Below are 56,334 nucleotides of genomic sequence, written 5' to 3' on the forward strand. Positions count from 1 at the left end.
ACAGCGGGCTTTGCCGCCAGTCAGCCACCGCCAGCAGTTTGTCAGTGCTGCCGGTACGCTCCGCGACTTTCATACTGGTGATATCTACGCAAAATTCACACAGACACATTTGTGCAATGCGTGCGCTGACAAGCGATCGCACCACCGGATCGAGCGGTGAGCGTTTGCGCTCCAGCCAGCCGACAAACATCGACACCAGATAAAAGATAAACGGAATTCGCCCCCACCAGCGAATAGGACTTAGCACCTCGCCATAATGGCGACGATGCAGCCACGCCTGCGGACGTAAAATCAAAGGAATTTTGCTAAGCGGCGGTAAACCCATCATGCATTCCTCTTCTGGCGTTCAAGCCATATTTTTTTCGCCATAAATATCACCACGGTCAGGGCAAACAGAATAAACAGCCCGGTGACAAACCAGAATGAGCCTCCCGTTAACATGCTGCCCGCCCAGGAATAGACGATGGTTGCGGGTAGCTGACCAAGCCCGGTGGCGATAAAAAACGAGCGAAAACGTATTGAAGTCAATCCGGCAGCATAGCTGATAGGATCGAAAGGGACAAAAGGCAATAACCGACATACCAGGATGGTGTGTTTGCCGTAGCGAGTAAAAAAGCCGTCCATGCTGTTAAGCACGGTTTTGCCGGTTAACTTTTCCACCACTTCGCGGCCCATCACTCTGGCGATAAAAAAGCACAGCGCCGCGCCCGCCATCGAACTGGTCCAAGACAGCAAGCCGCCCCAGAATGCGCCAAACAGCGACGCATTGGCAAAGGTTATCAAAAACGCAGGCAGCGGCGCGGCAATGGCCTGTAAGATCATCAAGAAGAACGAGACCACAGCCGCTTGTGTGCCGTAAGACTGAATAAAGCGTTCTATACCCTGTTGATCGACGGCGGCAAACGCCGCAACGCTGCGATTGATAAACTCATGGACGCCAGGAAGCAGCGCCCATGCCAGCAGCGAAGCGATCAACAGGATGATGATGGTGGCACGGTAGTACCAGATTTTACGCGATTGCATTTTCATCATCCTTTATCCTTGTTTTATTCGGCGATTTTAAAGGTAACCGTTGCCAGCGTGTTATCTGCCGGGAGAACCGACGCATTACCTTTGAATTGCACTTCACTGCGTTTTTCCACTGCCCCATAAGTGTATGTCGCATTGCTGACGATACCGACCGGACAGCTATCGAGGCACACAAGGCAGCCAGTTTTCTTCTCTTCTGCCGCTGCTAAATTACCGCCAAAGCGCATGTCCAGTTTCTTGCCATTGCTATCGACAATCACTTCATCAAAGGAATACGCTTTTGCCGCCCCTTGCCAGTTGACCGAAATATCCAGTTTGCTGCCCGCCACATGGGTCGTTTCTTTATTATCCATCGTCATGTTTTCGCCCGGCGTGCCACCGGCCTGTTTCAGGGCTTCATAAAATGCTTTCGGGGTCGCATAACCCATAAACAGCGATTTATGTCCGTTGGAGCCATCTTTAAACACAATGCCGTGGCGGGTATCGTCTGTCAGAAAACGGCCATTAATTTGCACTAACATGGTGACCGTATGGTTATTGGCATCGACACGCAGTGGCTGGCTGGCGGAAAGCCCGTCGTATTCCACTTTTGCTCCGGTGTTCTCTTTTTGATCGCAGCCACTAAGCCCTGCGGCTGCCAGTAAACACAGTGCAGCCAGTCCTTTTTTCCATGACGCTGAATAATGTTGCAACATCGTTCTATCCTTCATTTTTGGGGTGAGTTAGTGGGCTGCGGCGCGAAGCAGACAGATCCACGTGTTTGTGTCGGGCGTAGAGTCTGGCGAACTGGACGAGAATAAACAGCGCCAGTCCTGCCAGACAGAGTTTTAAAATAAAGCGCAGCGTAATGCCTTCACTGGCGAGATCGCTTGCCATTACGGTATAAATTACTATTCCGGGCAGAGTAGTTAATGCCGAAATAAGGGTATAAGGCCAGAAGGAGATGGCGGTTAATCCATAAGCATAATTTTGAATATTGTAAGGAAATAGCGGGATTAAGCGGGTCAAAATAAGAAAATCGATACCGTTACGCGTAATACCTTTTTCTATGGCCTGGAAAGTGTGGCTATGACCAACGTATTTCAGCAGTAAATCACGCCCCAGCCAGCGCGCCAACAGGAAGGAGCATGATGAGGCCAGCGTGGCGGCAATTAGTGAAAGAAACGTCCCTAAGAGCGGGCCAAAGACTATTCCACCGGCGATCACCAGTATGCTACCCGGCAACAGAAAGAGGGTGGCGATGATGAATAACAGAATATAGAGGCTATAACCGAAAAATCCGCTCTGGCGAATGAGTGTCTGCAAGTGGGGTAAATCGGTGAGCAGATCGAATAAACCGAAAGTGTGGATAGCGTAAATGACCAGCGCAAAAATAAGGCAGGCAAAAAGAAATTTACGCTCAGCGTTCATCGTGGAGTTTCCTATATCAAACTTGATAATAGAGAAGTGGTCAGACAACTAAAAACGCAGTGACGGTATAACAAAGGACGGCAGGCAACAAATCATTACTGACAGTTTGTTGATTTTTCTCAAGGTTAATTCTCCTGACCCAGAGCGAGTCAGGAGAACAGAGAAATTAGCGGCGGAAGGTCGCCCACACCGGGGCGTGATCTGACGGTTTTTCCATACTGCGGATTTCATAATCAATGCCGGTTTCTACGCAGCATTCCGCCAACGGCTGGCTGGCGAGCAGCAGGTCAATGCGCAGACCACGGTTATCATCAAAACCTTTTGAGCGGTAATCAAACCACGAGAAGCGATCTGCCGTTTCCGGGTTCGCATGGCGGAAAGTATCCACCAGACCCCAGTTAATCAGTCTCTCCATCCATTCGCGTTCTTCCGGCAGGAAAGAGCATTTACCGGTACGCAGCCAGCGTTTGCGGTTCTCTTCACCAATGCCGATATCGAGGTCGGTGGGGCTGATATTCATATCGCCCATAATCAGCACCGGATTGTCACGCTTGAGTTCGGTTTCCAGGTAGTTTTGCAGGTTCTGATAGAACTGCGCTTTCGCCGGGAATTTAATCGGATGGTCACGGCTTTCGCCCTGCGGGAAGTAACCGTTGATTACGGTGACATTACCCAGCGGCGAGGGAATTTCCGCCATAATAATTCGTCGTTGAGCCTCTTCGCCGTCGCCGGGGAAGCCGCGACGCACAGTAATCGGCGTCTCTTTGGTCAGCAGCGCCACGCCATAATGGCCTTTCTGCCCGTGGTAAAAGACGTTGTAGCCAAGCTTTGCCACTTGTTCGAGCGGAAACATATCATCATGAACTTTTGTCTCCTGCAGACCAATAACATCCGGTTGGTGCTTTTCGACGATGGCTTCAAGCTGGTGTGGTCTGGCGCGCAGACCGTTGATATTAAAAGAGACAAATTTCATAGTCGCTGCCATTTATTCAGATAAAGAGTGCGTGGATGTTAGCAGAAATTCGCCGTGCTTACTGCCTGTTGTTAAGTGATTTGATCGATGGTTGTTAATGATGCCAACGATGGCGCAAAAAATGCCCGTTTTTGGTGCGGTTGCGTCAGAATGGCGCAGTAATTTCCAGTAAATTTCGTCAACGATCACAATTCCAGAATTATATTTTACTTCTGCATAACATTTCGTTTTTTATTCTTTTTATTCATCAGTATCGCAAACGTATTCACTTTATATGCACTTCAGGTGCATATCGCTGGGTTGTAACGCCTTGATTTCCAGTTAACTGCCGCCGTTTATGCACTTTTACCACTGGCTGGCACGAACCCTGCAATCTACATTTACAGCGTAATCGTCACTTATTATTAACATATAAATAACTATTTATTTACTGTAGGGGTCGCTATGTCTCAGCCAATTACGCGTGAAAATTTTGATGAATGGATGATACCTGTTTACGCTCCGGCACCGTTTATTCCGGTACGTGGCGAAGGTTCGCGCTTGTGGGATCAGCAGGGGAAAGAGTATATCGACTTCGCGGGTGGCATTGCAGTGAACGCACTGGGTCATGCGCATCCGGAACTGCGGGAGACGCTGAACGAGCAGGCGAGTAAGTTCTGGCATACCGGTAATGGTTACACCAACGAGCCGGTATTACGGCTGGCGAAAAAGCTCATTGACGCGACGTTTGCCGATCGCGTGTTCTTTTGTAACTCCGGCGCGGAGGCTAACGAAGCGGCGCTGAAGCTGGCGCGCAAATACGCTCACGACCGCTACGGTAGCCATAAGAGCGGCATCGTGGCGTTTAAAAATGCTTTCCACGGGCGCACGCTGTTTACCGTTAGTGCGGGCGGGCAGCCAGCCTATTCACAGGATTTCGCGCCACTGCCGCCGGATATCCGCCACGCCGCGTATAACGATATTAATTCTGCCAGTGCGCTGATTGACGACTCCACCTGCGCGGTGATCGTCGAGCCAGTACAGGGCGAAGGCGGCGTGGTGCCAGCCAGCAAGGCATTTTTGCAGGGATTGCGTGAGCTATGCGATCGCCACAATGCATTGCTGATTTTCGATGAGGTACAAACCGGCGTCGGGCGCACCGGTGAACTGTATGCCTATATGCACTACGGGGTGACGCCCGATCTGCTGACCACCGCTAAAGCCCTGGGCGGCGGTTTCCCGATTGGTGCGCTGCTGGCAACCGAAGAGTGCGGCCGGGTGATGACCGTTGGCACTCACGGCACCACTTATGGTGGTAATCCGCTGGCCTCGGCGGTGGCGGGTAAAGTGCTTGATCTCATCAACACGCCAGAGATGCTTACTGGTGTCAAACAGCGTCACGACTGGTTTGTTGAGCGTCTTAATACCATTAATCATCGCTGCGGTTTGTTCAGTGAAATTCGTGGCTTAGGTCTGTTGATTGGCTGTGTGCTGAATGCGGATTACGCAGGACAAGCGAAACTGATCTCTCAGGAGGCGGCGAAAGCAGGCGTGATGGTGCTGATTGCGGGTGGCAACGTGGTGCGCTTTGCGCCGGCGCTCAACGTCAGCGAAGAAGAGGTGACGACCGGCCTGGATCGCTTTGCCGCTACTTGCGAACACTTTGTTAGCCGGGGTTCATCATGATGGTCATCCGTCCCGTTGAGCGCACCGATGTCGCGGCGTTAATGCCGCTTGCTGGTAAAACGGGCGGCGGCCTGACGTCGCTCCCTGCCAATGAAGCCACGCTTTCGGCGCGTATCGACAGATCCATTAAAACCTGGCAGGGCGAATTACCCGAAAGCGAGCAGGGTTATGTGTTCGTGCTGGAAGAGAGCGAGACAGGCACCGTGGCGGGTATTTGCGCTATTGAGGTGGCTGTCGGGCTAAACGATCCCTGGTACAACTATCGCGTCGGTACGCTGGTTCATGCTTCGAAAGAGTTGAATGTCTATAACGCGCTACCGACGCTGTTTCTCAGTAATGATCACACCGGAAGCAGTGAGTTATGCACGTTGTTCCTCGACCCGGAGTGGCGCAAAGAGGGCAATGGCTATTTGCTGTCGAAATCGCGCTTTATGTTTATGGCGGCTTTTCGTGACAAGTTTAACGACAAAGTGGTCGCCGAAATGCGCGGCGTGATTGACGAACACGGCTATTCGCCGTTCTGGCAAAGCCTCGGTAAACGCTTCTTTTCGATGGATTTTAGCCGCGCTGATTTTCTCTGCGGTACTGGTCAAAAGGCGTTTATCGCTGAACTGATGCCAAAACATCCGATCTATACGGACTTTTTATCCCAGGAAGCGCAGGACGTTATCGGCCAGGTGCATCCGCAAACAGCTCCCGCGCGTGCGGTGCTGGAAAAAGAGGGTTTTCGCTACCGTAACTATATCGACATCTTCGACGGTGGACCGACGCTGGAGTGTGACATCGACCGCGTTCGCGCCATCCGCAAAAGTCGGCTGGTGGAAGTAGCGGAAGGGCAGCCAGCGCAGGGGGATTTCCCGGCCTGTCTGGTCGCTAATGAAAATTATCACCATTTCCGCGTGGTACTGGTGCGTGCCGATCCGGCAACCCAGCGTTTGATTTTAACCGCCGCACAACTGGACGCTCTCAAGTGCCACGCCGGGGATCGCGTTCGTCTGGTGCGCCTGTGCGCAGAGGAGAAAACAACATGACTTTATGGATCAACGGCGACTGGGTGACGGGGCAGGGCGCACTTCGCGTGAAGCATAATCCGGTATCGGGCGACGTATTATGGCAAGGCAATGATGCCGATGCCGCTCAGGTGGAGCTGGCTTGTCGTGCTGCACGCGCCGCGTTTCCGCGTTGGGCGCGGCTCTCCTTTGGCGATCGTCAGGTAAGAGTTGAACGCTTTGCCGGACTGCTGGAAAGCAATAAAGCCGAATTAACGGCGATTATTGCCAGAGAAACGGGTAAGCCGCGCTGGGAAGCGGCAACCGAAGTGACGGCGATGATTAATAAAATCGCGATATCAATCAAGGCGTATCACGTGCGCACGGGCGAGCAGCGCAGCGAAATGCCAGACGGTGCGGCGAGTTTGCGCCATCGCCCGCACGGCGTACTGGCCGTGTTTGGACCGTACAATTTCCCAGGGCATTTGCCGAACGGGCATATCGTTCCGGCGCTGCTGGCAGGCAACACAATTATCTTTAAACCCAGCGAACTGACACCGTGGAGTGGCGAGGTGGTAATGCGCTTATGGCAGCAGGCAGGCTTGCCGTCGGGGGTGTTGAATCTGGTGCAGGGTGGGCGCGAAACGGGTCAGGCGCTGAGTGCGCTGGAAGACCTCGACGGTTTGCTGTTCACCGGCAGCGCCAACACGGGCTACCAGTTGCATCGCCAGCTTTCTGGTCAGCCGGAAAAAATCCTCGCCCTTGAAATGGGCGGCAATAACCCGCTGATTATTGATGACGTGGCGGATATCGACGCCGCAGTGCATCTGACTATTCAGTCAGCATTTGTCACTGCCGGGCAACGCTGCACTTGCGCCCGCCGTTTAATGCTTAAACGCGGGGCGCAGGGCGATGCGTTCCTTGCTCGCCTGGTTGCCGTCAGCCAGCGGTTAACGCCAGGTAACTGGGATGACGAACCACAGCCATTTATTGGCGGGCTGATATCAGAGCAGGCCGCGCAGCAGGTTGTTTCTGCCTGGCAGGAACTGGAAGCAATGGGGGGACGAACGCTGCTTGCACCACGCTTACTGCGCGCAGGAACATCGTTGCTGACGCCGGGGATCATCGAAATGACGGGCGTTGCTGGCGTGCCGGATGAAGAAGTGTTCGGGCCGCTATTGCGCGTCTGGCGTTATGACACCTTTGATGAGGCGATTAAGATGGCGAATAACACTCGCTTTGGCCTCTCTTGCGGGCTGGTGTCACCGGAGCGGGAAAAGTTCGATAGACTGTTACTGGAAGCGCGGGCGGGGATCGTCAACTGGAACAAACCGCTTACCGGTGCAGCCAGTACTGCACCATTTGGTGGCGTTGGCGCTTCCGGCAACCACCGACCAAGTGCCTGGTACGCCGCTGATTATTGTGCCTGGCCGATGGCAAGTCTTGAATCATCTTCATTAACGCTGCCCACTACGCTTAATCCCGGGCTTGATTTTTCCGATGAGGTGGTGCCATGAACGCCCGGGAAGTGAATTTCGACGGGCTGGTGGGGCTGACGCATCATTACGCGGGGCTGTCGTTTGGCAATGAAGCCTCTACCCGCCACCGTTTTCAGGTCTCTAATCCGCGACTGGCGGCAAAACAGGGCTTATTGAAAATGAAAGCCCTTGCTGATGCGGGATTCCCCCAGGCGGTGATCCCGCCGCACGAGCGACCGTTTATTCCTGTTTTGCGTCAACTGGGATTCAGCGGCAGCGATGAACAAGTGCTGGAAAAGGTTGCCCGTCAGGCTCCGCACTGGCTTTCCAGCGTCAGTTCCGCTTCGCCAATGTGGGTAGCGAATGCAGCCACGGTAGCGCCATCCGCTGATACGCTGGATGGCAAAGTGCATCTGACCGTCGCCAACCTGAACAATAAATTTCACCGTTCGCTGGAAGCGCCCGTCACCGAGTCGCTGTTAAAAGCGATTTTTAACGATGAAGAGAAGTTCACCGTTCATTCTGCTCTGCCGCAGGTGGCGATGCTGGGGGATGAGGGGGCGGCAAACCACAATCGGCTCGGTGGTAACTATGGTGATCCGGGTATACAGGTTTTCGTCTATGGCCGAGAAGAGGGCAATGGCACGCGACCTTCCCGTTATCCGGCGCGGCAAACCCGCGAAGCCAGTGAGGCGGTCGCCAGGTTGAATCAGGTGAATCCGCAGCAGGTGATTTTCGCCCAGCAAAATCCGGACGTCATCGACCAGGGGGTTTTTCATAATGATGTCATTGCGGTGAGCAACCGCCAGGTGCTGTTTTGCCATCAGCAGGCGTTCGCCCGCCAGGCGCAATTACTGGCAAACCTGCGCGCGCGGGTGAACGGTTTTATGGTGATAGAAGTTCCGGCGGCACAGGTTTCCGTAGCGGATGCTGTCTCGACTTATCTGTTTAACAGCCAGTTACTGAGCCGTGATGATGGTTCGATGGTGTTGGTGCTGCCACAGGAGTGTCGGGAACATGCTGGAGTATGGCGTTATCTCAATGAATTGCTTGCTGCCGATAACCCGATAAGCGAGCTGAAAGTTTTTGATTTACGCGAAAGTATGGCAAACGGCGGAGGCCCGGCGTGCCTGCGGTTACGTGTGGTGCTGACGGCAGAAGAATATCAGACGGTAAACCCGGCTGTGATGATGAACGATACCTTGTTTAATACGCTCAATGACTGGGTGGATCGCTACTATCGCGATCGTCTTACTGCCGCCGATCTTTCCGACCCGCAATTGCTGCGTGAAGGAAGGGAAGCCCTGGATTCGCTGACCCGTTTACTGAATCTCGGTTCGGTTTATCCGTTTCAGCGTGAGGGAGGGAGCAATGGATAATTTTCTTGCCCTGACCTTAACGGGCAAAAAACCAGCCATGAGTGAGAGGGAAAGCAACGGTATTCGCTGGCGCTGGCTGGGTGATGGTGTGCTGGAACTGACGCCGTTAACGCCACCGCAAGGTGCGCTGGTGATTTCTGCGGGAATACACGGTAATGAAACCGCGCCGGTAGAAATGCTTGATGCTTTGCTTGGCGCGATTCTCCACGGCGAGATCCCTCTACGCTGGCGGTTACTGGCGATCCTTGGAAATCCCCCGGCGCTGAAGCAAGGGACACGTTATTGCCATAGTGATATGAATCGCATGTTTGGCGGACGCTGGCAGCGTTTTGCCGAAAGCGGCGAAACGTGCCGTGCGCGCGAGCTGGAACAGTGTCTGGAAGATTTTTATGAACAGGGTAAAGAGTCTGTCCGCTGGCATCTTGATCTGCATACCGCGATTCGTGGTTCGTATCACCCACGGTTTGGTGTTTTACCGCAACGTAATATTCCCTGGGACGAAAACTTTCTGACATGGCTGGGTGCGGCAGGGCTGGAGGCATTGGTGTTTCACCAGGCGCCGGGGGGCACGTTTACCCATTTTAGTGCCGAACATTTCGGTGCACTGGCGTGTACGCTGGAACTTGGTAAAGCATTGCCATTTGGCAAAAACGATCTTCGCCAGTTTTCACCCACCGCCAGCGCGATTGCTGCGCTGTTATCTGGCGTGAGTGTCGGTACTGAGAGAAAGTCGCCGCTACGCTATCGGGTCGTTTCGCAAATTACCCGCCACTCATCATCCTTCGAACTGCATATGGCAAGCGAGACGCTGAACTTCACGCCGTTTAAGAAAGGAACGTTGTTGGCGCAGGATGGTGAGGAACACTTTACTGTGACTCATGATGTTGAGTATGTGTTATTCCCTAATCCATTGGTGGCGACGGGATTACGTGCGGGATTAATGCTGGAAAAAATAACCTAATACTTGCCCGCAGAAATCATTCTGCGGGTATTTACTGGCTTTTTAATGAAATAATGCGGATTAATCCTGGTTATTTGCTTTATTTATCACCAGTCATCAGGTATAGTTCTTCATAATTTCTGCAAAATCAGTGTGTTGTAATATTTCATCATCACTCTCCATCAAATTTTCTTTTTTTCTCCATAATTGGCGCAAAAGTGTTTTTTACACTTTCATTGTTTTACCGTTGCTCTGATTAATTGACGCTAAAGTCAGTAAAGTTAATCTCGTCAACACGGCACGCTACTTAAGAAAGCCGTAATAAATAACTGAAAGGAAGGATATAGAATATGCGTAAATTAACTGCACTGTTTGTTGCCTCTACCCTGGCTTTTGGCGCGGCTAACCTGGCCCATGCCGCCGATACCACTACTGCAGCACCGGCTGACGCGAAGCCGATGATGCACCATAAAGGTAAATTCGGTCCGCATCACGACATGATGTTTAAAGATCTGAACCTGACCGACGCGCAGAAACAGCAGATTCGCGAAATCATGAAAGGTCAGCGTGACCAGATGAAACGCCCGCCGCTGGAAGAACGCCGCGCAATGCATGACATTATTGCCAGCGATACCTTCGACAAAGCGAAAGCTGAAGCGCAGATCGCAAAAATGGAAGAACAGCGCAAAGCTAACATGCTGGCGCACCTGGAAACCCAGAACAAGATTTACAACATCCTGACGCCGGAGCAGAAAAAGCAATTTAATGCTAATTTTGAGAAGCGTCTGACAGAACGCCCTGCGGCAAAAGGTAAAATGCCTGCAACTGCTGAATAATCTTTCAGCCTGACAACTTAAGACCGCCGGTCTTGTCCACTACCTTGCAGCAATGCGGTGGACAGGATCGGCGGTTTTCTTTTCTGTTCTTCAACTTTTGCAAAAAAAGTCTAATCACCACTAAGGTAAATCACCCGAGTTGCCGATAACAATCCACGGTTGCCTGAACGATAACAATGAAAAGAGCATGCCGGGAGCGAGTATGGAATACTTTGATATGCGTAAAATGTCGGTGAACCTGTGGCGAAACGCTGCCGGTGAAACTCGTGAAATCTGTAGCTTTCCTCCGGCAAAACGTGATTTTTACTGGCGTGCCAGCATTGCTTCCATTGCGGCAAATGGTGAGTTTTCTTTGTTTCCGGGAATGGAAAGGAGCGTGACGCTGCTGGAAGGCGGTGAGATGCTCCTTGAAAGTACTAACCGTTTTAGCCATACCTTAAAACCGCTACAGCCTTTTGCTTTCGCTGCGGATCAGGTGGTAAAAGCGAAACTGACTGAAGGTCAGATGTCGATGGATTTCAACATTATGACGCGCCTTGATGCCTGTAAGGCGAAAGTCAGAATTGCCGATCGCACGTTCACCACTTTTGGCTCACGCGGTGGGGTGGTGTTTGTAATTAGTGGCGCGTGGCAACTGGGCGACAAGCTGTTGACTACCGACCAGGGCGCGTGCTGGTACGACGGAAGGCACACCCTGCGGCTTTTGCAACCGCAAGGCAAACTGCTGTTCAGTGAAATTAACTGGCTGGCAGGCTATTCTCCGGATCAAGTTCAGTGATTTCATAGTTACCGGAAAGCAGAGGTTTACAGAGGATTTTATAACCGTCGTGATCAAACCCGGCGGGTGTGCGAATTAACGTTGCTGCCTCTTCCGGCGAATTAACGGCACCCAGCCACAGCCAGTTATGAATAATATGATATTGCGTCATTTCCGGATGCTGTTCTTTCAGCGCCACCGCACCTCGCCATGGCCAACAAACAACCCGCAAACGCTCCAGAGACTGACGCAAACGTAGCGCATGAGCGTCATGGCTCTCTTTACCGCAGCACGCCCCGGCGCAACGTTTTAGCGCCGAACGAAAACAAGCGCGCCCGCGACTTAACGGTTCCAGCCCGAGCAAGCCATAACAAAGTTTTTGTTCATCGGCGATGGTCTGTAATGCTTGTAAAGCCGCACGACGGTTGGCAAACAGGCCGAATAAGTTTGCTGCGGCAGAAAAATCCACGTCTTTGGCATACACCACATTGACACGCTTTTCATTCAGTTGCAGGGCACAGAGCTGGCGATTACGGCGCAAGCGTTTATTAAACAGTGGCTGTTGTTCTTTAATTAATCGCGCTTCAAGGAGTAGCGCACCGATTTCGCCTGCGGTGCAGATCCAGCTAATTCGCCGGGATTGCCGCAGCATGGCGGCTTCATCCGGAGTGCGTAAATGAGAAAGCACCCGGCTGCGGATATTAACGCTTTTGCCGATATAGAGCGGCATGGTGTCACTTTCGCCATGAAACAGATACACCCCTGGTCGGGTGGGTAAGTCATTAAGGAATGAACGTAAATGTTCGGGATATTCGTAGATTGCCGCCGCTTCAAATTCTGGCCGCAGGGAAGTTAAACGCCGTACCACTGTTGACTCCAGGTGCTGGTTATCTATCCAGTGTAACAGGCGGGAAACGATTAAAAAAGAGGCGGGTCGATGACAAAAGTAATACCGCCTGATGCGCTACGCTTATCAGGCCGACTCGCCCCCTGCAATGAATTGAATTTGCGAAGTTTTGTAGGCCGAATAAGGCGTTCACGCCGCATCCGGCATGAACAAAGTACGTTTTTGCGTACAAGCCATTATGTGCAAATTATTACTTTTTCCAGAAATCATCGAAAACGGTAATTGGCGGACGGCGTTTATGTTCGGTTTTCAGATACCAGTTTTCTATTGTTCTGGCGACCTGTTCGGGCACGGCTTTCCCTTCCAGATAGTCATCAATGTTGTCATAAGTGACGCCAAGCGCCACTTCATCCGGCAGAGAAGGGCGGTCATCTTCCAGATCGGCGGTGGGTGCTTTCTTATAGAGATGTTCCGGGCAACCTAATGCCGCCAGTAACTGTTTACCCTGACGCTTGTTCAGACGGTATAGCGGGTTAATGTCAGTACCACCGTCACCGTATTTAGTAAAGAATCCGGTAATGGCTTCTGCCGCATGATCGGTGCCAACCACGACACCGTTGGTCATGCCTGCAATGCTGTATTGCGCTTTCATCCGCTCACGCGCTTTTTCATTGCCGCGAACGAAATCGCTTAATTCAATACCTGCTTCGCGCAGCGCCTGTTCGCTGGCCAATACCGCGCCCTTGATATTCACGGTTAATACGCGATCCGGTTGAATAAAGGCAATGGCGTCCTGACAATCCTGTTCATCAGCCTGAACACCGTAGGGCAGGCGCACGGCAATGAATTGCAGTGCCTCGTTGCCCGTTTCCTGACGAAGCTCGTTAATTGCCATTTGACACAGTTTCCCGGCAAGAGTGGAGTCCTGACCACCACTAATACCAAGTACGAGTGATTTAATGAACGGATAGGTTTGCAGATAGCTTTTCAGAAAATCGATGCTGCGGCGAATTTCCTCTTCGGCATTAATCTGCGGTTTTGCGCCCAGCGCCTTTATTATTTGTTGTTGCAATGTCATTGAACCCCTCCAGACAGAAAAATAAAACTTCCTTAAAGCTAACCCGTTGCTACTGAAACGACAAGCGACAACAGGTTGAATGGCGGTTAAAACGTCATACAGGAATCCTCTGAAAGCGGAGCCGTTTCGTTCACAGGCTTGAAAAAGCCCCCGATGTGTTCCAGGCTTATCTAACACGCTGATAAACAAGAGGACGGAATATGAACAAGAATATGGCAGGAATTCTGGGTGCAGCGGCGGTATTAACCATGCTGGCAGGTTGTACGGCGTATGATCGTACCAAAGACCAGTTTGTACAGCCTGTGGTGAAAGACGTCAAAAAAGGCATGAGCCGGGCGCAGGTTGCACAAATTGCGGGTAAACCTTCGTCTGAAGTGAGCATGATCCATGCTCGTGGTACTTGCCAGACCTATATCCTGGGTCAACGTGATGGTAAAGCAGAAACCTATTTTGTTGCCTTAGATGATACCGGACATGTTATCAACTCTGGCTATCAGACCTGTGCCGAATACGACACCGATCCACAAGCAGCGAAGTAATTTCTTCGCCTGAAAGCTTGATTTACACCGGAAACCGGCCATTGCGCCGGTTTTTTTTGCCCCGTGTTCTTATTTATTGTCGCGAATTATTTAACCGAAATGTTAAGGAGGTCATAACAACAGGTCAAGGAGAGACAATTTGCATGGTCAAAGAAATACTATCGTTCAGGTCAATACCGTATACTCTTTTCAGCCACCAAAAAAAGTCATGTTGGTTTCGCAAGTTACCCAGAGCATGGAAGCAGGTGAAGGCTTGCGGAGTGTCTGGCTGACAGATAATCGTTGATGAGGGCAGTTTTATGGAAAAGAAACACATTTATCTGTTTTGTTCTGCGGGCATGTCTACCTCTTTACTGGTATCAAAAATGCGCGCACAGGCAGAAAAATATGAAGTTCCGGTCATTATTGAAGCATTTCCGGAAACACTGGCGGGTGAAAAAGGTCAGAATGCCGATGTCGTGTTATTAGGGCCGCAGATTGCTTATATGTTGCCCGAAATCCAGCGTTTGTTACCCAACAAACCCGTTGAAGTCATTGATTCACTGTTATATGGCAAAGTCGATGGTTTAGGCGTGCTTAAGGCTGCAGTTGCAGCAATTAAAAAAGCCGCAGCAAATTAATTTTTAAATTTTTCCGTCAAAGAGTTATTTCATAAATCTATACCGCAATACTTTAATTGCGGTTTTTAAGGGTATTTTTCTATGAGTAATGTTATTGCATCGCTTGAAAAGGTACTCCTCCCTTTTGCAGTCAAAATAGGAAAACAGCCACACGTTAATGCAATCAAAAACGGTTTTATTCGCTTAATGCCGTTAACCCTTGCGGGGGCCATGTTTGTATTAATCAATAACGTTTTTCTGAGCTTTGGGGAGGGGTCGTTTTTTTACTCCTTAGGTATTCGCCTCGACGCTTCAACCATTGAAACACTTAATGGCCTGAAAGGTATTGGCGGAAACGTATACAACGGAACATTAGGGATTATGTCTTTAATGGCGCCGTTTTTTATCGGTATGGCGCTGGCAGAAGAGCGTAAAGTCGATGCGCTCGCGGCAGGGTTGTTATCCGTTGCGGCATTTATGACCGTCACGCCTTATAGTGTCGGTGAAGCTTATGCGGTCGGCGCTAATTGGTTAGGTGGCGCGAATATCATCTCCGGGATTATTATCGGCCTGGTGGTGGCAGAAATGTTTACCTTTATTGTCCACCGCAACTGGGTGATTAAATTACCCGACAGTGTACCGACATCGGTCTCACGTTCTTTCTCAGCATTAATTCCCGGCTTTATTATTCTTTCTGTGATGGGGATTATTGCCTGGGCGTTGAATACCTGGGGCACTAACTTCCATCAGATTATTATGGATACCATCTCGACGCCGCTGGCATCGTTGGGTAGCGTGGTCGGCTGGGCGTATGTGATCTTTGTTCCGCTGCTGTGGTTCTTCGGTATTCACGGCGCACTGGCGCTGACCGCGCTGGACAACGGCATTATGACGCCGTGGGCGCTGGAAAACATCGCCACCTATCAACAATATGGCTCCGTCGAAGCGGCGCTGGCAGCCGGTAAGACCTTCCATATCTGGGCCAAGCCGATGCTGGATTCCTTTATTTTCCTTGGTGGCAGTGGTGCGACTTTAGGCCTGATCCTGGCTATCTTTATCGCTTCTCGCCGTGCTGATTATCATCAGGTGGCAAAACTGGCGCTGCCGTCGGGCATCTTCCAGATTAACGAACCGATTCTGTTTGGTCTGCCGATTATCATGAACCCGGTGATGTTTATCCCGTTTGTTCTGGTGCAACCGATTCTGGCGGCAATTACTCTGGCGGCGTACTACATGGGCATCATCCCACCGGTGACAAACATTGCACCGTGGACCATGCCAACCGGTCTGGGAGCCTTCTTTAATACTAACGGTAGCGTCGCCGCATTGCTGGTCGCACTCTTCAACCTTGGCATCGCAACGCTGATATATCTGCCATTTGTCGTGGTGGCAAACAAAGCGCAGAACGTGATTGATAAAGAAGAGAGCGAAGAAGATATTGCTAACGCCCTGAAATTTTAATCGATGCCGGTACGGGCAATCGTGCCGGTAAGAATAGAGAGGAACGATGTATGATGGATCTCGATAATATTCCTGATACGCAAACGGAAGCTGAGGAACTGGAAGAAGTGGTGATGGGGCTTATCATCAACTCCGGACAAGCGCGCAGCCTGGCGTATGCGGCGCTGAAGCAGGCGAAGCAGGGTGATTTTGCAGCGGCAAAAGCCATGATGGATCAGTCGCGGATGGCCTTGAATGAAGCGCATCTGGTACAGACGAAACTGATTGAAGGCGACGCGGGCGAAGGCAAGATGAAAGTGAGTCTGGTGCTGGTTCACGCCCAGGATCATTTAATGACTTCCATGCTTGCACGTGAACTGATTACCGAATTAATTGAGCTTCATGAAAAACTGAAGGCATAAGGAGTCGATGATGCAGCCAGTGATTAATGCGCCGGAAATTGCCACTGCCCGTGAACAGCAGTTGTTTAATGGCAAAAATTTCCATGTGTTTATCTACAATAAAACGGAAAGTATTACTGGATTGCATCAGCATGACTATTATGAATTTACCCTGGTTTTAACTGGTCGTTATTTCCAGGAGATTAACGGTAAGCGCGTGTTGCTGGAACGGGGCGATTTTGTTTTTATTCCGTTAGGATCACACCATCAAAGTTTTTATGAGTTTGGTGCCACGCGCATATTGAACGTTGGGATCAGTAAACGTTTTTTTGAACAGCATTATTTGCCGTTGTTGCCTTATTGCTTTGTTGCTTCACAGGTTTACCGAACTAATAATACTTTTCTTACCTATGTGGAAACGGTGATTTCTTCATTGAATTTCAGCGAAACCGGTCTGGAAGAATTTGTTGAGATAGTCACTTTTTATGTCATTAACCGTTTACGTCATTACCGCGAAGAACAGGTGATTGATGATGTGCCACAGTGGTTAAAAAGTACGGTTGAAAAGATGCATGATAAAGCGCAGTTCAGTGAAAATGCGCTGGAAAATATGGTGATGTTATCGGCTAAATCGCAGGAGTATTTGACGCGTGCGACTCAGCGATATTATGGCAAAACGCCGATGCAGATTATTAATGAAATCCGCATTAACTTTGCCAAAAAACAACTGGAAATGACCAACTATTCTGTGACTGATATTGCATTTGAAGCCGGTTATAGTAGCCCAAGCCTGTTTATTAAAACGTTTAAGAAACTAACATCTTTTACACCAAATAGTTATCGTAAGAAATTGACTGAATTTAATCAGTAGCTATTGTCACTGATCATTAAATTTACATGCGTGCCTTATTTATCCTGGGGAGACCGGGATATTCCTGACGTAGAGGCAGGTATGAAGAATATCAGTATTTCCTGATGAAGGGAGAAATTATGAGCCAGAAATTAAAAGTCGTCACTATTGGTGGCGGGAGTAGTTATACCCCGGAACTGCTGGAAGGGTTTATTAAGCGTTATCACGAATTGCCAGTGACTGAATTATGGCTGGTGGATGTCGAAGGTGGTAAGGCAAAACTGGATATTATCTTTGATCTCTGCCAGCGAATGATCGATAACGCTGGTGTACCGATTAAACTTTATAAAACGCTTGATCGTCGTGAGGCGCTGAAAGGGGCTGATTTTGTCACTACCCAACTGCGCGTAGGTCAATTACCAGCACGCGAACTGGATGAACGTATTCCGTTAAGTCATGGTTATCTTGGCCAGGAAACTAATGGTGCGGGTGGCCTGTTTAAAGGTCTGCGCACCATTCCTGTGATTTTTGACATCGTAAAAGATGTCGAAGAACTTTGTCCGAATGTGTGGGTGATCAACTTCACTAACCCGGCGGGAATGGTCACTGAAGCGGTTTATCGTCATAGCGGATTTAAACGCTTTATCGGCGTATGTAATATTCCGATTGGCATGAAAATGTTTATCGGCGATGTTTTAGCCTTGAATGAGAACGATGATTTATCTATCGATCTGTTCGGCCTGAACCACATGGTGTTTATTAAGGATGTGTTGGTAAATGGCAAATCACGTTTTGCCGAATTGCTCGACGGCGTGGCGTCAGGGCAGTTAAAAGCGTCTGGCGTAAAAAACATTTTCGATCTGCCGTTTAGCGAAGGCTTAATTCGGGCACTGAACCTGTTGCCGTGTTCCTATTTGCTTTATTACTTCAAGCAAAAAGAGATGCTGGCGATTGAAATGGGTGAGTATTACAAAGGCGGCGCGCGTGCGCAGGTGGTACAGAAAGTCGAGAAGCAACTCTTTGATCTGTATAAAAACCCGGATCTGAAAGTGAAACCGAAAGAGCTGGAGCAGCGCGGTGGAGCTTATTACTCTGATGCAGCGTGCGAAGTCATTAACGCTATCTACAACGACAAGCAAACGGAACATTACGTTAATATCCCGCATCATGGGCATATTGATAATATTCCGGCAGACTGGGCGGTAGAAATGACCTGCACGCTGGGGCGCGATGGCGCGACTCCACATCCGCGCATTACGCATTTCGATGACAAAGTGATGGGGCTGATTCACACCATCAAAGGCTTCGAGATTGCCGCCAGCAACGCAGCACTTAGCGGGGAATTTAACGATGTGTTACTGGCGCTAAACCTTAGCCCGTTGGTGCATTCCGATCGCGATGCTGAGTTGCTGGCGCGTGAGATGATTCTGGCGCATGAGAAATGGCTGCCAAATTTTGCCGACTGCATAGCAGAACTCAAAAAAGCACATTAACCGGGGCTGATTATGGAACGCTTACTGATTGTTAATGCCGATGATTTTGGCTTAAGCAAAGGTCAGAACTACGGCATTATCGAGGCCTGTCGAAACGGTATTGTCACGTCAACGACGGCGCTGGTGAATGGTGAAGCTATCGACCATGCGGTGCAGTTGAGTCGTGATGAACCGAGCCTGGCAGTTGGGATGCATTTTGTTCTCACCCTGGGCAAGCCGCTGACTGCAATGCCGGGTTTAACCCGCGAAGGCGTGCTGGGGAAGTGGATCTGGCAACTGGCGGAAGAAGATGCTTTACCGCTAAAGGAAATTGCTCAGGAACTTGCCTGTCAGTATCTGCGTTTCATTGAGCTATTTGGGCGCAAACCTACACATCTTGATAGCCATCATCATGTGCATATGTTCCCGCAGATTTTCCCGATTGTGGCAAAGTTTGCGGCTGAAGAGGGGATTGCGTTGCGCATCGACCGTCAGCCGTTATTTAGCGATGGTGATTTACCCGCTAAATTGCGCAGTTCGCAGGGCTTCAGTAGCGCGTTCTATGGTGAAGAGATTAGCGAGTCACTGTTTCTGCAAGTGCTGGATGATTCCAGCCATCGCGGTGAACGTTCGTTGGAAGTGATGTGCCATCCGGCGTTTGTCGATAATACAATTCGCCAGAGTCCTTATTGCTTTCCACGGTTAACGGAGCTGGAAGTGTTGACATCAGCATCGTTGAAGTATGCCATTGCCGAGCGAGGTTATCGGTTGGGTAGTTATCTTGATGTGTAAGGAAGTTTGTAAAGTCACTCCCCTGGGGGAGTGACTTTATTCATATTTACGCCGGAATTTTATCAATCTTAGGAATACGTGACCATACGCGGTGCGCTGCCATTAGCGTTAATAGTTCATCCATAAAACTACCGTCGGCGCTGTCGGCTTCCACGATCCCTTCTTCACCCTGGTCATCAACCTTGATTGTCGCCTTAAACTTGCGTGCGTCTCCTGCCAGCGCAATCGGTTTAAGGTGTTTGTAGGCTTCCATCAGGTAATAGTTTGCATCGCCGTTGTCGGCAATATCGGCGATATTGCCGCAAGGGACAATCACCGCATCGACCGTCAGCGATGGTGCCCCGGCAAAGGTAGCGGCTATTGGCAGCACCGTACCGTCATCGGCAGTCACTTCCCCCATCCGCGAATAAAGCAGTTTGGCATGAACGCCTTTAGCTTTCAGCGCCTTGAGGATTGACAGAAGGTCTGCCGATCTCACTTCATCATTAAGCAAAATCGCTACCACACGACCTTTCACATCACCATCAGGAATGGCATACAGACTCAACGCAGGATCTTTTATCAGCCCGTTTACGTCAGGTGGCGGCGTAATATTCAGCTGATCGTCAGTCAGTTCGATACCGAGATTTTTTGCTACCGCCTGCGCCAGAGTCAGATCAATATGCGCCAACTGGTCAACGACGCGTTCACGAATATAAGGTCGTACAACTTTGCTTAACTCAAAGCTGAAACCATCGACAATATGGCGTTGCTCGAACGGCGTCTGACTTAACCAGAACAGGCGCGGATGCGAATAGTATTCGCCAAATGATGGGCTGCGCTCCCGCACTTTATTGCCTTCCACGCGCTCCTGGTATGATTCAAATCCACCGCGTTTTGGCCCCGGCGGCGTTTCGCGCGGCCAGTTATCGTTGATCGAGTTCGGTTCGTAATTCGCCGGGTTAGTGTCGATTCCCATCCGATGCATACCGTCACGCTGGAAATTGTGGTACGGGCAGGTAGGGCGATTAATCGGAATTTCATGAAAATTCGGCCCGCCAAGACGGCTGATTTGTGTATCGGTATAGGAGAACAAACGCCCCTGCAACAGCGGATCGTTGGTGAAATCCAGACCGGGGACAATATGACCAGGATGGAAAGCTGCCTGTTCGTTTTCGGCAAAGAAGTTATCCGGGTTACGGTTAAGCACCATTTTGCCGACGCGCTGAACGGGGACTAACTCTTCCGGGATGAGTTTCGTTGGGTCAAGCAGGTCGAAGTCGAATTTGAATTCATCTTCTTCGGGGATCAACTGGAAGCCCAGTTCATACTCCGGGAAGTCGCCTGCTTCAATGGCTTCCCACAGTTCGCGGCGGTGGAAGTCTGGATCACGTCCGGTAAGTTTCTGCGCTTCATCCCAAACCAGCGAGGCTTTACCTGCCAGTGGTTTCCAGTGGAAACGCACAAAGGTTGCTTTACCTTCGGCGTTAATCAGGCGGAAGGTGTGAATGCCGAAGCCTTCCATGGTGCGGTAACTGCGTGGTATTCCGCGATCTGACATCGCCCACATCACGTTGTGGAGCGTTTCTGGTTGCAGGGAAACATAATCCCAGAAGGTGTCGTGGGCGCTTTGCCCTTGCGGAATTGCCCAGTGCGGTTCTGGTTTTACCGCATGAACAAAGTCCGGAAATTTGTGTGCATCCTGAATAAAGAAGACAGGCGTGTTGTTACCCACAAGATCAAAAATGCCTTCTTCGGTATAGAACTTGGTGGCGAAACCACGGATATCACGCACCGTATCTGCCGAACCTGCGCCACCCTGAACGGTAGAGAAACGCACGAACACCGGGGTAATTTTGTTCGGATCTGACAGGAAGTCGGCTTTGGTTATATCGCTTAAGTTTTTATATGGCTGGAAATAACCGTGAGCGGCTGACCCACGCGCGTGAACGATACGTTCCGGGATACGTTCATGGTCGAAGTGGGTGATTTTCTCGCGCAGAATAAAATCTTCCAGCAGCGTTGGACCACGGCTACCGGCTCGTAGGGAGTTTTGATCGTCGGCGATGCGCACGCCCTGATTAGTGGTCAGCGCATAATTTTCACTGCCTTTGCGTACGTCTTCCAGAGAGTTTAGTTTTTCGTTACGCGTATCAGGAGCTTTCAGACTCCCAGGGGCGGTAGGTTGTGCGCCTGGCGGGGTCGGTTCAGCCGCTGGACGATGAGATCCGTCTTCAGGTGCCAGTGAGTCCATTCCCGGTTTCGCTTCGCTGGAGTCGTGTAGTGGTGACTGGTGCTGATGTGGGTTCTTTTCGTTATGTTGCGACATTGAACTCGTCTCCTTAATTCATTACTGAAAGGGCCGCTGTTTTGGTCAAAAAACCCTCTAACTATAGACCATCAGGGTGATCTCGCTCTGGAAGCGGTGCCAGAGAAGGTATTCGGGAATATACGCAAAGCAGGACGGACGGGGGGTAAATCAGCTAAACTACAATTTTTCTGATTTTTAATATGCGTTTAGTGAAGCCAGTAATGAAGAAACCGCTACGTCAGCAAAACCGCCCGATTATTAGCTATGTTCCTCGCACGGAACCTGCGCCGCCAGAACATGCGATTAAGATGGATTCGTTTCGCGATGTCTGGATGCTGCGTGGCAAATATGTTGCGTTTGTGCTGGTTGGGGAATCATTCTTGCGCTCACCTGCGTTTAATGTGCCGGAGTCGGCTCAGCGTTGGGCTAATCAGGTGCGCCAGGAAAATGAGATCGAAGAATAAATAAACGCCTGTCGAAGGACAGGCGTTTTGCGTTATAAACCAGGATTAACGGTGTGCCAGTTCGGCGTCGTCTTCGCTGTCCAGAATGGACTTATCGGTTTGCTTAAGCCACTGGCTGGTCAGCGTACCTGCGGTCATTGAGCCGCTCACGTTCAATGCAGTTCGACCCATATCGATAAGCGGTTCAACGGAGATTAACAAAGCCACCAGCGTTACCGGCAAGCCCATCGCTGGCAGAACAATCAACGCGGCGAATGTCGCACCACCACCAACACCTGCAACACCGGCAGAACTGACGGTAACAATACCGACCAAAGTTGCAATCCACATCGGATCCAGCGGGTTAATACCCACCGTTGGCGCTACCATTACGGCCAGCATTGCCGGATACAACCCGGCACAGCCGTTTTGACCAATGGTCGCCCCGAAAGAGGCGGCAAAACTGGCGATAGATTCAGGAACACCCAGACGACGCGTTTGTGCTTCAACGTTCAGTGGAATAGACGCAGCACTGGAACGGCTGGTGAAAGCAAATGTCAGCACCGGCCACACTTTGCGGAAGTATTTCAGCGGGCTGACGCCATTAATACCCAGCAGAATGCCATGCACCGCAAACATAATGATAAGACCCAGGTAGGACGCGACAACGAAGCTACCCAGCTTAATGATGTCTTGCAGGTTGGAACCGGCAACCACTTTGGTCATCAGCGCAAGCACGCCGTAAGGGGTGAGTTGCATGACCAGGCGAACCAGTTTCATCACCCAGCTTTGCAGTGTGTCGATAGCTGTTAAGACGCGTTCACCTTTCGGCGCATCATCTTTCAGCAGTTTCAGCGCAGCTACACCCAGGAATGCCGCAAAAATTACCACGCTGATAATTGATGTCGGATTCGCACCGGTCAGATCGGCAAACGGATTTTTCGGGATAAAAGACAGAATGAGTTGCGGAACACTTAAATCTGCGACTTTACCGACATAGTTGCTTTCAATAGCGTTCAGGCGAGCAGTCTCAGCGCCACCCTGAACCAGACCTTCAGCAGTCAGACCAAACAGGTTAGTCACCAGCACACCGACCAGCGCCGCAATCAGCGTGGTAAACAGCAGCGTACCGATGGTCAGAAAACTGATTTTTCCTAACTGAGATGCGTTATGCAGGCGAGCAACCGCGCTCAGAATAGAGGCGAATACTAACGGCATAACGATCATTTGCAGTAGCTGAACATAGCCGTTACCGACAATGTTAAACCACTGTACAGAATCTTTAAGTACCTGGCTGTCAGAACCATAAATGGTATGCAGAGCAAGGCCAAAGACCACGCCCATCACCAGACCCACCAGCACTTTTTTTGCCAGACTCCACTGTTTGTGGCGGGCCTGAGCCAGCACAAACAGCAGAACAACGAACACTACGATGTTCGCAATTAATGGAAAGTTCATCCCCGTTCTCCTGATCTTATTATTTCTATCACTGTGTAACAGTCATAGTGTTGGCGCAAGATTAACAGAACTGTGAGCTGGCTCTTATATTCAAATGGAATTGCTTATTCCAGAAAGGTGATTTTTGCCTTTTTAGTATTCAACCTGGTGCTTAATAAGGCGATGAAACTGGATCTGCAAGGTATTGATCATTTGCGATGACCAACGAACCGCGCTGTTTTCAGGCAGAGAATGGGGCATCCACACCGACCAGACAAATAATGCCATGCAGAGAAAACGTTCCAGCTGATTGCCCTTTTGTGGCACCAGAATTGGCAGGCGAAAGCGCCAGCGACACGGCCAGAGCAGGGGAACACCAGCCGGTGTCAGCATATCGGCAAGAATATGACTCAAATAACCCAGCACCATACCTTGCAGTGCATCAGCCGGAATAAACCAGCTTTCCGGCACCTTGAGATAAAAGGTTGCCAGCAGGGCAAATACAGCCAGCAAACTGTGGGTAAATCCACGGTGTCCAAATGCGCGGGCAATGGGTTTTGATATCCACCTTAATCGCTGCCCAAGAAACGATTTTGGGTGGTCGATGTCCGGTAACAGACACGTTAAGATCGCGGAAGGGACAATATGCCACCAGTCACCCTGTGCCAGCACGGGCGTCAGCTCGGCATTTTTGGCAAATACCGCACAAGCAATAGAAAAGAGAAGGTGACCTTCCGCCGTCATGATAAAACTCACTAAACTGTCGATACGTACAGTATAGGATTTTTATACAGTGCGCGGAAGTGGTGACGGTGTAACTCTTTATCACAAAATGATGATAAATCCGCCAGTTGAATAAAAATTCAGATAAAAAGCCAGGGGCAGTTATGGCACTGCCCGATTTTATTAGCCGAGGAGGTCGGTCGCGGTCAATTCGGTGAGAGAGGAAAGTTTTACGTTCGCCAACACAAAACGGGGATCATTTTGCGCTTCGGGCGCGGGGACGACGATAGAACGCATACGTGCCGCTTTAGAGGCGATCATGCCGTTTACAGAGTCTTCCAGCGCCACGCAGGCGAGAGGATCAACGCCCAGTTTTGCTGCACAGTCGAGATACACTTGTGGATGCGGCTTGCTGTAAGGCAGCTTTTCGGCGGAGGCGAGGGCATCGAAACTGTCACGTAAGTCAAACATGGTCAGCACTTTTTCCAGCATATGCAAAGGTGACGCGGAGGCCAGACCTACCAATAATCCTTGTTCTTTGCATAGCGCAACGGCCTCACGCACACCAGGCAGTAATGGTCGCGTCTCTTCAACCAGTGAAATGGCACGGGCAATAACCCGTTCAACTACCTCCTGGCGACTCGGCCCATTCCACGGTTGCCGGGCATACCACAGATCAACCACCATATCGATGCGTAAACCTAAGGTGTCCGGTAGCTCGTTACGACGGGAGATATCTACCCCCAGGCTTGCCATCACATCCAGTTCGGCTCGATCCCATAAAGGTTCTGAGTCGATAAGTAATCCATCCATATCGAAAATTGCAGCAAGAATCTGACGCGGGGTTGACATTACAACCTCTCCTTTAGAGCATTATGTGTAAGGTATTAAGCAGTGCTTATGATTAAGCGCCTATCATATCGCCTTTAAAGAATGGGCGAAAACAGATATCTACAGGTAAACTAATTGAAACGACGCGTCTTAATCAAGGAGAACTCATGACGTATCAACAAGCTGGACGCATTGCTGTTTTGAAAAGGATTTTGGGTTGGGTGATTTTTATACCGACACTTGTTTCCACGTTAATTTCCTTGCTGAAGTTTATGAATGTCCGGCAAGAATCCCAGGAAGGTATCAATGCTGTAATGCTCGACTTTGCGCATGTCATGATCGATATGATGCAGGCGAATACGCCTTTTCTGAATCTGTTCTGGTACAACTCACCGACGCCCAATTTTAATGGTGGCGTGAACGTTATGTTTTGGGTGATTTTCATCCTGATATTTGTGGGGCTTGCACTGCAAGACTCTGGTGCCCGTATGAGCCGCCAGGCGCGCTTTTTGCGCGAAGGTGTTGAGGATCAACTCATTCTGGAGAAGGCTAAAGGGGAAGAGGGGTTAACGCGTGAGCAGATTGAGTCACGCATTGTGGTGCCACACCATACTATTTTCTTACAGATTTTCTCACTCTATATTCTGCCGGTAATTTGTATTGCTGTGGGGTATGTGTTCTTTTCTTTGCTTGGATTTATTTAAGTAAAAGGCCGCATGGAGCGGCCATTATCATCAATCCACATCACGCAGCTAACAATCTATCCAGAGACTGCTGGGCAATAACCAAATGCTGCCCGCCAAACAACCTTGCACGGTTAAGCAACGTGTAGAGTTGGTAAATTGGTTGACGTTCGAGGAAATCTGCCGGTAGCGGTGAAACGGACTGATAGCCGTCATAGATTTGTGGCGGCTGTTCGGTATGCAGTGGCAACATCGCCAGATCGCACTCTCTGTCGCCCCAGTAACAAGCAGGGTCGAATATATACGGCCCCTCCGGGCCCAGAGCGCAGTTTCCAGACCATAAATCGCCGTGTAACAGTGATGGCTGTGGCTGATGAGAGCTCAGGCGTTGCTTAATATGCTCGACGATGGAGTCGATATTGCCGAAGGCGATCCCTTTTTCTGCTGCCAGTTCCAGTTGCCAGCCAATACGTTGTTCAGCAAAGAACGTTGACCAGCGACGTTGCCAGGTATTGGGTTGTGGAGTAGTGGAAAGTGCGTTATCGAAATCGAGGCCAAATTGCGGCTGGTCACTCCATTGATGCAGGTGCGCAATTTGCTGTCCTAAAATAAATGCGTTATGTGCATCCAACGGGCGGGGCGGGAGATAGTCCATCACCAAAAAACTGTAGTCGCGGTCAGCGCCAACAGCCCATACTTTAGGCACGCTGACCGTTTTACTGCGCGACAGTAATTCCAGCTGGTCGGCTTCGGCGGTAAAACCGGAAAGCAGTTCCCTTTCATCACATTTGACGAAAAAGTCACGTCCTGCGTAGCGTAAATGCCATGCGGCATGGACTTCTCCGCCAGGCAGTTCATTACGCAGTTCGATTTCGCCTTCACCTAACTGCTCGCTCAAAAGACGACTGATTGCCTGCCACATGATGTCTCTCCCATGTTGTCTGCCAGATCATAAGGTTAGCGCAGGAATGCGGTGCAAAAACACGAGCTAACGCACACCACAGACTGATTATTGCCCAAAAACCATTTATTTTCTGTTGCTATGCCAGTCCTCCCAGGTGGTGATTATGATCTCTGGGTCTTTGCCTGTGGCGCTTTGGGTGAGTGCGGCAACCAGCTCTCTTATTTCATCTTCACTTTGAGTACTGATAAGCCCAAAGGTGTTCGTTCCCAGCTCATGGATATTTCCGTCATCATCCGTCATGGTCAGTAAAAAACCGTCGCGTGTCAGAAAGTTATTTAACTCATTAATTTCAGTTAATGTGTCTTCATGCAACATGACAGTAATGACATAACGGACAAGATCGCCACCAGCCATAATTCACCTCTTTGTTATCACGTGATTTTTTAGCATAGTCGGAGAAACGCGTTGTCGACAGGTTTATGGTGATTCCCCCAATGATTGGGGGAATATCTCTATAAGTGGGAAAGGTAAGCGTAAATTTTTTGCGTATTGTCATGGGAGCACAGACGAGTTCCTTGATTGAGCGTGGCGGCGCTGCCCGCAGCGACCCCAAAACGAACCATCTCTGCAAGAGAGGCATTTTCTGCCAGCTTCAGCGTCATCGCGCCGACCATGCTGTCACCTGCACCGACGGTACTCTGGCTTTTCACCGGTGGTGGCACAACCTGAATGCAGTTTTCGCTGTCCACCCCCAGCGCGCCCTGCGGGCCAAGGGAAACGACAACCCGTTTGGCCTTGCCGCTATTAACGATTTCCTGCGCGGCTTTGCGTACATCATCAGGCTGGGTGAGTTCGCGGTTAACCAGTGCGCTTAGCTCTTTCTGGTTAGGTTTAACCAGTTCAATGTTGCCAATGGCCAGGGCTGCACTTAAAGCCTCGCCAGAACTGTCGACGATGCAGCGAATCCCTTGTCTTTGCGCAGCTGAAATAAGCTGAGTTAATTTTTCCAGCTTCACACCTGGGGGCAGGCTTCCGCTTATGACCAGAATGGCTCCAGATTCAATTTCCAGAACTTGCTCTTCAAGTTGACGAAATTCATCGTCACTTAATGTCGCGCCAGGCATGACAAATCGGTACTGTTCACCTGTAGACTCCACATGTACGTGCAGATTCTGGCGGGTCCAGTCTTTTGCTTCGACAGTCGCAACCGGGACATTTTCATCAGACAGCAGTGAAACCAGATGTTCGCCAGTCGCTCCGCCAGCCGGGAAGATTGCCGTGGCGCTCCCACCAAGGTGGGCAATGGCGCGGGCGACGTTAATACCGCCGCCACCGGGCTCGAACACCGGTGCGGTACAACGCAGTTTTCCTTCGGGGTAAATTTGCGGGGTAATTGTTGCGCTATCGAGAGAGGGCGCAAGTGTCAACGTATAGATACGTACCATCATTTCCTCCTATAGGCTGATTTCAGTCTGGCACTGAATCAGTGGAAAGTGAAGAAATTAACAATATGATTTATTGGATATTTATATGAAATTAATAAGATGAAGATATATAAATAAATATTTGTTTTCATAATGTGCTTATTCAAAAAATGAAATAAGAAGTCGTTGCTAAGTTTTTCACTCCTTTTTATAATTTGTCACCTTTCCAGGGACGCTACTCTTTGATCCTTAAGAAAGTTTCCGGGACCGCGATGGTCTCTTTTTTTGTTGTACGGACTTTTAATAAATGAAGCTTTTGAAGACAGTTCCTGCCATCGTTATGTTGGCGGGGGGTATGTTTGCGTCTCTGAATGCAGCTGCCGATGATTCCGTTTTTACTGTCATGGACGATCCTGCCAGCGCCAAAAAACCTTTTGAAGGTAATCTGAATGCAGGCTACCTTGCACAATCAGGTAACACGAAAAGTTCTTCACTAACGGCTGATACCACTATGACCTGGTATGGGCATTCTACTGCCTGGTCGCTGTGGGGGAATGCCAGTAATACTTCTTCTAACGATGAGCGTTCTTCGGAAAAATATGCGGCGGGCGGGCGTAGCCGTTTTAATTTAACTGACTATGACTATTTATTTGGTCAGGCAAGCTGGCTGACAGACCGCTATAACGGTTATCGCGAACGCGATGTGTTGACTGCGGGTTATGGTCGCCAGTTTTTGAATGGCCCGGTACACAGCTTCCGCTTTGAATTCGGTCCTGGCGTGCGTTACGACAAATATACCGACAATTCTAGTAAAACCCAGCCGCTGGGTTATGCTTCAGGGGCTTACGCGTGGCAGTTGACCGACAACGCGAAAATTACCCAGGGCGTTTCCATCTTTGGCGCAGAAGATACGACACTGAACTCGGAAAGCGCGTTAAATGTGGCTATTAATGAACATTTCGGTCTGAAGGTGGCGTACAACGTTACATGGAACTCTGAACCGCCTGAATCGGCTCCAGAACATACCGATCGCCGAACAACGTTATCGCTGGGATATAAAATGTAATTACTGCCGGGCCGCGACGAGCGGTCTGGCTTTTTCGTTAGCTAATAGCGTTCTACCATTCAACCCCAAATCATTGCCGCCCAACGCAGTAACAGCATAGCGCCACAAATAGCCAGTAGCACCACCACCATCTTCCAGTGTTTTTTGTCAAAACGTTTTGTCGGCATGTGTTTTCCTGCGTATTTCGAGTGGTCAATATCCGAGTGTAACAAAATGGGCAGGCGTTGCCTGTATTGATTTATATCATTTCGATCATGATGATTGCCGCTTTGCCCGATAACAAATACCGTGTAAACTGCCAGACGGTATTATCAGAAAGTGGGTGTAGGTCTGGCATCGCTAATCAGCATGTTGTGACATATTTCGCAGAGTGAAGCGGGAATCAGCCCAAACCTTTTTGGTAAATTTCATATGAATCTTTGTATGTGATCTTGCGTATGGGTCACCACTGCAAATAAGGATATAACATGCCTGTTATTACTCTTCCTGATGGCAGCCAACGCCATTACGACCACGCTGTCAGTCCCATGGATGTTGCGCTGGACATTGGTCCAGGTCTGGCGAAAGCCTGTATCGCAGGGCGCGTAAATGGTGAGCTGGTTGATGCTTGCGATCTGATTGAAAACGACGCACAACTGTCGATCATTACCGCAAAAGACGAAGAAGGTCTGGAGATCATTCGTCACTCCTGCGCGCACCTGTTAGGGCACGCGATTAAACAACTTTGGCCGCATACCAAAATGGCAATCGGCCCGGTTATTGACAACGGTTTCTATTACGACGTTGATCTTGACCGCACGTTAACCCAGGAAGATGTCGAAGCACTCGAGAAGCGGATGCATGAGCTTGCTGAGAAAAACTACGACGTCATTAAGAAGAAAGTCAGCTGGCACGAAGCGCGTGAAACGTTTGTTAAACGCGGCGAGAGCTATAAAGTCTCCATCCTGGACGAAAATATTGCCCATGATGACCAGCCAGGCCTCTATTTCCATGAAGAATATGTCGATATGTGCCGTGGTCCGCACGTACCGAATATGCGTTTCTGCCATCATTTCAAACTGATGAAAACGGCAGGCGCTTACTGGCGCGGCGACAGCAACAACAAAATGTTGCAGCGTATTTACGGTACTGCGTGGGCAGATAAAAAAGCCCTCAACGCTTACCTGCAGCGCCTGGAAGAAGCCGCTAAACGCGATCACCGTAAAATCGGTAAGCAGCTTGACCTGTATCATATGCAGGAAGAAGCACCGGGTATGGTATTCTGGCACAACGACGGCTGGACAATCTTCCGCGAACTGGAAGTGTTCGTTCGTTCTAAACTGAAAGAGTACCAGTATCAGGAAGTAAAAGGTCCGTTCATGATGGACCGCGTCCTGTGGGAAAAAACCGGTCACTGGGACAACTACAAAGATGCGATGTTCACCACGTCTTCAGAGAACCGTGAATACTGCATTAAGCCGATGAACTGCCCGGGTCACGTACAAATTTTCAACCAGGGGCTGAAATCGTATCGCGATCTGCCGCTGCGTATGGCCGAGTTCGGTAGCTGCCATCGTAACGAGCCGTCAGGTTCTCTGCATGGCCTGATGCGTGTACGTGGTTTTACCCAGGATGACGCGCATATCTTCTGTACTGAAGAACAAATACGCGATGAAGTTAACGGATGTATCCGTTTAGTCTATGATATGTACAGCACTTTTGGCTTCGAAAAAATCGTGGTCAAACTTTCCACTCGTCCTGAAAAACGTATTGGTAGCGACGAAATGTGGGATCGTGCTGAGGCGGATCTGGCGGTTGCGCTGGAAGAAAACAACATCCCGTTTGAATATCAACTGGGTGAAGGCGCTTTCTACGGTCCGAAAATTGAATTTACCCTGTATGACTGCCTCGATCGTGCATGGCAGTGCGGTACAGTACAGCTGGACTTCTCCTTGCCGTCTCGTCTGAGCGCCTCCTATGTAGGCGAAGACAACGAGCGTAAGGTTCCGGTAATGATTCACCGCGCAATTCTGGGGTCAATGGAACGTTTCATTGGTATCCTGACCGAAGAGTTCGCTGGTTTCTTCCCGACCTGGCTTGCGCCAGTGCAGGTTGTTATCATGAACATTACCGATTCTCAGTCTGAATACGTTAACGAATTGACGCAAAAACTATCAAATGCGGGCATTCGTGTTAAAGCAGACTTGAGAAATGAGAAGATTGGCTTTAAAATCCGCGAGCACACTTTGCGTCGCGTCCCATATATGCTGGTCTGTGGTGATAAAGAGGTGGAATCTGGCAAAGTTGCCGTTCGCACCCGCCGTGGTAAAGACCTGGGAAGCATGGACGTAAATGAAGTGATCGAGAAGCTGCAACAAGAGATTCGCAGCCGCAGTCTTAAACAATTGGAGGAATAAGGTATTAAAGGCGGAAAACGAGTTCAAACGGCGCGCCCTAACCGTATCAATGGCGAAATTCGCGCCCAGGAAGTTCGCTTAACAGGTCTGGAAGGCGAGCAGCTTGGTATTGTGAGTCTGAGAGAAGCTCTGGAGAAAGCAGAAGAAGCCGGAGTAGACTTAGTCGAGATCAGCCCTAACGCCGAGCCGCCGGTTTGTCGTATCATGGATTACGGCAAATTCCTCTATGAAAAGAGCAAGTCTTCTAAGGAACAGAAGAAAAAGCAAAAAGTTATCCAGGTTAAGGAAATCAAATTCCGTCCTGGTACAGATGAAGGCGACTATCAGGTAAAACTCCGCAGCCTGATTCGCTTTCTGGAAGAGGGTGACAAAGCCAAAATCACACTGCGTTTCCGTGGTCGTGAGATGGCGCACCAGCAAATCGGTATGGAAGTGCTTAATCGCGTGAAAGACGATTTGCAAGAACTGGCAGTGGTCGAATCCTTCCCAACGAAGATCGAAGGCCGCCAGATGATCATGGTGCTCGCTCCTAAGAAGAAACAGTAAGGCCATCAAGTAATCATTCCTGTGAGCTTCGGCTCACAGGGTGATTCGCCTTTGTTTCTGTTTATCAACAATGCGAAGTGGAAGTTATTAAAATGCCAAAAATTAAGACCGTACGCGGTGCTGCTAAGCGCTTCAAAAAAACCGGTAAAGGTGGTTTTAAGCACAAGCACGCTAACCTGCGTCACATTCTGACCAAAAAAGCGACCAAACGTAAACGTCACCTGCGTCCGAAAGCCATGGTTTCCAAAGGCGATCTGGGTCTGGTAATCGCGTGCCTGCCGTACGCATAAGCCGTTAACGTTTTTAACTTTTTAATTAGAATATAGATACAGGAGAGCACATATGGCTCGCGTAAAACGTGGTGTTATTGCACGCGCACGTCACAAGAAAATTTTGAAACAAGCTAAAGGTTACTACGGTGCGCGTTCTCGCGTATACCGCGTTGCCTTCCAGGCTGTTATCAAAGCTGGTCAGTATGCTTACCGTGACCGTCGTCAACGTAAGCGTCAGTTCCGTCAACTGTGGATTGCGCGTATCAACGCAGCAGCACGTCAGAACGGTATTTCTTACAGCAAATTCATCAATGGCCTGAAAAAAGCCTCTGTTGAAATCGACCGTAAGATCCTGGCTGATATCGCTGTATTCGACAAAGTAGCGTTCACCGCTCTGGTTGAAAAAGCGAAAGCAGCTCTGGCATAAGCCAGTTGGAAGAGGGAGCTAGTCTCCCTCTTTTCGTTTCAACACCATCAGAACATTGACTTTTATCGTCAATGCCTTTTCAATAAAGGTCTTTTGAAGAGTACCAAAAGGTAACGCAAGCAATGAATGCTGCTATTTTCCGCTTCTTTTTTTACTTTAGCACCTGACACCAGGAGGCTAGCGCGTGAGAAGAGAAACGGAAAACAGCGCCTGAAAGCCTCCCAGTGGAGGCTTTTTTTGTATGCGCGTTTTGAAGAATAAAAAGCTTGTCTCATCAGGCGTAATTATCGCCGCCATTCTGGACACGGACAGTGCGGAGAAACCGGAGCGTACTTTTCAGTACGTGAGGCTTTCGAGCACTGCCCAGGACAAAATGGCAAGTAAAATAGCCTGATGGGATAGGCTCTAAGTCCAACGAACCAGTGTCACCACTGACACAATGAGGAAAACCATGTCACATCTCGCAGAACTGGTTGCCAGTGCGAAGGCGGCCATTAGCCAGGCGTCAGATGTTGCCGCGTTAGACAATGTGCGCGTCGAATATTTGGGTAAAAAAGGGCACTTAACCCTTCAGATGACGACCCTGCGTGAACTGCCGCCAGAAGAACGCCCGGCAGCCGGTGCGGTTATCAACGAAGCGAAAGAGCAGGTGCAGCAGGCGTTGAATGCGCGTAAAGCCGAACTGGAAAGCGCGGCGCTGAATGCGCGCCTGGCAGCGGAAACTATTGATGTCTCCCTGCCTGGTCGCCGTATTGAAAACGGCGGTCTGCATCCGGTGACTCGGACCATCGACCGTATCGAAAGTTTCTTCGGTGAGCTTGGCTTTACCGTGGCGACCGGACCGGAAATCGAAGACGATTATCATAACTTCGATGCTCTGAATATTCCTGGTCACCACCCGGCGCGCGCTGACCACGACACTTTCTGGTTTGATGCGACCCGTCTGCTGCGTACCCAGACTTCTGGTGTACAGATCCGCACCATGAAAGCTCAGCAGCCGCCGATTCGTATCATCGCGCCTGGACGTGTTTATCGTAACGACTACGACCAGACCCACACGCCGATGTTCCATCAGATGGAAGGCCTGATTGTTGATACCAATATCAGCTTCACCAACCTGAAAGGCACGCTGCACGATTTCCTGCGTAACTTCTTTGAAGAAGATTTGCAGATTCGTTTCCGTCCTTCTTATTTCCCGTTCACCGAACCGTCTGCAGAAGTTGACGTCATGGGTAAAAACGGCAAATGGCTGGAAGTGCTGGGTTGTGGGATGGTGCATCCGAACGTGCTGCGTAACGTTGGTATCGACCCGGAAGTTTACTCTGGTTTCGCCTTCGGGATGGGGATGGAGCGTCTGACCATGTTGCGTTATGGCGTCACCGACCTGCGTTCATTCTTCGAAAACGATCTGCGTTTCCTCAAACAGTTTAAATAAGGCAGGAATAGATTATGAAATTCAGTGAACTGTGGTTACGCGAATGGGTGAACCCGGCGATTGATAGCGACGCGCTGGCGAATCAAATCACCATGGCGGGTCTGGAAGTTGACGGTGTAGAACCGGTTGCCGGTAGCTTCCACGGCGTGGTTGTTGGTGAAGTGGTTGAGTGTGCCCAGCATCCGAATGCGGACAAACTGCGTGTGACCAAAGTTAATGTCGGCGGCGATCGTCTGCTTGATATCGTCTGCGGTGCGCCAAACTGCCGCCAGGGCCTGCGTGTGGCGGTAGCGACCATTGGTGCTGTACTGCCGGGCGATTTCAAAATTAAAGCGGCGAAACTGCGTGGCGAACCGTCTGAAGGGATGCTGTGCTCCTTCTCTGAGCTGGGTATTTCTGACGATCACAACGGCATTATCGAACTGCCAGCGGATGCGCCAATTGGCACCGACATCCGCGAATACCTGAAACTTGATGATAACACCATCGAAATCAGCGTTACGCCAAACCGTGCCGACTGCTTAGGCATCATTGGTGTTGCGCGTGACGTAGCTGTGCTGAATCAACTACCGCTGATTGAACCGGAAATCGTTCCGGTTGGTGCGACCATCGACGACACGCTGCCGATTGCAGTAGAAGCGCCGGAAGCCTGCCCGCGTTATCTTGGCCGCGTTGTAAAAGGTATTAACGTTAAAGCGCCAACCCCGCTGTGGATGAAAGAAAAACTGCGTCGCTGCGGTATTCGTTCCATTGATGCGGTAGTTGACGTGACCAACTATGTGCTGCTCGAACTGGGTCAACCGATGCACGCTTTCGATAAAGATCGTATTGAAGGCGGCATTGTGGTGCGGATGGCGAAAGAGGGCGAAACGCTGGTGCTGCTTGATGGCACTGAAGCGAAGCTGAATGCTGACACCCTGGTCATTGCCGATCACAACAAGGCGCTGGCGATGGGCGGCATCTTCGGTGGCGAACACTCTGGCGTAAATGAAGAAACGCAAAACGTCCTGCTGGAATGTGCTTTCTTCAGCCCGCTGTCTATCACCGGTCGTGCTCGTCGTCATGGTCTGCATACCGATGCGTCTCATCGTTACGAGCGTGGTGTTGATCCGGCACTGCAGCACAAAGCGATGGAACGTGCGACCCGTCTGCTGATTGACATCTGTGGCGGTGAAGCTGGTCCGGTAATCGATATTACCAACGAAGCAACGCTGCCGAAGCGTGCGACCATCACTCTTCGTCGTAGCAAACTGGATCGCCTGATCGGCCATCATATTGCTGATGAACAGGTGACTGACATTCTGCGCCGTCTCGGCTGTGAAGTGACCGAAGGTAAGGACGAGTGGCAGGCTGTTGCGCCGAGCTGGCGTTTCGACATGGAGATTGAAGAAGATCTGGTCGAAGAAGTGGCGCGTGTTTACGGCTACAACAACATCCCGGATGAGCCGGTACAGGCGAGCCTGATTATGGGCACTCACCGTGAAGCTGACTTGTCACTCAAGCGCGTGAAAACGCTGCTCAACGACAAAGGCTATCAGGAAGTGATCACCTATAGCTTCGTTGATCCGAAAGTCCAGCAGCTGATCCATCCAGGCGTTGAAGCCTTGCTGCTGCCTAGCCCGATTTCCGTTGAAATGTCGGCAATGCGTCTTTCTCTGTGGACTGGCCTGCTGGCAACCGTGGTGTACAACCAGAACCGTCAGCAAAACCGCGTGCGCATTTTTGAAAGCGGTCTGCGTTTCGTACCAGATACTCAGGCACCGTTGGGCATTCGTCAGGATCTGATGTTAGCTGGTGTTATTTGCGGTAACCGTTACGAAGAGCACTGGAACCTGGCAAAAGAGACCGTTGATTTCTATGATTTGAAAGGCGATCTTGAGTCCGTACTCGACCTGACCGGTAAACTGGCTGACGTTGAGTTCCGTGCAGAAGCGAATCCGGCACTGCATCCGGGACAATCCGCAGCGATTTATCTGAAAGGTGAACGTATTGGTTTTGTTGGGGTTGTTCATCCTGAACTGGAACGTAAACTGGATCTTAACGGTCGCACTCTGGTGTTCGAACTGGAGTGGAACAAGCTCGCAGACCGCGTGGTGCCTCAGGCGCGCGAGATTTCTCGCTTCCCGGCGAACCGTCGTGACATCGCCGTTGTGGTCGCAGAAAACGTTCCTGCTGCGGATATTTTATCCGAATGTAAGAAAGTTGGCGTAAATCAGGTAGTTGGCGTAAACTTATTTGACGTGTACCGTGGTAAGGGTGTTGCGGAGGGGTATAAGAGCCTCGCCATTAGCCTGATCCTGCAAGATACCAGCCGTACACTTGAAGAAGAGGAGATTGCCGCTACCGTCGCCAAATGTGTAGAGGCATTAAAAGAGCGATTCCAGGCATCATTGAGGGATTGAACCTATGGCGCTTACAAAAGCTGAAATGTCAGAATATCTGTTTGATAAGCTTGGGCTTAGCAAGCGGGATGCCAAAGAACTGGTTGAACTGTTTTTCGAAGAGATCCGTCGCGCTCTGGAGAACGGCGAACAGGTGAAACTCTCTGGTTTTGGTAACTTCGATCTGCGTGATAAGAATCAACGCCCGGGACGTAACCCGAAAACGGGCGAAGATATTCCCATTACAGCACGGCGCGTGGTGACCTTCAGACCCGGACAGAAGTTAAAGAGCCGTGTCGAAAACGCTTCGCCCAAAGACGAGTAATCTGATCTAACTAAAAAGGCCGCTCTGCGGCCTTTTTTCTTTTCACTACTGGCGAGTCACCGTAAAATCAACGAAATGACTCTTCAGCAGAACGGATACCATGCTGACACTTGCCCGCCAACAACAGCGACAAAATGTACGCTGGTTATTTAGCCTGTCAATATTAATGCTGCTGGCGCTTCTTTTAAGCCTTTGTGCTGGTGAACAATGGATCTCGCCAACTGACTGGTTTACTCCACGAGGCGAGCTTTTTGTCTGGCAAATACGTCTTCCACGCACGCTGGCTGTATTGCTGGTTGGTGCTGCGCTGGCGTTATCCGGCGCAGTAATGCAGGCGCTATTTGAAAACCCGCTTGCAGAACCAGGGTTACTCGGCGTCTCTAATGGTGCAGGTGTAGGGCTTATCGCCGCTGTATTGCTGGGGCAAGGGCAATTACCTGAGTGGGCGCTGGGGCTTTGTGCCATTGCTGGTGCACTCATTATCACTTTAATTCTGTTGCGTTTTGCCCGCCGTCATCTTTCGACCAGCCGATTATTGCTGGCGGGAGTTGCATTAGGGATTATCTGTAGCGCATTAATGACGTGGGCCATTTACTTTTCCACATCGGTTGATTTACGTCAGTTAATGTACTGGATGATGGGCGGCTTTGGCGGCGTTGACTGGCGGCAAAGCTGGCTGATGGTGGCGTTGATCCCGGTGTTGTTGTGGATTTGCTGTCAGTCCAGACCGATGAATATGTTAGCTCTTGGCGAGGTCTCGGCGCGACAGCTGGGGTTGCCTCTTTGGTTCTGGCGCAATGTGCTGGTAGCAGCGACCGGCTGGATGGTCGGCGTCAGTGTGGCGCTTGCTGGTGCTATTGGATTTATTGGTCTGGTGATCCCGCATATTCTGCGACTGTGTGGGTTAACCGATCACCGTGTTTTACTTCCTGGCTGTGCTCTGGCAGGCGCTACGGCATTGCTACTCGCCGATATTGTCGCTCGTCTGGCACTGATTTCCGCCGAGCTGCCAATTGGTGTAGTCACCGCTACGTTGGGCGCACCGGTGTTTATCTGGCTATTGTTAAAAGCAGGACGTTAGCCGCAAAAAGACGGTCTATGATTAAAAGCTAAGATTTTTACTGACCACATCCAGGAGACACGATGCAAGATTCCATTCTGACCACTGTAGTGAAGGATATCGACGGTGAAGTGACCACGCTGGAGAAATATGCCGGTAATGTACTGTTGATTGTCAATGTCGCCTCAAAGTGTGGCTTAACGCCGCAATATGAGCAGCTGGAGAATATTCAGAAAGCCTGGGCCGATCGTGGTTTTGTCGTGCTGGGATTCCCGTGTAACCAGTTTCTGGAGCAAGAACCGGGCAGCGATGAAGAGATTAAAACTTACTGCACCACCACCTGGGGGGTGACGTTCCCGATGTTCAGTAAGATTGAGGTCAATGGCGAAGGTCGCCATCCGCTGTATCAAAAACTGATTGCCGCAGCGCCGACCGCAGTCGCGCCGGAAGAAAGCGGATTCTATGCGCGCATGGTCAGCAAAGGTCGTGCACCGCTGTACCCTGATGATATTTTGTGGAATTTTGAGAAATTCCTGGTAGGCAGAGATGGCAAAGTCATCCAGCGTTTTTCCCCGGATATGACGCCGGAAGATCCCATTGTGATGGAAAGTATTAAACTGGCGTTGGCAAAATAATGTCTATTGTGATGCAGTTGCAGGATGTAGCGGAATCAACCCGCCTGGGGCCGCTTTCGGGTGAGGTTCGGGCAGGGGAGATCCTGCATCTGGTGGGGCCGAACGGCGCGGGTAAGAGTACCTTGCTGGCGCGAATGGCCGGAATGACCGGCGGTAAGGGAAGCATTCAGTTCGCGGGGCAACCACTGGAAGTATGGTCCGCAACAAAACTCGCGCTGCATCGCGCCTATCTTTCACAGCAACAAACACCGCCATTTGCTATGCCGGTCTGGCATTACCTGACCCTGCATCAGCATGATAAAACGCGTAGCGACCTGTTAAACGATGTCGCCGGGGCGCTGGCTCTTGATGACAAACTCGGACGCAGCACTAATCAACTTTCCGGCGGTGAATGGCAACGTGTACGTCTTGCTGCGGTAGTGCTGCAAATCACACCACAAGCCAATCCCGCAGGCCAATTACTGCTTCTTGATGAGCCGATGAACAGCCTTGACGTTGCGCAACAAAGTGCGTTAGACAAAATTCTGAGCGCGCTGTGCCAGCAAGGGCTAGCGATTGTGATGAGCAGTCACGATCTCAATCACACATTGCGTCACGCGCATCGGGCATGGCTGCTAAAAGGTGGAAAATTATTGGCCAGTGGACGCAGGGAGGACGTTCTGACACCGCCGAACCTGGCGCAGGCCTATGGGATGAATTTCCGCCGTCTGGACATTGAAGGTCACAGAATGCTGATTTCGACAGCCTGATAACAATAGCATCTTGAAAATCGGGTAATTTCGACGCTAAATTAATGCAAGAATAAAAAACAGAGGATTCGTACGGAATGCGTTTCTGCCTTATTTTAATCACAGCACTGTTTCTGGTCGGGTGTAGCCACCATAAAGCGCCGCCACCAAACGCCAGACTTTCTGACTCTATTACCGTGATTGCTGGTTTGAACGATCAACTACAAAGCTGGCATGGTACACCTTATCGTTATGGTGGTATGAGTCGTCGCGGGGTTGACTGCTCAGGCTTTGTGGTCGTAACGATGCGCGATCGTTTCGATTTGCAGTTGCCGCGTGAAACAAAGCAACAGGCCTCTATCGGTACTCAAATTGATAAAGACGAGTTGCTGCCAGGCGATCTGGTTTTCTTCAAAACCGGCTCTGGGCAAAATGGTTTACATGTGGGTATTTATGATACCAACAACCAATTTATTCACGCCTCTACCAGTAAAGGGGTGATGCGCTCTTCCCTTGATAATGTCTACTGGCAGAAAAATTTCTGGCAAGCGAGACGAATCTAGTATGTCGAAAAGGACGGTGATGATACATCACCGTCCTTTTACTTCTGAATACCGTAGTATTTTTCAGACAAAAATTCCGTAAATGGAATATTCGTTTATAATTAGAATAATCTAAAAAAGGACCCATGAAAAAGTGGTTAACAAGGAACAAATGAAAGTTATCCCTTCTGTTTTTTTTATACTTTATGGCCTCATCCTTTTTAGCCGGATTTGTAAAAATATTTCTGGAGAAGGGCGATTACCATGAAGATTTTACTAGATAATGTTTATCATTCTGATTGCTATTTCCTGCCGATAAGAGATAGCCGGCAAAATCTTGTTGGGGTTGAAATAATAACCCATTTCTCCAGTGAAGACGGTATGGTTCGCATCCCGACGACGCGGGTTATGGCGCAGCTTTCTGAGGAACAGCATTGGCAGCTATTTGCCGAGCAGTTAGAATTACTTAAATCATGCCAACATTTTTTTATTCAACACAAAATTTTTGCATGGATTAATTTAACGCCACAAGTAGCAAAATTATTATTAGGTGCTAATAATTACGCAGACCAACTATTAAAATTTCCTTTTATTGAATTGCGGATTAATGAAAATTATCCACAACTTAATGAGGGGAAAGATAATTGTAATCTCTTGCGCTTATCTCAAATTTGTCCATTGGTGTTGGGGGATTTAGGTGCGGGTAACAGCACCATGAAAGCAATATTTGATGGTCTTTTCACTCGAGTTATGTTGGATAAAGGCTTTGTTCAGCAACAAATAGCTAATACATCCTTCGCACCATTTATTCGTGCTATTCATACGCAAATTTCGCCTTGTTGCAGCTATATCATTGCGGCAGGTATCGATACCCCAGGAATGTTGGCGCGAATCACACCGTATGGTTTTCATGCCCTACAAGGATGCTTATGGCCTGCAGTTCCCGTAAGTCAGGTAACAACGCTGGTTCAGCGATAACCCTTTTGTTTGCTGGTGTTTAAGATGAGGGTAACCGTCTACACTATCAGACAGGAGGATCTATGACCCTGTCTTTTATTACCCGCTGGCGCGATGAATTGCCAGCAACCTATACAGCACTTTCCCCCACGCCTTTAAATAACGCCCGGCTGATCTGGCATAATGCAGAACTGGCTAACACGCTGGGTATTCCCTCGTCGCTGTTTGAAAGTGGCGCCGGCGTGTGGGGGGGAGAAACATTACTACCTGGCATGTCGCCACTGGCGCAGGTCTACAGCGGTCATCAGTTTGGCGTCTGGGCGGGCCAGTTGGGTGACGGGCGTGGCATTCTTCTCGGTGAGCAACAACTCGCCGATGGCACAACAATGGACTGGCATCTGAAAGGAGCGGGGCTGACGCCTTATTCGCGAATGGGCGATGGACGGGCGGTATTGCGCTCTACGATTCGTGAAAGTCTCGCCAGTGAGGCGATGCATTATCTGGGCATTCCTACGACGCGCGCTTTAAGCATTGTTACCAGCGATACGCCAGTTTATCGGGAAACGGTAGAATCAGGCGCGATGTTAATGCGCGTGGCACAAAGCCATCTGCGATTTGGTCACTTCGAACACTTTTACTATCGCCGCGAGCCGGAAAAGGTTCGCCAGTTGGCTGACTTTGCCATCCGACATTACTGGTCACATCTTCAGGATGATGAGGATAAATACCGTCTCTGGTTTACCGATGTTGTCGCACGTACCGCGTCGTTAATGGCTCACTGGCAGACAGTCGGTTTTGCTCATGGTGTTATGAACACTGACAACATGTCGATTCTTGGCCTGACCCTCGATTACGGGCCGTTCGGCTTCCTCGATGATTACGAGCCTGGCTTTATCTGTAACCACTCGGATCATCAGGGGCGTTATAGTTTTGATAATCAGCCTGCCGTCGCGTTGTGGAATTTACAGCGTCTGGCACAGACATTGTCGCCATTTATTTCTGTGGATGCGCTCAATACGGCGCTGGACAGCTATCAACAGGTTTTGTTGACGCATTACGGACAACGTATGCGGCAGAAGCTGGGCTTTATGACGGAGCAGAAAGAGGATAACGCGCTGCTGAATGAATTATTCAGTCTTATGGCGCGTGAGCGCAGCGACTATACCCGTACATTCCGCATCCTTAGCCTGGTTGAACAGCGCAGTCCGGCATCGCCACTGCGTGATGAGTTTATTGATCGTGCGGCATTTGATGACTGGTTTGCCCGTTATCGGGCGCGTTTGCAGCAAGATAACGTCACCGACAGCGAACGTCAGCAACTGATGCAAAGCGTCAATCCGGCGCTGGTGTTGCGCAACTGGCTGGCACAACGAGCCATTGAGGCGGCGGAACAGGGCGATATGACGGAATTACACCGCCTGCATGAGGCGTTGCGAAATCCTTTCAGCGACAGAGATGATGATTATGTCAGCCGCCCACCGGACTGGGGCAAACGACTGGAAGTCAGCTGTTCGAGTTAAACGCTACTTTGTCAGCAGCAGCTTGCCAGCCTGTGTTTTACGGAGCAGATATTCTTGTCCGTCATGATCAATGATCAGTTTGCCATCCGGACCTAACAGTGTCTGGCTGGCAATCCGTCGAACAGGCTGTGGGGAAGAGATCTTCTGATTTGCATCCGTTTTAGGCGTGAGTCTGCTGCTGTCCGTATAGCTCATAAAAACTAATAATAATTGATATAACAATGATTCTTATTATCAATACAATCTTGCGCCAGGGCAAGTAATAATTCATTGATAAGACAAGATATTGAGTAGAAATGCCCATTCCCGACGGAATGGGCACGCATTCAGAAGCGGGTATCTACCGCAGAGGCGAGTTTTTCGACCAGGTGTTCAGTATCTTCCCAGCCTAAACATGGATCGGTAATTGACTGACCGTAGGTGAGTGGCTGACTGCTAACAATTTTTTGTGTACCTTCACGCAGGAAACTTTCCGCCATAATTCCGGCAATCGCCGTAGAGCCATTGCGGATTTGCTGGCAAATATCCTCACAAACTTCTAACTGACGGCGGTGCTGCTTCTGACAGTTGCCGTGGCTGAAATCCACCACCAGATGTTCTGGCAAATCAAACTCGTGCAATGTATCGCAGGCGGCGGCGATATCATCGGCATGATAATTTGGTTTTTTGCCACCACGCATAATAATGTGCCCATACGGGTTGCCACTGGTCTGGTAGATGGTCATCTGGCCGTTCTTGTCTGGCGAGAGGAACATATGGCTGGCGCGCGCCGCGCGAATCGCGTCCACGGCAATACGCGTGTTGCCATCAGTACCATTTTTAAAGCCTACAGGGCATGAGAGCGCGGACGCCATTTCGCGGTGGATCTGGCTTTCTGTAGTGCGTGCGCCAATCGCGCCCCAGCTAATTAAGTCGGCAATAAACTGACCGGTCACCATATCGAGAAATTCGGTCGCGGTGGGGACGCCCAGCTCATTTACCTGTAACAGTAACTTACGCGCCAGTTCGAGGCCGTGATTTACGCGATAGCTGCCGTTTAAATCCGGGTCGGAAATTAATCCTTTCCAGCCGACAACGGTTCGTGGTTTTTCAAAATAGGTGCGCATTACGATTTCCAGCCGTGACTGGTACTGGTTGCGCAGTGCCTGCAGACGGGTGGCGTACTCCATTGCAGCGGTAAGATCGTGGATCGAGCAGGGGCCAATAATGACCAACAGTCGCTTGTCTTCACCATTCAGTATTTTTTCAATTCTACGGCGGGAATCGGTGACATGGCTGGCGACGCCAGGCGTTACGGGATACCGTAGCGCGAGTTCGGCGGGCGTTACCAGACTCTCGATACGCGCAGTACGGAGTTCGTCAGTTCTGTTCATTACAAGTCTCAGAAATTTGTTGCTTCAACGGCAGGGATGCCAAGAAGTGATGCGCATCACGATAAACCAATCCCTGCTGATTTCAAGTGCGAGGCAGGCAACACTTCGCTCAATTGACGGCATAATAACAAAAAAACGAACTCTTATACTAGTTCTCTAGTACATTCGGCGGCTAAGACCCATGATATCGAGGATCTTGGTGGCAATCTCTTCTACCGAATAATTGGTACTGTTGATCCACGGGATCTGATTTTTACGGTACAACGCTTCTACTTCCGCGACTTCCATCCGGCACTGACGAAGCGAGGCATAGCGGCTGTTTTCCCGACGCTCTTCACGAATAGCCGCCAGACGCTCTGGGTCGATGGTCAGCCCGAACAGTTTATGCTGTAGCGGTTTAAGTGACGTGGGCAGCACCAGATTATCCATGTCATCAGCAATGAAGGGGTAGTTTGCCGCGCGGATACCAAACTGCATCGCCAGATACAGACTGGTGGGAGTTTTACCGCAGCGAGAAACGCCGAGCAGGATCACCTGTGCCTGATCCAGATTGCGCAACGAAATACCGTCATCGTGGGCGAGGGTGTAATCAATCGCCGCAATACGTGCATCATATTTATTCAGATTATTGGGATTCAGGCCGTGAGTACGGTGAGCAATCGGCGTTGGGTCCAGTTTCATCTCTTGTTGTAGCGGGGCAACCAGCGCCTGAACGATATCCTGGCAAAAGCCTTCACTTTGCAAAATGATGGCGCGAATTTCCGGCAACACGATGGAGTAGAAGACCAGCGGGCGCACACCTGTCTGCTGATAAATCGCGTCTATTTGGTCTTTCACCGCCCGTGCACGGCTCTCATTTTCGACAAACGGCAGCGTAATGCTGCTGATAGTAACAGGAAATTGCGACATCACTGCGTGTCCTAATACCTCCGCAGTTATTGCCGTACCATCAGAAATATAAAAAACGTGGCGATCAACAGCATTATCCATTTTGTTCTTCCTGTGATGCAGACATAATTCTATGAAAGCATAAATTAAAAATGCACAGAAGCGTAGAACGTTATGCCGGGTTTATAAAATGAACCTTCAATTTTATTTTTTATGAAAACAGCATTTCATTTTTCGGTTTCGTTTATACCGATGGTTTATGTGGGAATTATCGAAGATAACAGATTTGCGCAACGCTGGGATCAGTCTTAAAAAGTAAAAAAATATATTTGCTTGAACGATTCACCGTTTTTTTCATCCGGTTAAATATGCAAAGATAAATGCGCAGAAATGTGTTTCTCAAACCGTTCATTTATCACAAAAGGATTGTTCGATGTCCAACAATGGCTCGTCACCGCTGGTGCTTTGGTATAACCAACTCGGCATGAATGATGTAGACAGGGTTGGGGGCAAAAATGCCTCCCTGGGTGAAATGATTACTAACCTTTCCGGAATGGGCGTTTCCGTTCCGAATGGTTTCGCCACAACCGCCGATGCGTTTAACCAGTTTCTGGATCAAAGCGGCGTAAACCAGCGCATTTATGAACTGCTGGATAAAACGGATATTGACGATGTTACCCAGCTTGCGAAAGCAGGTGCGCAAATCCGCCAGTGGATTATCGACACTCCCTTCCAGCCTGAGCTGGAAAACGCCATCCGCGAAGCCTATGCACAGCTTTCCGCCGATGACGAAAACGCCTCTTTTGCGGTGCGCTCCTCCGCCACCGCAGAAGACATGCCGGACGCCTCCTTCGCCGGTCAGCAGGAAACCTTCCTCAACGTTCAGGGTTTTGACGCCGTACTGGTGGCAGTGAAGCATGTCTTTGCTTCCCTGTTTAACGATCGCGCCATCTCTTATCGCGTTCACCAGGGGTACGATCACCGTGGCGTCGCGCTCTCCGCCGGTGTTCAGCGGATGGTGCGTTCCGACCTCGCGTCCTCTGGCGTGATGTTCTCCATTGATACCGAATCCGGTTTCGACCAGGTGGTGTTTATCACTTCCGCATGGGGGCTCGGTGAGATGGTTGTGCAGGGCGCGGTTAACCCGGATGAATTTTACGTGCATAAACCGACGCTGGCGGCGAATCGCCCGGCTATCGTGCGCCGTACCATGGGGTCGAAAAAAATCCGCATGGTCTACGCGCCGACCCAGGAACACGGCAAACAAGTTAAAATTGAAGACGTACCGCAGGAACAACGTGACATCTTCTCGCTGACCAATGAAGAAGTGCAGGAGCTGGCAAAACAGGCCGTACAAATTGAGAAACACTACGGTCGCCCGATGGATATTGAGTGGGCGAAAGACGGCCACACCGGCAAACTGTTTATTGTGCAGGCGCGTCCGGAAACCGTGCGTTCACGCGGCCAGGTCATGGAACGTTATACGCTGCATTCACAGGGCAAGATTATCGCCGAAGGCCGTGCTATCGGTCATCGCATTGGCGCGGGGCCGGTGAAAGTCATTCATGACATCAGCGAAATGAACCGCATCGAACCAGGTGACGTGCTGGTCACTGACATGACCGACCCGGACTGGGAACCGATCATGAAGAAAGCATCAGCCATCGTCACCAACCGTGGCGGTCGTACCTGTCACGCGGCGATCATCGCACGCGAACTGGGTATTCCGGCGGTGGTTGGCTGCGGCGATGCGACCGAACGGATGAAAGACGGTGAGAATGTCACTGTTTCTTGTGCTGAAGGCGATACCGGTTACGTTTATGCCGAGTTGCTGGAATTTAGCGTGAAAAGCTCCAGCGTGGAAACCATGCCGGATCTGCCGCTGAAAGTGATGATGAACGTCGGTAACCCGGATCGTGCGTTTGACTTCGCCTGCTTGCCAAATGAAGGCGTAGGTCTGGCGCGCCTGGAATTTATCATCAACCGCATGATTGGCGTTCACCCGCGTGCACTGCTTGAGTTTGACGACCAGGAACCGCAGCTGCAAAACGAAATCCGCGAGATGATGAAAGGCTTTGATTCTCCGCGTGAATTTTACGTTGGTCGTCTGACTGAAGGGATCGCGACGCTGGGCGCAGCGTTTTATCCGAAGCGCGTCATTGTCCGTCTCTCTGATTTTAAATCCAACGAATATGCTAACCTGGTCGGTGGCGAACGTTACGAGCCGCATGAAGAGAACCCGATGCTGGGCTTCCGTGGCGCCGGTCGCTACGTTTCTGATAGCTTCCGCGACTGCTTCGCGCTGGAGTGTGAAGCGGTGAAACGTGTGCGCAACGACATGGGGTTAACCAACGTTGAGATCATGATCCCGTTCGTGCGTACCGTTGACCAGGCGAAAGCGGTGGTTGAAGAACTGGCGCGTCAGGGACTGAAACGTGGTGAGAACGGTCTGAAGATCATCATGATGTGTGAAATTCCGTCCAACGCCTTGCTGGCAGAACAGTTCCTCGAATATTTCGACGGCTTCTCTATCGGCTCAAACGACATGACGCAGCTGACGCTTGGCCTGGATCGTGACTCCGGCGTGGTGTCTGAACTGTTCGATGAGCGCAACGATGCCGTGAAAGCACTGTTGTCGATGGCAATCCGTGCCGCGAAGAAACAGGGCAAATACGTCGGGATTTGCGGTCAGGGGCCATCTGACCACGAAGACTTTGCAGCATGGTTGATGGAAGAGGGAATCGACAGCCTGTCTCTGAACCCAGACACTGTAGTGCAAACCTGGTTAAGTCTGGCTGAACTGAAGAAATAAAATATAGCCCCGGCGGCATATTGTCGCCGGGGCTAGCTATTCGCGGATACGAATCTTATTCAGTAATTCCGCAATGACCCTCGGTTAATCGCTGAATAATATCTTTCCTGAGTAAAAATTTTTGTATTTTACCGGATGCAGTGCGGGGTAACTTTTCAGTTATCACGATATGTTCAGGGTATTTATATTTCGCGACCCGTTTACGGCTAAAAAATGCTACCACATCTTCCAGAGATAATGAATGATGTGGCGATTTTAATACAATATAAGCACACGAGCGTTCGCCTAAGCGTTCATCGGGCATCGCAACCACGCAGGCATCATGAATTTTGGGATGCTGCAACAATATATCTTCCACTTCACGGCTGCTAATATTCTCGCCGCCACGGACAATAATATCTTTCTTACGTCCGGTTATTTTTATATAGCCAGCCTCATCCATGCGGCAGAGATCACCGCTGTAATACCAGCCTTCTTCATCCAGCGCGCGGGCGGTTAATTCAGGTTCATCAAAATAACCCATAAACACATTGGGGCCACGCGAGGCCTCTTCACCTTCACAACCGGCCGGTAAGGTCTTGCGTGCGTCATCGACGACTTTGATTTCCACGCCAGCGGCAGCGTAACCATCGGTATGCATAAAGCGTGACAACGGATCGTCGAGATTCACCACCGCGTGCGGCGAGCTTTCTGTGGAGCCATAAACACTTAACAATTTAATGCCGCGCTGTTGGCATTCACGCGCCACTTTTTTTGGGATCGTGGTGCCACCGCAAAGGAAGAAACGCAGCGCAGAAAGATCTGCGGGCTGTTTCTCCAGTAAATTCAAAAGGTCATAGACAAACGGCGTTGCGCCGAGCATACAGGTGCAACGTTGTTGCTCAAGTAGCGAGAGACAGGCTTCAGGGGTGAAAATATCTAACAATACGCTCCGTGCGCCTACCAAAAACGGCGCCGTTACGCCATGCAGAAAACCTGTCGCATGACCCAGCGGCGCAGGCATCATAAAAACATCCTGCCATGTCAGATTCAGCCGCGCACAATATGCCCGCTCGCTGGCGAGAATATTATTATGTGTCAGCATCACGCCCTTTGGCATACCTTCAGTTCCGGAGGTAAACAGCACTGCCGCTAATTCATCGCCGTGAACCGATATCGACGTCGTCAGCGGGGTATTATCGGTAATAATCTGGCGTAACGAGAGAGACGATGTGGCGGGAGCCAGTTTGTCCACGCCGACAATTTGTTGCAGATGTGGAAGCTGATTTTGCAGCGGCAGGATTAACTCTACCGGACGCGTTTGTTTAAACAACGTCGGGGCAAAAAACATTTTGACCTGGCACTTATTGAGCACCCACACCAGTTCCGCTTCTCGCCAGGAAGGTAACAGCGGCACGGATACCGCACCGGTTTTCAGGCAGGCAAGATAGATAACGGTAAATTCACACCAGCCCGGCAGTTGAAATGCGACGCGATCGCCGGCTTCAATACCGTTCGCCAGCATCCAGCTTGCCAGACAGCTCGCGGCCTGATCGAGCACGCTATAGGTGTACGATGCACCATGATTATCGACCACAGCTATTTTGTCAGGCATCGCTCGCACAGTTTGCTGCCAGTAGTCAGCCAGCGAAGCATCACCCCATAACCCTTGCTGCCGATAGGCTGCACGACGCTGCGCGTTAAACGTTAATGTTACTTTCATTTTGGACTCTCGAAACAAAACGTCAGGCCCGACGTACAGGCCTGTGGGATGCGTGATTAACCGTAGCGGAAATCAATACCGAAAGTGCCAGCAGGGTATTGCCATTGTTCGAGGATAGTGTTGCCGCAAAGCACCCGACAGGTTCCGCATTCGAGACAACCGGCAGAATCAAAATGAATATTTCCAGCGTCATCCTGCTTATAAAGTCCGGCCGGGCAGGCTTTCATTAATTTACGAAATTCATTGATATCGGGATTTGCCGCCAGAATGATGTGCGGATGTCCCTCATCAACATGGAATTTATTGACGCCTAATTTGACGTCAACATTAACCGTAGAATTCTGGCTCATAGTGCGGTTGCTCCCTTAATGCCATCTTTAAGCAAGTTGACCAGCCCAATTTTCTTCGCGTGTCCCATGATCATTTTGCGTACCGGCTGGTTAGGTTTACCGTCGATGGTGAACATATCGTTCATGATGTCAGCGACCATTCGTGGGTATTGGCTAAACAGGCGCGGGTTTTCCATCAGCGCCGGGATTTTACGAAAATGCTGCATATCGCGCATGACGCAACTCTGTTCCAGCTCACGTTTGTATTGCGCCAGGCTGCTGGTGGAGAAATCCGCGCGTTCTTTGGCGGCAATCACCGTTGTGGCAGCCGCCTGTGCCGACGCGATGGCTAAATCCATTCCGCGAACCGTAAAGCCAAGATTGAGGCAGAAACCGGCGGCGTCACCGACGATCATCACACCATCGTTAACCAGTTGCGGCACCATCGCCAGGCCACCTTCCGGCACCATATGTGCGGAATATTCAAGCAGTTTGCCACCGCTAATCAGCGGACGTATGGCGGGGTGCTGTTTAAAATCTTCCAGCATTTGCGGCACGCTTTTTTGTGCATGGGCGATATCACCCAATCCGCAGACCAGACCCAACGATACGGAATCGTTGTTGGTATAGAGGAATCCACCGCCCATAAGGCCGTCAGAAGGGGAACCGGCAAACAGCCAGGCGGCACCTTCATCGCCGGTGACGTTAAAGCGATCGTTGATTTGTTCTGGCGTGAGGCCAATGACCTCTTTAACACCAACAGCGTAATGATGCGGATCGGAGGCGGGAACCATGCCCAGCGAACGACCAAGTATTGAGTTAACGCCATCGGCCAATATGACCACATTCGCTTCGAGAATATCATCCCCGGCCTGAACGCCAGTGACCTTGTTTCCCTCACGAACCAGGGCATCGACGCGAACGCCCGGGATAAACTGCGCACCCGCCTGTTCTGCTTGTTCCATCAGCCACGGATCGAGGCGGTTGCGCAATACGGTATAAGACGCTTGCTGCGGGGCATCCGGTTGCTCACGGTGAAAATCGAGGGTAACGGCGCTTTCTTCGGTTAAGAAAGAGATTTTCTCGCGTGTGACCTTGCGTTCAACCGGTGCAGATGCAGCAAAGCCGGGAATAATAGCCTCAAGCGTGTGGGCATAAAGACGCCCGCCAGTCATATTTTTGCATCCGGCGCTATCGCCACGTTCTATTACCAGGACATCCAGCCCGGCTCGCGCCATCACCAGTGCGGCGACGCTACCGGCAACGCCCGCACCGACCACAATGGCATCAAATTTGTCATCCGACATGCGTTATGCTCCCTTCCCGCTGCGTTTACAGCGGGAGATGTGGTTGAAAGGGGAATTAGCGGCTCAACTGGCTAATCAGGGCGGGGACGACTTTGTAGATATCGCCCACCAGACCGTAGTCGGCATAGTTGAAGATTGGCGCGTTTTTATCTTTATTGATGGCGACAATCACTTTTGCGCCGTTGCCGCCGACCATATGCTGGATCTGCCCGGAGATCCCCAGCGTCAGGTAGAGTTCGGATTTCAGCAACACCCCGGAGACACCGATATAACGTTCACGTTCCATCCAGTTCTCGCCTTCGGCAATCGGGCGTGAGCAGCCGACTTCAGCATTCAGTGCCGCCGCCAGTTCGTGAACCATTTTCAGGTCATCCTGCGCTGCCAGACCGCGACCGACGCCGACCACGCGTTTTGCTTTACTCAGATCCACACTGCTTGCCGCTTTCGCACGGCGTTCGCGACAGAGAATTTCATGACGCGGGGCAACGTAAGGCACCGTTTCAATCGGGCATTGATGAGAAGCATTGCTCGTGCACGGTTCCTGAACACCGGGCGCAAGGGTAATTATCGCCAGCGGGCTGGTGATCTTTTCCTGAGCGAACGCTAGCCCGCCATACATACGGTGTTCGGCGCAAATGTGACCATCGACAATATCCACCGCCGTAGCATCGTTCACCAGCGCCGCATTCAGTTGCACACTTAACCGTGCTGCCAGAGCTTTACCGCGTTTCGTCGCGGCCATCAGCAACATAGCGGGGTGATTATCTTTAAGCAGGGCAGCAATGCTTTCAGCGTAATTTTCAGTGCGTTGCAGCGCATCGTTTTGCTCAAGAACATAAATACATTTTGGGCCATAAGGCATAACCGCCTGCGCCTGGTCGGCATTTTGCACAATGGTATACACCTGTTGCCCCCATTGCTGCGCACCGCCAAACAGTTCAGCATAACGATCAGGGTTATCGCTAAAGACCCAGACGCTGTTTAATTGACTCATCGTTTCTTCTCCGTTGGCTTTAGTTCAGGGCTTTCTTCAGGTGTTCCGCCAGCTCGGCAATCGCTTCCGGCGAATCGTTATCGAGAATGATGTGTTTACGTTCTGTTTGCGGCGGTACGCGAATGCCGGTCAGTTCAGCAAGTGGCGTGGTCTGGCTCCAGCCGATGTCACTCGCCTGCCACTGGTTCACCGGTTTTTTGCCTGCACCGAGAATGGCTTTCATGGAGGGGATACGTGGAACGTTGATATCAGACGTGACGCAAAGTACGGCGGGAAGCGAGAGTTCAATAACTTCAACTTCCTCTTCGAGTGTGCGTTCAACCACCAATGTATCGCCCTGACGCGCAATGGCACTCACTGCATTAATCACCGGAAGTTGCAAGATTTCCCCTACCAGCAGACCAACCTGCTGGGCATAGAGATCGCCGGAACCTTCGCCAAAGATCAGTAAATCAAAGCCGATTTTTTCTGCTGCGGTTGCCAGCGCCTTTGCGGTATCGACGGGCAGCGCGTGTTCAAGTTGGGCATCCTGCACTATATACAGGCTGTGTGGCCCGCGTGATAACACGTCTTTGCGCACCTTCGAGTTCTGCAATAACGAACCGCCAACGGTCAGCGCGGCTATCTCATCGTCATCTGTTGCAAGCTGGCTTGCAGCTTCAATGGCATTGAGATCGAACTGGCTGATTTTGGCGTCGGCATTGTCGAAATTAAGGGTGTATTCGGGAGTGACAACAATGTCCTGTTCTTCAGGCACCAGCTTAAAGCAGGTTATTATTTTCATGATTTCTCCTGTGGGTCGCATACGGAACCATCTCCGATGGAAGGTAAAAATGGCCTGAAAATAGTGTGCGATAGCAGGAAGGCGTTTTCGACGGAGCAAGCTGTTTTCCTTGCCAACAATCTTGCAAAAAAAATGCGATCGCTAAAACAAAAGTGCAGTGAGCGGCAATATTGTTATGCCGTGACCGTACAATCTTGCATTCGGTGTAAATAATCTTGTTTAGCTCTCGCTAAACGCGGTTGTATAACCGTAATACACGCCGTATTTTATCCAGCATATATTGCTTTTGCTTGCTCATGGAATAGGGAGGTTGTCATGTATCAACGCTGTTTTGATAATGTCAGCGAAACGCTGTTTGTCGCTGGAAAAACGCCACGGCTTTCACGTTTTGCATTTAGCGATGATCCAAAATGGGAGTCTGGACATCACGTTCATGACAATGAAACTGAGCTGATTTATGTCAAGAAAGGCGTGGCAAGGTTTACCATTGACTCCTCGTTGTATGTAGCCCATGCCGATGACATTGTGGTGATAGAACGCGGCAGACTTCATGCGGTAGCTTCTGATGTCAACGATCCTGCTACGACCTGTACCTGTGCACTGTATGGCTTTCAGTTTCAGGGGGCAGAGGAAAACCAGCTTCTGCAACCGCATTCTTGCCCGGTAATTGCCGCAGGGCAGGGAAAAGAGGTCATTAAAACCTTATTTAATGAGCTAAGCGTTATTTTGCCGCAAAGTAAAAATAATCAGACATCTTCATTATGGGACGCTTTTGCCTATACATTAGCAATTCTCTACTACGAAAATTTTAAAAATGCGTATCGTTCGGAGCAAGGGTATATTAAAAAAGATGTGCTGATTAAAGATATTCTTTTCTATCTGAATAATAATTATCGCGAAAAAATCACTTTGGAACAGTTATCGAAAAAATTTCGTGCCAGCGTCAGTTATATTTGCCATGAATTTACCAAAGAGTATCGCATTTCCCCTATTAACTATGTTATTCAACGGCGTATGACGGAAGCGAAATGGTCACTCACCAATACTGAATTATCACAGGCAGAGATCTCCTGGCGTGTGGGTTATGAAAATGTCGATCACTTTGCCAAACTGTTTTTGCGCCATGTCGGCTGTTCACCCAGCGATTACCGCAGGCAATTTAAAAACTGTTTTGCGGAACAAGAAATCTTATCTGAATTTCCTCAACCCGTAAGTCTTGCCGGATAAATCAGGCGGCGCAGTTTTGTAAGAAGCTGCGCCGCCTGGAGATTATTTATTCTGGTAATCTTTCAGAATCTGCCGACCTGCAACGTAAATCATAATTTCGTCTGTACCGCCGCCGATACGTTCACAGCGAACATCGCGCCAGAAGCGGGAGACGCGCGCCTCATCGGTATAGCCCAGACCACCCATGATTTGAATCGCATCATCAATGACTTCCATCGCGGTACGTGCGCAGTACAATTTTGCCAGCGCCGCGCTGGTGCGCAATGACTGATGCTGGTCAGCTTGCCATGCCACTTTCAGCACCATATTGCGCATGTTGTCGATCTTAATCGCCATCAGTGCCAGTTTTTCCTGGATCATCTGGTTATGCCCAATCGGCTTACCAAAAGCGATACGCTGGTTGGCATAGCGGGCGGCATCTTCAAAGGCACACTCGGCAAAGCCGGTGCTGCGCGCGGCGTTGATCAGGCGTTCCATCTCAAAGTTGTACATCACATTGAGGAACCCCATTCCTTCTTCGCCCACCATGTCGCTCTCTTCAACTTCCACGTTGTCGAGATAGACTTCGCAGGTGCTGAGCATATGCCAGCCGATTTTATGCAGCGGGTTAATCTTAATGCCGGGCTTACTGGAGTCGACCCACCACAGGGTGAAGGCCTTTTTCGGATCTTCCGGTTCTGGATCGCGCGCCAGCACCAGCATATACGGGTACTCTTTCGCACCGGTAATAAAGGTTTTCTGTCCGTTGATGTAAACCTTGCCATTTTTACGCGTGTAAGTGGTAGTGGCACTGTTGTTGTCTGAGCCTGCGCCTGGCTCCGTCAACGCCAGGGCATAGGCGGGATCACCCGTTTCCAGTGTGCTTTCTGCCGTTTTGCGTAGCTGCTCCGCAGAACCGAAACGGCGCATACTGTGAATACACTGACCGTTGGTAATCAAAAACGCCGGAGCACCGCATTTTGACACTTCCATCAGCGCCAGCATTTGGGTGACGTAATCCGCAGGGATACCACCAAATTCTTCCGGCACGCCAAGCATGGAAATACCGTTATCCGCCAGTGCCCGCATAAACTCACGCGGATATGTACCGTTTTGATCGCAGGTGCGGAAATACTCTTCCGGAAAGTTAGTCGTAATCAGTTCGCGAATACTGGCCAGCAGCAGTTCTTGTTCTTCAGTTAAAGAAAAATCCATCATTATACTCCTGTTAATGAGCCTCTTCAGGCAGGACAAAACCCATCGCTGCATCGATAAATAATCTCTCATCCATCAGTTTGAGTTCTGGTGAAATAACTGGGGTGAAATCCATTTTGTCGAGAATATCTTTTTTCAAATCGACACCAGGGGCGATTTCGATTAAATGCAGACCGTCTTCTTTCAGCGTGAAGACGGCACGTTCGGTGATATAACGAACATCCAGTCCCCGTTCGAGAGCGATTTTTCCGCTGAACGTGATTTCCGGTAGTTCACGGATAAATTTCTTCACCCGTCCTTCCTGGATAATATTTAATTTGCCGTTGGCAATTTCTGTTTTTAAACTTCCTGCGGTTAACGTGCCACAGAAAATAATTTTCTTCGAGGTGGCGCTGATATCAATAAATCCGCCGGTGCCCATGATTTTGCCATTGAATTTATGCACACCGACGTTGCCGTGCTGGTCGACTTCGGCAAAACTCAAATAACAAACATCCAGACCACCGCCGTGATAAAAATCGAACTGGGACGTCATATCCAGAATGGCGCGGGTATTAACATTTGCGCCAAAGGCGATACCTTGCGAGGTAATACCGCCAATCGGACCCGTTTCCACCGTCAGAATAAAGTCATCAGCACATCCTTCTTCACGGGCGACCAGGCCAATGCCGTCGGCAATACCGACACCGACATTTCCCACCGCGCCTTTGCGCATTTCGAATAATGCACGCCGCGCAACTAATTTACGTTGGTTTAGGGGCAGACTAAGTTTGGTGCTGTCATCAAGGGTGAAGTCACCAGAAATAAAGCGGTTAACCGGCGCACCGCCATACAGTTGGGTTTGATCCGGATCGACCACCACAATATCCACCAGATAACCCGGAATACGGACAGATTTAGGATGCAGCGTGGCTTTCTTAACCATTTTCTGCACCTGCATCATCACAATACCGCCGTTATTGTGCACCGCCTGGGCAATAACCAATGCGTCGAGATACATCACCTCATCTTCAAAAGTGGCGTAGCCTTCGCTGTCGCAGGTGGTAGCGCGAATAAAAGCGATATCCGGCGCAATCGCTTTGTAATAGAGATATTCTTTATTATCAAACTCGACCAGTTTAATCAGCTCTTCTTTGGTCACTTCATTCAGTTTTCCGCCTTGTTGGCGAGGGTCAACAAATGTACCGATACCAATATCGCTAATAATTCCCGGCTGGTGGGCAGC

58 protein-coding genes and 1 other annotated feature (2 of these 59 running past the window's edge) are annotated in these 56,334 nt (G+C 50.2%); of the genes, 33 read left to right on the forward strand and 25 right to left on the reverse strand.

Annotated elements, in window-relative coordinates:
* From A7Z06_RS08545 to xthA, 5 genes are all read right to left on the reverse strand, one after another.
* Positions 1 to 325, reverse strand: the 5' portion of a protein-coding gene (locus tag A7Z06_RS08545) for a carboxymuconolactone decarboxylase family protein (RefSeq protein ID WP_000524101.1). It extends 224 nt beyond the left edge of the window; 325 of the gene's 549 nt are visible here — the first part of the coding sequence; its start codon is at positions 323 to 325; its stop codon lies beyond the left edge, outside the window.
* Positions 325 to 1,032, reverse strand: a complete 708-nt coding sequence (locus A7Z06_RS08550; protein ID WP_000977121.1) for a TVP38/TMEM64 family protein — start codon at positions 1,030 to 1,032, stop codon at positions 325 to 327. The genes A7Z06_RS08545 and A7Z06_RS08550 overlap by 1 nt, the downstream gene beginning before the upstream one ends.
* A gap of 14 nt (positions 1,033 to 1,046) precedes the next feature.
* Complete coding sequence (ydjY, locus tag A7Z06_RS08555; protein WP_000939193.1) at positions 1,047 to 1,724, reverse strand: lipoprotein YdjY; 678 nt, start codon at positions 1,722 to 1,724, stop codon at positions 1,047 to 1,049.
* A 4-nt stretch (positions 1,725 to 1,728) separates the two neighbouring features.
* Complete coding sequence (locus A7Z06_RS08560; protein ID WP_010345873.1) at positions 1,729 to 2,439, reverse strand: TVP38/TMEM64 family protein; 711 nt, start codon at positions 2,437 to 2,439, stop codon at positions 1,729 to 1,731.
* Between the two features lie 166 nt (positions 2,440 to 2,605).
* Positions 2,606 to 3,412: an exodeoxyribonuclease III gene (gene xthA, locus A7Z06_RS08565; RefSeq protein ID WP_000673949.1), complete on the reverse strand. Its 807-nt coding sequence runs from the start codon at positions 3,410 to 3,412 to the stop codon at positions 2,606 to 2,608.
* Between the two features lie 444 nt (positions 3,413 to 3,856).
* On the opposite strand from xthA, the gene astC reads away from it, so the two are divergent.
* From astC to ves, 7 genes are all read left to right on the forward strand, one after another.
* Positions 3,857 to 5,077: a succinylornithine/acetylornithine transaminase gene (astC, locus tag A7Z06_RS08570; RefSeq protein WP_000082023.1), complete on the forward strand. Its 1,221-nt coding sequence runs from the start codon at positions 3,857 to 3,859 to the stop codon at positions 5,075 to 5,077.
* Positions 5,074 to 6,108, forward strand: a complete 1,035-nt coding sequence (gene astA / locus A7Z06_RS08575) for an arginine N-succinyltransferase (RefSeq protein WP_105279394.1) — start codon at positions 5,074 to 5,076, stop codon at positions 6,106 to 6,108. Before astC ends, astA begins: the two co-directional genes overlap by 4 nt.
* Positions 6,105 to 7,583 (forward strand): succinylglutamate-semialdehyde dehydrogenase, encoded by a 1,479-nt coding sequence (astD, locus tag A7Z06_RS08580; protein ID WP_000177303.1) that lies wholly within the window; start codon positions 6,105 to 6,107, stop codon positions 7,581 to 7,583. Before astA ends, astD begins: the two co-directional genes overlap by 4 nt.
* Positions 7,580 to 8,923: an N-succinylarginine dihydrolase gene (astB, locus tag A7Z06_RS08585; protein WP_000993901.1), complete on the forward strand. Its 1,344-nt coding sequence runs from the start codon at positions 7,580 to 7,582 to the stop codon at positions 8,921 to 8,923. The genes astD and astB overlap by 4 nt, the downstream gene beginning before the upstream one ends.
* Positions 8,916 to 9,884 (forward strand): succinylglutamate desuccinylase, encoded by a 969-nt coding sequence (gene astE / locus A7Z06_RS08590; protein ID WP_000368470.1) that lies wholly within the window; start codon positions 8,916 to 8,918, stop codon positions 9,882 to 9,884. Before astB ends, astE begins: the two co-directional genes overlap by 8 nt.
* Before the next feature lie 329 nt (positions 9,885 to 10,213).
* The gene (spy, locus tag A7Z06_RS08595) at positions 10,214 to 10,699 is read left to right on the forward strand and encodes an ATP-independent periplasmic protein-refolding chaperone Spy (protein WP_001228965.1); all 486 of its coding nucleotides are present in this window, start codon (positions 10,214 to 10,216) and stop codon (positions 10,697 to 10,699) included.
* Between the two features lie 202 nt (positions 10,700 to 10,901).
* Positions 10,902 to 11,477, forward strand: coding sequence for an environmental stress-induced protein Ves (ves, locus tag A7Z06_RS08600; protein ID WP_010345878.1), 576 nt, complete (start codon positions 10,902 to 10,904; stop codon positions 11,475 to 11,477).
* On the opposite strand, the gene cho is transcribed toward ves, so the two are convergent.
* Positions 11,437 to 12,324 (reverse strand): excinuclease Cho, encoded by an 888-nt coding sequence (gene cho / locus A7Z06_RS08605; RefSeq protein WP_000252347.1) that lies wholly within the window; start codon positions 12,322 to 12,324, stop codon positions 11,437 to 11,439. The two genes, ves and cho, sit on opposite strands and share 41 nt — an antisense overlap.
* A gap of 229 nt (positions 12,325 to 12,553) precedes the next feature.
* The gene (gene nadE / locus A7Z06_RS08610) at positions 12,554 to 13,381 is read right to left on the reverse strand and encodes an ammonia-dependent NAD(+) synthetase (RefSeq protein WP_000175015.1); all 828 of its coding nucleotides are present in this window, start codon (positions 13,379 to 13,381) and stop codon (positions 12,554 to 12,556) included.
* 200 nt (positions 13,382 to 13,581) lie between these two features.
* On the opposite strand from nadE, the gene osmE reads away from it, so the two are divergent.
* From osmE to chbG, 7 genes are all read left to right on the forward strand, one after another.
* Positions 13,582 to 13,920 carry an osmotically-inducible lipoprotein OsmE gene (osmE, locus tag A7Z06_RS08615; RefSeq protein WP_001039038.1) on the forward strand — a complete coding sequence of 113 codons (339 nt, stop codon included), beginning with the start codon at positions 13,582 to 13,584 and terminating at the stop codon, positions 13,918 to 13,920.
* A 299-nt stretch (positions 13,921 to 14,219) separates the two neighbouring features.
* Entirely contained in the window at positions 14,220 to 14,540 is a 321-nt protein-coding gene (gene chbB / locus A7Z06_RS08630; protein WP_000412169.1) for a PTS N,N'-diacetylchitobiose transporter subunit IIB, read from the forward strand.
* A gap of 81 nt (positions 14,541 to 14,621) precedes the next feature.
* Positions 14,622 to 15,980: a PTS N,N'-diacetylchitobiose transporter subunit IIC gene (gene chbC / locus A7Z06_RS08635; protein WP_105279395.1), complete on the forward strand. Its 1,359-nt coding sequence runs from the start codon at positions 14,622 to 14,624 to the stop codon at positions 15,978 to 15,980.
* A gap of 50 nt (positions 15,981 to 16,030) precedes the next feature.
* Positions 16,031 to 16,381 carry a PTS N,N'-diacetylchitobiose transporter subunit IIA gene (chbA, locus tag A7Z06_RS08640; RefSeq protein WP_000968919.1) on the forward strand — a complete coding sequence of 117 codons (351 nt, stop codon included), beginning with the start codon at positions 16,031 to 16,033 and terminating at the stop codon, positions 16,379 to 16,381.
* Positions 16,382 to 16,388: 7 nt separating this feature from the next.
* Entirely contained in the window at positions 16,389 to 17,231 is an 843-nt protein-coding gene (gene chbR, locus A7Z06_RS08645; protein ID WP_000983663.1) for a transcriptional regulator ChbR, read from the forward strand.
* Positions 17,232 to 17,350: 119 nt separating this feature from the next.
* Complete coding sequence (gene celF / locus A7Z06_RS08650; protein ID WP_000078792.1) at positions 17,351 to 18,703, forward strand: 6-phospho-beta-glucosidase; 1,353 nt, start codon at positions 17,351 to 17,353, stop codon at positions 18,701 to 18,703.
* Between the two features lie 12 nt (positions 18,704 to 18,715).
* Positions 18,716 to 19,474, forward strand: coding sequence for a chitin disaccharide deacetylase (chbG, locus tag A7Z06_RS08655; RefSeq protein ID WP_105279396.1), 759 nt, complete (start codon positions 18,716 to 18,718; stop codon positions 19,472 to 19,474).
* A gap of 46 nt (positions 19,475 to 19,520) precedes the next feature.
* Here the strand turns inward: chbG and katE are convergent, their stop codons facing one another.
* Entirely contained in the window at positions 19,521 to 21,782 is a 2,262-nt protein-coding gene (gene katE, locus A7Z06_RS08660) for a catalase HPII (RefSeq protein WP_085460660.1), read from the reverse strand.
* A gap of 182 nt (positions 21,783 to 21,964) precedes the next feature.
* Here katE and cedA point away from each other — a divergent pair, with 182 nt between their 5' ends.
* On the forward strand, positions 21,965 to 22,228 hold the full coding sequence (gene cedA, locus A7Z06_RS08665) for a cell division activator CedA (protein WP_001241547.1): 264 nt from the start codon (positions 21,965 to 21,967) through the stop codon (positions 22,226 to 22,228).
* A 45-nt stretch (positions 22,229 to 22,273) separates the two neighbouring features.
* On the opposite strand, the gene tcyP is transcribed toward cedA, so the two are convergent.
* The 3 genes from tcyP to hxpB all read right to left on the reverse strand — a co-directional run bounded on the left by tcyP (position 22,274) and on the right by hxpB (position 25,219).
* On the reverse strand, positions 22,274 to 23,665 hold the full coding sequence (gene tcyP / locus A7Z06_RS08670) for a cystine/sulfocysteine:cation symporter (protein ID WP_001010734.1): 1,392 nt from the start codon (positions 23,663 to 23,665) through the stop codon (positions 22,274 to 22,276).
* Positions 23,666 to 23,797: 132 nt separating this feature from the next.
* A complete protein-coding gene (locus A7Z06_RS08675; RefSeq protein ID WP_010345892.1) occupies positions 23,798 to 24,388 on the reverse strand; it encodes a metal-dependent hydrolase in 591 nt (196 codons plus the stop codon).
* Between the two features lie 162 nt (positions 24,389 to 24,550).
* Complete coding sequence (gene hxpB, locus A7Z06_RS08680; protein ID WP_000106829.1) at positions 24,551 to 25,219, reverse strand: hexitol phosphatase HxpB; 669 nt, start codon at positions 25,217 to 25,219, stop codon at positions 24,551 to 24,553.
* A gap of 146 nt (positions 25,220 to 25,365) precedes the next feature.
* Between hxpB and A7Z06_RS08685 the strand changes: the two genes are divergently transcribed.
* Positions 25,366 to 25,902 (forward strand): YniB family protein, encoded by a 537-nt coding sequence (locus A7Z06_RS08685; RefSeq protein WP_000222185.1) that lies wholly within the window; start codon positions 25,366 to 25,368, stop codon positions 25,900 to 25,902.
* Positions 25,903 to 25,942: 40 nt separating this feature from the next.
* Here A7Z06_RS08685 and A7Z06_RS08690 read toward each other — a convergent pair whose 3' ends face one another.
* The 3 genes from A7Z06_RS08690 to pfkB all read right to left on the reverse strand — a co-directional run bounded on the left by A7Z06_RS08690 (position 25,943) and on the right by pfkB (position 28,230).
* Positions 25,943 to 26,803, reverse strand: coding sequence for a fructosamine kinase family protein (locus A7Z06_RS08690; RefSeq protein WP_000267674.1), 861 nt, complete (start codon positions 26,801 to 26,803; stop codon positions 25,943 to 25,945).
* A 105-nt stretch (positions 26,804 to 26,908) separates the two neighbouring features.
* Entirely contained in the window at positions 26,909 to 27,199 is a 291-nt protein-coding gene (ghoS, locus tag A7Z06_RS08695) for a type V toxin-antitoxin system endoribonuclease antitoxin GhoS (RefSeq protein WP_000896962.1), read from the reverse strand.
* Positions 27,200 to 27,297: 98 nt separating this feature from the next.
* Positions 27,298 to 28,230 (reverse strand): 6-phosphofructokinase II, encoded by a 933-nt coding sequence (gene pfkB / locus A7Z06_RS08700; RefSeq protein ID WP_000251749.1) that lies wholly within the window; start codon positions 28,228 to 28,230, stop codon positions 27,298 to 27,300.
* A 286-nt stretch (positions 28,231 to 28,516) separates the two neighbouring features.
* Here pfkB and A7Z06_RS08705 point away from each other — a divergent pair, with 286 nt between their 5' ends.
* Complete coding sequence (locus A7Z06_RS08705; RefSeq protein ID WP_000771390.1) at positions 28,517 to 29,275, forward strand: DUF481 domain-containing protein; 759 nt, start codon at positions 28,517 to 28,519, stop codon at positions 29,273 to 29,275.
* Positions 29,276 to 29,334: 59 nt separating this feature from the next.
* On the opposite strand, the gene yniD is transcribed toward A7Z06_RS08705, so the two are convergent.
* On the reverse strand, positions 29,335 to 29,442 hold the full coding sequence (yniD, locus tag A7Z06_RS08710) for a small membrane protein YniD (RefSeq protein ID WP_001142445.1): 108 nt from the start codon (positions 29,440 to 29,442) through the stop codon (positions 29,335 to 29,337).
* A 300-nt stretch (positions 29,443 to 29,742) separates the two neighbouring features.
* Between yniD and thrS the strand changes: the two genes are divergently transcribed.
* The 14 genes from thrS (at position 29,743) to selO (ending at position 42,499) form a co-directional block, all read left to right on the forward strand.
* The gene (thrS, locus tag A7Z06_RS08715; RefSeq protein ID WP_001144207.1) at positions 29,743 to 31,671 is read left to right on the forward strand and encodes a threonine--tRNA ligase; all 1,929 of its coding nucleotides are present in this window, start codon (positions 29,743 to 29,745) and stop codon (positions 31,669 to 31,671) included.
* 3 nt (positions 31,672 to 31,674) lie between these two features.
* Positions 31,675 to 32,217 carry a translation initiation factor IF-3 gene (infC, locus tag A7Z06_RS08720; RefSeq protein ID WP_001700733.1) on the forward strand — a complete coding sequence of 181 codons (543 nt, stop codon included), beginning with the start codon at positions 31,675 to 31,677 and terminating at the stop codon, positions 32,215 to 32,217.
* A 92-nt stretch (positions 32,218 to 32,309) separates the two neighbouring features.
* On the forward strand, positions 32,310 to 32,507 hold the full coding sequence (gene rpmI / locus A7Z06_RS08725; RefSeq protein WP_001124225.1) for a 50S ribosomal protein L35: 198 nt from the start codon (positions 32,310 to 32,312) through the stop codon (positions 32,505 to 32,507).
* Between the two features lie 52 nt (positions 32,508 to 32,559).
* Positions 32,560 to 32,916: a 50S ribosomal protein L20 gene (gene rplT, locus A7Z06_RS08730; RefSeq protein ID WP_000124850.1), complete on the forward strand. Its 357-nt coding sequence runs from the start codon at positions 32,560 to 32,562 to the stop codon at positions 32,914 to 32,916.
* A 116-nt stretch (positions 32,917 to 33,032) separates the two neighbouring features.
* Positions 33,033 to 33,157: a sequence feature (Phe leader region), on the forward strand.
* Positions 33,039 to 33,083, forward strand: coding sequence for a pheST operon leader peptide PheM (gene pheM, locus A7Z06_RS21800; RefSeq protein ID WP_001386830.1), 45 nt, complete (start codon positions 33,039 to 33,041; stop codon positions 33,081 to 33,083). Its footprint overlaps the feature before it by 45 nt.
* A 210-nt stretch (positions 33,158 to 33,367) precedes the next feature.
* A complete protein-coding gene (gene pheS, locus A7Z06_RS08740; protein ID WP_000018588.1) occupies positions 33,368 to 34,351 on the forward strand; it encodes a phenylalanine--tRNA ligase subunit alpha in 984 nt (327 codons plus the stop codon).
* A 14-nt stretch (positions 34,352 to 34,365) separates the two neighbouring features.
* Entirely contained in the window at positions 34,366 to 36,753 is a 2,388-nt protein-coding gene (pheT, locus tag A7Z06_RS08745; protein ID WP_000672315.1) for a phenylalanine--tRNA ligase subunit beta, read from the forward strand.
* Between the two features lie 4 nt (positions 36,754 to 36,757).
* Entirely contained in the window at positions 36,758 to 37,057 is a 300-nt protein-coding gene (ihfA, locus tag A7Z06_RS08750; protein WP_001229265.1) for an integration host factor subunit alpha, read from the forward strand.
* 100 nt (positions 37,058 to 37,157) lie between these two features.
* The gene (gene btuC, locus A7Z06_RS08755) at positions 37,158 to 38,138 is read left to right on the forward strand and encodes a vitamin B12 ABC transporter permease BtuC (RefSeq protein ID WP_000956541.1); all 981 of its coding nucleotides are present in this window, start codon (positions 37,158 to 37,160) and stop codon (positions 38,136 to 38,138) included.
* 62 nt (positions 38,139 to 38,200) lie between these two features.
* On the forward strand, positions 38,201 to 38,752 hold the full coding sequence (gene btuE / locus A7Z06_RS08760; protein ID WP_001154183.1) for a bifunctional thioredoxin/glutathione peroxidase: 552 nt from the start codon (positions 38,201 to 38,203) through the stop codon (positions 38,750 to 38,752).
* The gene (gene btuD / locus A7Z06_RS08765; RefSeq protein ID WP_000029447.1) at positions 38,752 to 39,501 is read left to right on the forward strand and encodes a vitamin B12 ABC transporter ATP-binding protein BtuD; all 750 of its coding nucleotides are present in this window, start codon (positions 38,752 to 38,754) and stop codon (positions 39,499 to 39,501) included. Before btuE ends, btuD begins: the two co-directional genes overlap by 1 nt.
* Before the next feature lie 77 nt (positions 39,502 to 39,578).
* Positions 39,579 to 40,043, forward strand: coding sequence for a C40 family peptidase (locus A7Z06_RS08770; RefSeq protein ID WP_001209788.1), 465 nt, complete (start codon positions 39,579 to 39,581; stop codon positions 40,041 to 40,043).
* A 243-nt stretch (positions 40,044 to 40,286) separates the two neighbouring features.
* Positions 40,287 to 41,000, forward strand: coding sequence for an EAL domain-containing protein (locus tag A7Z06_RS08775; RefSeq protein ID WP_024165138.1), 714 nt, complete (start codon positions 40,287 to 40,289; stop codon positions 40,998 to 41,000).
* Between the two features lie 62 nt (positions 41,001 to 41,062).
* Positions 41,063 to 42,499, forward strand: coding sequence for a protein adenylyltransferase SelO (selO, locus tag A7Z06_RS08780; protein WP_000175586.1), 1,437 nt, complete (start codon positions 41,063 to 41,065; stop codon positions 42,497 to 42,499).
* A gap of 3 nt (positions 42,500 to 42,502) precedes the next feature.
* Here selO and hemP read toward each other — a convergent pair whose 3' ends face one another.
* From hemP to ppsR, 3 genes are all read right to left on the reverse strand, one after another.
* Positions 42,503 to 42,694: a hemin uptake protein HemP gene (gene hemP, locus A7Z06_RS08785; RefSeq protein WP_010345977.1), complete on the reverse strand. Its 192-nt coding sequence runs from the start codon at positions 42,692 to 42,694 to the stop codon at positions 42,503 to 42,505.
* 131 nt (positions 42,695 to 42,825) lie between these two features.
* A complete protein-coding gene (gene aroH / locus A7Z06_RS08790) occupies positions 42,826 to 43,872 on the reverse strand; it encodes a 3-deoxy-7-phosphoheptulonate synthase AroH (protein ID WP_001082212.1) in 1,047 nt (348 codons plus the stop codon).
* 156 nt (positions 43,873 to 44,028) lie between these two features.
* A complete protein-coding gene (gene ppsR / locus A7Z06_RS08795) occupies positions 44,029 to 44,862 on the reverse strand; it encodes a posphoenolpyruvate synthetase regulatory kinase/phosphorylase PpsR (RefSeq protein ID WP_000368057.1) in 834 nt (277 codons plus the stop codon).
* Between the two features lie 331 nt (positions 44,863 to 45,193).
* On the opposite strand from ppsR, the gene ppsA reads away from it, so the two are divergent.
* Positions 45,194 to 47,572, forward strand: coding sequence for a phosphoenolpyruvate synthase (ppsA, locus tag A7Z06_RS08805; protein ID WP_000069382.1), 2,379 nt, complete (start codon positions 45,194 to 45,196; stop codon positions 47,570 to 47,572).
* A 55-nt stretch (positions 47,573 to 47,627) separates the two neighbouring features.
* Here ppsA and fadK read toward each other — a convergent pair whose 3' ends face one another.
* Genes fadK through A7Z06_RS08830 form a run of 5 tightly spaced genes read right to left on the reverse strand, consistent with a single transcriptional unit; the run spans position 47,628 to position 52,688 of the window.
* Positions 47,628 to 49,274: a medium-chain fatty-acid--CoA ligase gene (gene fadK, locus A7Z06_RS08810; protein WP_000869241.1), complete on the reverse strand. Its 1,647-nt coding sequence runs from the start codon at positions 49,272 to 49,274 to the stop codon at positions 47,628 to 47,630.
* A gap of 56 nt (positions 49,275 to 49,330) precedes the next feature.
* Entirely contained in the window at positions 49,331 to 49,624 is a 294-nt protein-coding gene (locus tag A7Z06_RS08815) for a ferredoxin family protein (RefSeq protein WP_000081469.1), read from the reverse strand.
* Positions 49,621 to 50,910 carry an FAD-dependent oxidoreductase gene (locus A7Z06_RS08820; RefSeq protein ID WP_001278489.1) on the reverse strand — a complete coding sequence of 430 codons (1,290 nt, stop codon included), beginning with the start codon at positions 50,908 to 50,910 and terminating at the stop codon, positions 49,621 to 49,623. Before A7Z06_RS08820 ends, A7Z06_RS08815 begins: the two co-directional genes overlap by 4 nt.
* A 55-nt stretch (positions 50,911 to 50,965) precedes the next feature.
* Positions 50,966 to 51,904: an electron transfer flavoprotein subunit alpha gene (locus A7Z06_RS08825; protein ID WP_000080675.1), complete on the reverse strand. Its 939-nt coding sequence runs from the start codon at positions 51,902 to 51,904 to the stop codon at positions 50,966 to 50,968.
* Positions 51,905 to 51,923: 19 nt separating this feature from the next.
* Positions 51,924 to 52,688: an electron transfer flavoprotein gene (locus A7Z06_RS08830; RefSeq protein ID WP_000692131.1), complete on the reverse strand. Its 765-nt coding sequence runs from the start codon at positions 52,686 to 52,688 to the stop codon at positions 51,924 to 51,926.
* Between the two features lie 315 nt (positions 52,689 to 53,003).
* On the opposite strand from A7Z06_RS08830, the gene A7Z06_RS08840 reads away from it, so the two are divergent.
* Positions 53,004 to 53,915: an AraC family transcriptional regulator gene (locus A7Z06_RS08840; RefSeq protein WP_000284824.1), complete on the forward strand. Its 912-nt coding sequence runs from the start codon at positions 53,004 to 53,006 to the stop codon at positions 53,913 to 53,915.
* Positions 53,916 to 53,957: 42 nt separating this feature from the next.
* On the opposite strand, the gene A7Z06_RS08845 is transcribed toward A7Z06_RS08840, so the two are convergent.
* Together A7Z06_RS08845 and A7Z06_RS08850 are read right to left on the reverse strand one after the other, a co-directional pair.
* On the reverse strand, positions 53,958 to 55,109 hold the full coding sequence (locus A7Z06_RS08845; protein ID WP_105279397.1) for an acyl-CoA dehydrogenase: 1,152 nt from the start codon (positions 55,107 to 55,109) through the stop codon (positions 53,958 to 53,960).
* Positions 55,110 to 55,122: 13 nt separating this feature from the next.
* Positions 55,123 to 56,334, reverse strand: partial view of an acyl CoA:acetate/3-ketoacid CoA transferase gene (locus A7Z06_RS08850; protein WP_000805717.1) — the 3' portion only. The gene runs 384 nt beyond the window's last position; the window shows 1,212 of its 1,596 coding nt (coding positions 385–1,596); its start codon lies off the right edge, out of view; the stop codon is at positions 55,123 to 55,125.

Origin of the sequence: Escherichia sp. MOD1-EC6819 (assembly GCF_002965765.1) — a bacterium.
Taxonomy (GTDB): domain Bacteria; phylum Pseudomonadota; class Gammaproteobacteria; order Enterobacterales; family Enterobacteriaceae; genus Escherichia; species Escherichia ruysiae.

What these genes read in the sequence shown, in the direction of transcription:
- astE (WP_000368470.1), top strand. Translation starts at nt 8,916, where the DNA reads ATGGATAATTTTCTTGCCCTGACCTTAACGGGCAAAAAACCAGCCATG.
- ves (WP_010345878.1), top strand. Translation starts at nt 10,902, where the DNA reads ATGGAATACTTTGATATGCGTAAAATGTCGGTGAACCTGTGGCGAAAC.
- thrS (WP_001144207.1), top strand. Translation starts at nt 29,743, where the DNA reads ATGCCTGTTATTACTCTTCCTGATGGCAGCCAACGCCATTACGACCAC.
- chbR (WP_000983663.1), top strand. Translation starts at nt 16,389, where the DNA reads ATGATGCAGCCAGTGATTAATGCGCCGGAAATTGCCACTGCCCGTGAA.
- ihfA (WP_001229265.1), top strand. Translation starts at nt 36,758, where the DNA reads ATGGCGCTTACAAAAGCTGAAATGTCAGAATATCTGTTTGATAAGCTT.
- A7Z06_RS08560 (WP_010345873.1), bottom strand. Translation starts at nt 2,439, where the DNA reads ATGAACGCTGAGCGTAAATTTCTTTTTGCCTGCCTTATTTTTGCGCTG.
- A7Z06_RS08705 (WP_000771390.1), top strand. Translation starts at nt 28,517, where the DNA reads ATGAAGCTTTTGAAGACAGTTCCTGCCATCGTTATGTTGGCGGGGGGT.
- ydjY (WP_000939193.1), bottom strand. Translation starts at nt 1,724, where the DNA reads ATGTTGCAACATTATTCAGCGTCATGGAAAAAAGGACTGGCTGCACTG.
- pfkB (WP_000251749.1), bottom strand. Translation starts at nt 28,230, where the DNA reads ATGGTACGTATCTATACGTTGACACTTGCGCCCTCTCTCGATAGCGCA.
- celF (WP_000078792.1), top strand. Translation starts at nt 17,351, where the DNA reads ATGAGCCAGAAATTAAAAGTCGTCACTATTGGTGGCGGGAGTAGTTAT.
- A7Z06_RS08840 (WP_000284824.1), top strand. Translation starts at nt 53,004, where the DNA reads ATGTATCAACGCTGTTTTGATAATGTCAGCGAAACGCTGTTTGTCGCT.
- btuC (WP_000956541.1), top strand. Translation starts at nt 37,158, where the DNA reads ATGCTGACACTTGCCCGCCAACAACAGCGACAAAATGTACGCTGGTTA.
- chbG (WP_105279396.1), top strand. Translation starts at nt 18,716, where the DNA reads ATGGAACGCTTACTGATTGTTAATGCCGATGATTTTGGCTTAAGCAAA.
- ppsA (WP_000069382.1), top strand. Translation starts at nt 45,194, where the DNA reads ATGTCCAACAATGGCTCGTCACCGCTGGTGCTTTGGTATAACCAACTC.
- A7Z06_RS08815 (WP_000081469.1), bottom strand. Translation starts at nt 49,624, where the DNA reads ATGAGCCAGAATTCTACGGTTAATGTTGACGTCAAATTAGGCGTCAAT.
- A7Z06_RS08685 (WP_000222185.1), top strand. Translation starts at nt 25,366, where the DNA reads ATGACGTATCAACAAGCTGGACGCATTGCTGTTTTGAAAAGGATTTTG.
- ghoS (WP_000896962.1), bottom strand. Translation starts at nt 27,199, where the DNA reads ATGGCTGGTGGCGATCTTGTCCGTTATGTCATTACTGTCATGTTGCAT.
- nadE (WP_000175015.1), bottom strand. Translation starts at nt 13,381, where the DNA reads ATGACATTGCAACAACAAATAATAAAGGCGCTGGGCGCAAAACCGCAG.
- astC (WP_000082023.1), top strand. Translation starts at nt 3,857, where the DNA reads ATGTCTCAGCCAATTACGCGTGAAAATTTTGATGAATGGATGATACCT.
- spy (WP_001228965.1), top strand. Translation starts at nt 10,214, where the DNA reads ATGCGTAAATTAACTGCACTGTTTGTTGCCTCTACCCTGGCTTTTGGC.
- chbA (WP_000968919.1), top strand. Translation starts at nt 16,031, where the DNA reads ATGATGGATCTCGATAATATTCCTGATACGCAAACGGAAGCTGAGGAA.
- astA (WP_105279394.1), top strand. Translation starts at nt 5,074, where the DNA reads ATGATGGTCATCCGTCCCGTTGAGCGCACCGATGTCGCGGCGTTAATG.
- rpmI (WP_001124225.1), top strand. Translation starts at nt 32,310, where the DNA reads ATGCCAAAAATTAAGACCGTACGCGGTGCTGCTAAGCGCTTCAAAAAA.
- ppsR (WP_000368057.1), bottom strand. Translation starts at nt 44,862, where the DNA reads ATGGATAATGCTGTTGATCGCCACGTTTTTTATATTTCTGATGGTACG.
- rplT (WP_000124850.1), top strand. Translation starts at nt 32,560, where the DNA reads ATGGCTCGCGTAAAACGTGGTGTTATTGCACGCGCACGTCACAAGAAA.
- btuE (WP_001154183.1), top strand. Translation starts at nt 38,201, where the DNA reads ATGCAAGATTCCATTCTGACCACTGTAGTGAAGGATATCGACGGTGAA.
- pheT (WP_000672315.1), top strand. Translation starts at nt 34,366, where the DNA reads ATGAAATTCAGTGAACTGTGGTTACGCGAATGGGTGAACCCGGCGATT.
- xthA (WP_000673949.1), bottom strand. Translation starts at nt 3,412, where the DNA reads ATGAAATTTGTCTCTTTTAATATCAACGGTCTGCGCGCCAGACCACAC.
- cedA (WP_001241547.1), top strand. Translation starts at nt 21,965, where the DNA reads ATGCGTTTAGTGAAGCCAGTAATGAAGAAACCGCTACGTCAGCAAAAC.
- aroH (WP_001082212.1), bottom strand. Translation starts at nt 43,872, where the DNA reads ATGAACAGAACTGACGAACTCCGTACTGCGCGTATCGAGAGTCTGGTA.
- tcyP (WP_001010734.1), bottom strand. Translation starts at nt 23,665, where the DNA reads ATGAACTTTCCATTAATTGCGAACATCGTAGTGTTCGTTGTTCTGCTG.
- pheS (WP_000018588.1), top strand. Translation starts at nt 33,368, where the DNA reads ATGTCACATCTCGCAGAACTGGTTGCCAGTGCGAAGGCGGCCATTAGC.
- chbB (WP_000412169.1), top strand. Translation starts at nt 14,220, where the DNA reads ATGGAAAAGAAACACATTTATCTGTTTTGTTCTGCGGGCATGTCTACC.
- hemP (WP_010345977.1), bottom strand. Translation starts at nt 42,694, where the DNA reads ATGAGCTATACGGACAGCAGCAGACTCACGCCTAAAACGGATGCAAAT.
- A7Z06_RS08830 (WP_000692131.1), bottom strand. Translation starts at nt 52,688, where the DNA reads ATGAAAATAATAACCTGCTTTAAGCTGGTGCCTGAAGAACAGGACATT.
- A7Z06_RS08825 (WP_000080675.1), bottom strand. Translation starts at nt 51,904, where the DNA reads ATGAGTCAATTAAACAGCGTCTGGGTCTTTAGCGATAACCCTGATCGT.
- yniD (WP_001142445.1), bottom strand. Translation starts at nt 29,442, where the DNA reads ATGCCGACAAAACGTTTTGACAAAAAACACTGGAAGATGGTGGTGGTG.
- chbC (WP_105279395.1), top strand. Translation starts at nt 14,622, where the DNA reads ATGAGTAATGTTATTGCATCGCTTGAAAAGGTACTCCTCCCTTTTGCA.
- A7Z06_RS08550 (WP_000977121.1), bottom strand. Translation starts at nt 1,032, where the DNA reads ATGATGAAAATGCAATCGCGTAAAATCTGGTACTACCGTGCCACCATC.
- selO (WP_000175586.1), top strand. Translation starts at nt 41,063, where the DNA reads ATGACCCTGTCTTTTATTACCCGCTGGCGCGATGAATTGCCAGCAACC.
- A7Z06_RS08775 (WP_024165138.1), top strand. Translation starts at nt 40,287, where the DNA reads ATGAAGATTTTACTAGATAATGTTTATCATTCTGATTGCTATTTCCTG.
- astD (WP_000177303.1), top strand. Translation starts at nt 6,105, where the DNA reads ATGACTTTATGGATCAACGGCGACTGGGTGACGGGGCAGGGCGCACTT.
- katE (WP_085460660.1), bottom strand. Translation starts at nt 21,782, where the DNA reads ATGTCGCAACATAACGAAAAGAACCCACATCAGCACCAGTCACCACTA.
- A7Z06_RS08770 (WP_001209788.1), top strand. Translation starts at nt 39,579, where the DNA reads ATGCGTTTCTGCCTTATTTTAATCACAGCACTGTTTCTGGTCGGGTGT.
- A7Z06_RS08690 (WP_000267674.1), bottom strand. Translation starts at nt 26,803, where the DNA reads ATGTGGCAGGCAATCAGTCGTCTTTTGAGCGAGCAGTTAGGTGAAGGC.
- osmE (WP_001039038.1), top strand. Translation starts at nt 13,582, where the DNA reads ATGAACAAGAATATGGCAGGAATTCTGGGTGCAGCGGCGGTATTAACC.
- A7Z06_RS08845 (WP_105279397.1), bottom strand. Translation starts at nt 55,109, where the DNA reads ATGGATTTTTCTTTAACTGAAGAACAAGAACTGCTGCTGGCCAGTATT.
- astB (WP_000993901.1), top strand. Translation starts at nt 7,580, where the DNA reads ATGAACGCCCGGGAAGTGAATTTCGACGGGCTGGTGGGGCTGACGCAT.
- A7Z06_RS08675 (WP_010345892.1), bottom strand. Translation starts at nt 24,388, where the DNA reads ATGACGGCGGAAGGTCACCTTCTCTTTTCTATTGCTTGTGCGGTATTT.
- hxpB (WP_000106829.1), bottom strand. Translation starts at nt 25,219, where the DNA reads ATGTCAACCCCGCGTCAGATTCTTGCTGCAATTTTCGATATGGATGGA.
- A7Z06_RS08820 (WP_001278489.1), bottom strand. Translation starts at nt 50,910, where the DNA reads ATGTCGGATGACAAATTTGATGCCATTGTGGTCGGTGCGGGCGTTGCC.
- btuD (WP_000029447.1), top strand. Translation starts at nt 38,752, where the DNA reads ATGTCTATTGTGATGCAGTTGCAGGATGTAGCGGAATCAACCCGCCTG.
- fadK (WP_000869241.1), bottom strand. Translation starts at nt 49,274, where the DNA reads ATGAAAGTAACATTAACGTTTAACGCGCAGCGTCGTGCAGCCTATCGG.